The 57671-nt window shown below is 37.3% G+C and carries 49 protein-coding genes and 2 pseudogenes (1 of these 51 running past the window's edge); 18 read left to right on the top strand and 33 right to left on the bottom strand.

The window, feature by feature from the left end:
- Positions 1 to 636, bottom strand: the 5' portion of a protein-coding gene (gene mpl36 / locus LEP1GSC190_RS00245) for an RlpA family plasminogen-binding lipoprotein MPL36 (protein ID WP_081586334.1). The gene continues 276 nt to the left of window position 1, outside the view; only the first 636 of its 912 coding nucleotides appear in the window; its start codon is at positions 634 to 636; its stop codon lies off the left edge, out of view.
- A 105-nt stretch (positions 637 to 741) separates the two neighbouring features.
- Between mpl36 and LEP1GSC190_RS00240 the strand changes: the two genes are divergently transcribed.
- On the top strand, positions 742 to 1650 hold the full coding sequence (locus tag LEP1GSC190_RS00240; protein WP_002746660.1) for a tetratricopeptide repeat protein: 909 nt from the start codon (positions 742 to 744) through the stop codon (positions 1648 to 1650).
- The gene (locus LEP1GSC190_RS00235; protein WP_002746576.1) at positions 1625 to 2815 is read left to right on the top strand and encodes a tetratricopeptide repeat protein; all 1191 of its coding nucleotides are present in this window, start codon (positions 1625 to 1627) and stop codon (positions 2813 to 2815) included. Before LEP1GSC190_RS00240 ends, LEP1GSC190_RS00235 begins: the two co-directional genes overlap by 26 nt.
- A gap of 670 nt (positions 2816 to 3485) precedes the next feature.
- Here LEP1GSC190_RS00235 and folP read toward each other — a convergent pair.
- Positions 3486 to 4328, bottom strand: coding sequence for a dihydropteroate synthase (gene folP / locus LEP1GSC190_RS00230; protein WP_036036381.1), 843 nt, complete (start codon positions 4326 to 4328; stop codon positions 3486 to 3488).
- A gap of 95 nt (positions 4329 to 4423) precedes the next feature.
- On the opposite strand from folP, the gene LEP1GSC190_RS00225 reads away from it, so the two are divergent.
- Genes LEP1GSC190_RS00225 through LEP1GSC190_RS00210 form a run of 4 tightly spaced genes read left to right on the top strand, consistent with a single transcriptional unit; the run spans position 4424 to position 9495 of the window.
- The gene (locus LEP1GSC190_RS00225; protein WP_002746692.1) at positions 4424 to 6478 is read left to right on the top strand and encodes an OmpA family protein; all 2055 of its coding nucleotides are present in this window, start codon (positions 4424 to 4426) and stop codon (positions 6476 to 6478) included.
- Positions 6479 to 6487: 9 nt separating this feature from the next.
- Positions 6488 to 7636, top strand: coding sequence for a DUF1577 domain-containing protein (locus tag LEP1GSC190_RS00220; RefSeq protein ID WP_002746524.1), 1149 nt, complete (start codon positions 6488 to 6490; stop codon positions 7634 to 7636).
- A gap of 6 nt (positions 7637 to 7642) precedes the next feature.
- Positions 7643 to 8962, top strand: a complete 1320-nt coding sequence (hisS, locus tag LEP1GSC190_RS00215) for a histidine--tRNA ligase (RefSeq protein WP_002746572.1) — start codon at positions 7643 to 7645, stop codon at positions 8960 to 8962.
- Positions 8959 to 9495, top strand: coding sequence for a phosphatase PAP2 family protein (locus tag LEP1GSC190_RS00210; protein WP_002746592.1), 537 nt, complete (start codon positions 8959 to 8961; stop codon positions 9493 to 9495). The genes hisS and LEP1GSC190_RS00210 overlap by 4 nt, the downstream gene beginning before the upstream one ends.
- On the opposite strand, the gene LEP1GSC190_RS00205 is transcribed toward LEP1GSC190_RS00210, so the two are convergent.
- From LEP1GSC190_RS00205 to LEP1GSC190_RS00190, 4 genes are all read right to left on the bottom strand, one after another.
- The gene (locus tag LEP1GSC190_RS00205; protein ID WP_002746604.1) at positions 9454 to 10623 is read right to left on the bottom strand and encodes a Re/Si-specific NAD(P)(+) transhydrogenase subunit alpha; all 1170 of its coding nucleotides are present in this window, start codon (positions 10621 to 10623) and stop codon (positions 9454 to 9456) included. The genes LEP1GSC190_RS00210 and LEP1GSC190_RS00205 overlap by 42 nt on opposite strands.
- Positions 10624 to 10704: 81 nt before the next feature.
- Complete coding sequence (locus LEP1GSC190_RS00200) at positions 10705 to 11643, bottom strand: UDP-glucuronic acid decarboxylase family protein (protein ID WP_002746672.1); 939 nt, start codon at positions 11641 to 11643, stop codon at positions 10705 to 10707.
- A complete protein-coding gene (locus LEP1GSC190_RS00195) occupies positions 11640 to 12512 on the bottom strand; it encodes a M50 family metallopeptidase (RefSeq protein ID WP_002746584.1) in 873 nt (290 codons plus the stop codon). Before LEP1GSC190_RS00195 ends, LEP1GSC190_RS00200 begins: the two co-directional genes overlap by 4 nt.
- 191 nt (positions 12513 to 12703) lie before the next feature.
- On the bottom strand, positions 12704 to 14404 hold the full coding sequence (locus tag LEP1GSC190_RS00190) for a methyl-accepting chemotaxis protein (protein WP_002746554.1): 1701 nt from the start codon (positions 14402 to 14404) through the stop codon (positions 12704 to 12706).
- Positions 14405 to 15388: 984 nt separating this feature from the next.
- Here LEP1GSC190_RS00190 and LEP1GSC190_RS00185 point away from each other — a divergent pair.
- Genes LEP1GSC190_RS00185 through LEP1GSC190_RS00170 form a run of 4 tightly spaced genes read left to right on the top strand, consistent with a single transcriptional unit; the run spans position 15389 to position 18054 of the window.
- Positions 15389 to 15868 (top strand): LIC_10042 family TonB-like protein, encoded by a 480-nt coding sequence (locus tag LEP1GSC190_RS00185; protein ID WP_002746544.1) that lies wholly within the window; start codon positions 15389 to 15391, stop codon positions 15866 to 15868.
- The gene (locus tag LEP1GSC190_RS00180; protein ID WP_002746630.1) at positions 15852 to 16391 is read left to right on the top strand and encodes a UpxY family transcription antiterminator; all 540 of its coding nucleotides are present in this window, start codon (positions 15852 to 15854) and stop codon (positions 16389 to 16391) included. The genes LEP1GSC190_RS00185 and LEP1GSC190_RS00180 overlap by 17 nt, the downstream gene beginning before the upstream one ends.
- A complete protein-coding gene (locus LEP1GSC190_RS00175) occupies positions 16375 to 17343 on the top strand; it encodes a KpsF/GutQ family sugar-phosphate isomerase (RefSeq protein WP_002746616.1) in 969 nt (322 codons plus the stop codon). Before LEP1GSC190_RS00180 ends, LEP1GSC190_RS00175 begins: the two co-directional genes overlap by 17 nt.
- Positions 17344 to 17346: 3 nt before the next feature.
- A complete protein-coding gene (locus LEP1GSC190_RS00170; RefSeq protein ID WP_002746644.1) occupies positions 17347 to 18054 on the top strand; it encodes a type I 3-dehydroquinate dehydratase in 708 nt (235 codons plus the stop codon).
- A gap of 340 nt (positions 18055 to 18394) precedes the next feature.
- Here LEP1GSC190_RS00170 and LEP1GSC190_RS00165 read toward each other — a convergent pair whose 3' ends face one another.
- From LEP1GSC190_RS00165 to LEP1GSC190_RS00145, 5 genes are all read right to left on the bottom strand, one after another.
- On the bottom strand, positions 18395 to 19897 hold the full coding sequence (locus LEP1GSC190_RS00165) for a tetratricopeptide repeat protein (RefSeq protein ID WP_036047833.1): 1503 nt from the start codon (positions 19895 to 19897) through the stop codon (positions 18395 to 18397).
- Between the two features lie 1049 nt (positions 19898 to 20946).
- On the bottom strand, positions 20947 to 23214 hold the full coding sequence (locus LEP1GSC190_RS00160; RefSeq protein ID WP_002746640.1) for a ribonuclease R family protein: 2268 nt from the start codon (positions 23212 to 23214) through the stop codon (positions 20947 to 20949).
- Between the two features lie 5 nt (positions 23215 to 23219).
- Complete coding sequence (gene tsaB / locus LEP1GSC190_RS00155; protein ID WP_002746606.1) at positions 23220 to 23900, bottom strand: tRNA (adenosine(37)-N6)-threonylcarbamoyltransferase complex dimerization subunit type 1 TsaB; 681 nt, start codon at positions 23898 to 23900, stop codon at positions 23220 to 23222.
- A complete protein-coding gene (tsaE, locus tag LEP1GSC190_RS00150) occupies positions 23897 to 24466 on the bottom strand; it encodes a tRNA (adenosine(37)-N6)-threonylcarbamoyltransferase complex ATPase subunit type 1 TsaE (protein WP_002746670.1) in 570 nt (189 codons plus the stop codon). The genes tsaB and tsaE overlap by 4 nt, the downstream gene beginning before the upstream one ends.
- A gap of 7 nt (positions 24467 to 24473) precedes the next feature.
- Positions 24474 to 25331 (bottom strand): Hsp33 family molecular chaperone HslO, encoded by an 858-nt coding sequence (locus LEP1GSC190_RS00145; RefSeq protein WP_002763645.1) that lies wholly within the window; start codon positions 25329 to 25331, stop codon positions 24474 to 24476.
- Between the two features lie 190 nt (positions 25332 to 25521).
- On the opposite strand from LEP1GSC190_RS00145, the gene LEP1GSC190_RS00140 reads away from it, so the two are divergent.
- The 3 genes from LEP1GSC190_RS00140 to LEP1GSC190_RS00130 all read left to right on the top strand — a co-directional run bounded on the left by LEP1GSC190_RS00140 (position 25522) and on the right by LEP1GSC190_RS00130 (position 29551).
- On the top strand, positions 25522 to 27498 hold the full coding sequence (locus tag LEP1GSC190_RS00140) for a beta-galactosidase (RefSeq protein WP_002746674.1): 1977 nt from the start codon (positions 25522 to 25524) through the stop codon (positions 27496 to 27498).
- A gap of 279 nt (positions 27499 to 27777) precedes the next feature.
- Positions 27778 to 28683: an LIC_10030 family protein gene (locus LEP1GSC190_RS00135; RefSeq protein ID WP_002746652.1), complete on the top strand. Its 906-nt coding sequence runs from the start codon at positions 27778 to 27780 to the stop codon at positions 28681 to 28683.
- Between the two features lie 19 nt (positions 28684 to 28702).
- Positions 28703 to 29551, top strand: a complete 849-nt coding sequence (locus LEP1GSC190_RS00130) for an inositol monophosphatase family protein (RefSeq protein WP_002746586.1) — start codon at positions 28703 to 28705, stop codon at positions 29549 to 29551.
- 542 nt (positions 29552 to 30093) lie between these two features.
- On the opposite strand, the gene LEP1GSC190_RS00125 is transcribed toward LEP1GSC190_RS00130, so the two are convergent.
- The 5 genes from LEP1GSC190_RS00125 to LEP1GSC190_RS00105 form a co-directional block, all read right to left on the bottom strand.
- Positions 30094 to 30456, bottom strand: coding sequence for a c-type cytochrome (locus LEP1GSC190_RS00125; protein ID WP_036036385.1), 363 nt, complete (start codon positions 30454 to 30456; stop codon positions 30094 to 30096).
- Positions 30457 to 30459: 3 nt separating this feature from the next.
- Entirely contained in the window at positions 30460 to 31164 is a 705-nt protein-coding gene (locus LEP1GSC190_RS00120) for a urate hydroxylase PuuD (protein WP_002746582.1), read from the bottom strand.
- 171 nt (positions 31165 to 31335) lie between these two features.
- The gene (locus tag LEP1GSC190_RS00115) at positions 31336 to 32550 is read right to left on the bottom strand and encodes an LIC10025 family lipoprotein (RefSeq protein WP_002746623.1); all 1215 of its coding nucleotides are present in this window, start codon (positions 32548 to 32550) and stop codon (positions 31336 to 31338) included.
- A complete protein-coding gene (locus LEP1GSC190_RS00110) occupies positions 32522 to 33118 on the bottom strand; it encodes a hypothetical protein (protein ID WP_002746649.1) in 597 nt (198 codons plus the stop codon). The genes LEP1GSC190_RS00115 and LEP1GSC190_RS00110 overlap by 29 nt, the downstream gene beginning before the upstream one ends.
- Before the next feature lie 128 nt (positions 33119 to 33246).
- Complete coding sequence (locus LEP1GSC190_RS00105; protein ID WP_420844274.1) at positions 33247 to 35403, bottom strand: adenylate/guanylate cyclase domain-containing protein; 2157 nt, start codon at positions 35401 to 35403, stop codon at positions 33247 to 33249.
- Between LEP1GSC190_RS00105 and LEP1GSC190_RS20910 the strand changes: the two genes are divergently transcribed.
- Positions 35354 to 35551, top strand: a complete 198-nt coding sequence (locus LEP1GSC190_RS20910; RefSeq protein ID WP_420844273.1) for a hypothetical protein — start codon at positions 35354 to 35356, stop codon at positions 35549 to 35551. The two genes, LEP1GSC190_RS00105 and LEP1GSC190_RS20910, sit on opposite strands and share 50 nt — an antisense overlap.
- A 1-nt stretch (position 35552) precedes the next feature.
- On the opposite strand, the gene fliG is transcribed toward LEP1GSC190_RS20910, so the two are convergent.
- A complete protein-coding gene (fliG, locus tag LEP1GSC190_RS00100; protein WP_000932791.1) occupies positions 35553 to 36566 on the bottom strand; it encodes a flagellar motor switch protein FliG in 1014 nt (337 codons plus the stop codon).
- 548 nt (positions 36567 to 37114) lie between these two features.
- Between fliG and LEP1GSC190_RS00095 the strand changes: the two genes are divergently transcribed.
- Complete coding sequence (locus LEP1GSC190_RS00095) at positions 37115 to 37471, top strand: arsenate reductase family protein (protein WP_002746577.1); 357 nt, start codon at positions 37115 to 37117, stop codon at positions 37469 to 37471.
- Here the strand turns inward: LEP1GSC190_RS00095 and LEP1GSC190_RS20660 are convergent.
- The 6 genes and pseudogenes from LEP1GSC190_RS20660 to LEP1GSC190_RS00070 all read right to left on the bottom strand — a co-directional run.
- A pseudogene (locus LEP1GSC190_RS20660) lies at positions 37435 to 37524 on the bottom strand (hypothetical protein); the annotation flags it as partial. The gene LEP1GSC190_RS00095 and the pseudogene LEP1GSC190_RS20660 overlap by 37 nt on opposite strands.
- A gap of 92 nt (positions 37525 to 37616) precedes the next feature.
- Positions 37617 to 39074 (bottom strand): annotated as a pseudogene (locus tag LEP1GSC190_RS00090) (FG-GAP-like repeat-containing protein); the annotation flags it as partial.
- A gap of 218 nt (positions 39075 to 39292) precedes the next feature.
- Positions 39293 to 39901: an L-threonylcarbamoyladenylate synthase gene (locus LEP1GSC190_RS00085; protein WP_002746504.1), complete on the bottom strand. Its 609-nt coding sequence runs from the start codon at positions 39899 to 39901 to the stop codon at positions 39293 to 39295.
- Between the two features lie 18 nt (positions 39902 to 39919).
- A complete protein-coding gene (locus LEP1GSC190_RS00080) occupies positions 39920 to 40663 on the bottom strand; it encodes an SDR family NAD(P)-dependent oxidoreductase (RefSeq protein ID WP_002746537.1) in 744 nt (247 codons plus the stop codon).
- Between the two features lie 4 nt (positions 40664 to 40667).
- Positions 40668 to 41171, bottom strand: a complete 504-nt coding sequence (locus LEP1GSC190_RS00075) for a hypothetical protein (protein WP_036036464.1) — start codon at positions 41169 to 41171, stop codon at positions 40668 to 40670.
- A 195-nt stretch (positions 41172 to 41366) separates the two neighbouring features.
- Positions 41367 to 42239: a hypothetical protein gene (locus tag LEP1GSC190_RS00070; protein WP_002746527.1), complete on the bottom strand. Its 873-nt coding sequence runs from the start codon at positions 42237 to 42239 to the stop codon at positions 41367 to 41369.
- Positions 42240 to 42299: 60 nt separating this feature from the next.
- On the opposite strand from LEP1GSC190_RS00070, the gene LEP1GSC190_RS00065 reads away from it, so the two are divergent.
- Complete coding sequence (locus tag LEP1GSC190_RS00065) at positions 42300 to 42863, top strand: nucleoside triphosphate pyrophosphatase (protein ID WP_036036388.1); 564 nt, start codon at positions 42300 to 42302, stop codon at positions 42861 to 42863.
- Here LEP1GSC190_RS00065 and LEP1GSC190_RS00060 read toward each other — a convergent pair.
- Positions 42854 to 43069 (bottom strand): hypothetical protein, encoded by a 216-nt coding sequence (locus tag LEP1GSC190_RS00060; RefSeq protein ID WP_002746678.1) that lies wholly within the window; start codon positions 43067 to 43069, stop codon positions 42854 to 42856. The genes LEP1GSC190_RS00065 and LEP1GSC190_RS00060 overlap by 10 nt on opposite strands.
- 84 nt (positions 43070 to 43153) lie before the next feature.
- On the opposite strand from LEP1GSC190_RS00060, the gene holA reads away from it, so the two are divergent.
- The gene (gene holA, locus LEP1GSC190_RS00055; RefSeq protein WP_002746520.1) at positions 43154 to 44242 is read left to right on the top strand and encodes a DNA polymerase III subunit delta; all 1089 of its coding nucleotides are present in this window, start codon (positions 43154 to 43156) and stop codon (positions 44240 to 44242) included.
- On the opposite strand, the gene LEP1GSC190_RS00050 is transcribed toward holA, so the two are convergent.
- Positions 44184 to 45077 (bottom strand): AAA-type ATPase lid domain-containing protein, encoded by an 894-nt coding sequence (locus LEP1GSC190_RS00050; RefSeq protein ID WP_002763615.1) that lies wholly within the window; start codon positions 45075 to 45077, stop codon positions 44184 to 44186. The genes holA and LEP1GSC190_RS00050 overlap by 59 nt on opposite strands.
- Positions 45078 to 45099: 22 nt before the next feature.
- Positions 45100 to 46656 (bottom strand): LIC10012 family protein, encoded by a 1557-nt coding sequence (locus LEP1GSC190_RS00045; RefSeq protein ID WP_002746662.1) that lies wholly within the window; start codon positions 46654 to 46656, stop codon positions 45100 to 45102.
- A 137-nt stretch (positions 46657 to 46793) separates the two neighbouring features.
- Here LEP1GSC190_RS00045 and LEP1GSC190_RS00040 point away from each other — a divergent pair, with 137 nt between their 5' ends.
- Complete coding sequence (locus LEP1GSC190_RS00040) at positions 46794 to 47357, top strand: lipoprotein LipL21 (protein WP_036047830.1); 564 nt, start codon at positions 46794 to 46796, stop codon at positions 47355 to 47357.
- Positions 47358 to 47527: 170 nt separating this feature from the next.
- Here LEP1GSC190_RS00040 and dusB read toward each other — a convergent pair whose 3' ends face one another.
- The 7 genes from dusB to dnaA all read right to left on the bottom strand — a co-directional run bounded on the left by dusB (position 47528) and on the right by dnaA (position 57671).
- Entirely contained in the window at positions 47528 to 48484 is a 957-nt protein-coding gene (gene dusB / locus LEP1GSC190_RS00035) for a tRNA dihydrouridine synthase DusB (RefSeq protein WP_002746628.1), read from the bottom strand.
- Positions 48485 to 48488: 4 nt separating this feature from the next.
- On the bottom strand, positions 48489 to 50987 hold the full coding sequence (gyrA, locus tag LEP1GSC190_RS00030) for a DNA gyrase subunit A (protein ID WP_002746511.1): 2499 nt from the start codon (positions 50985 to 50987) through the stop codon (positions 48489 to 48491).
- An 18-nt stretch (positions 50988 to 51005) separates the two neighbouring features.
- Complete coding sequence (gene gyrB, locus LEP1GSC190_RS00025; RefSeq protein ID WP_002746631.1) at positions 51006 to 52931, bottom strand: DNA topoisomerase (ATP-hydrolyzing) subunit B; 1926 nt, start codon at positions 52929 to 52931, stop codon at positions 51006 to 51008.
- A 65-nt stretch (positions 52932 to 52996) separates the two neighbouring features.
- Positions 52997 to 53461, bottom strand: a complete 465-nt coding sequence (locus tag LEP1GSC190_RS00020; RefSeq protein ID WP_002746594.1) for a DciA family protein — start codon at positions 53459 to 53461, stop codon at positions 52997 to 52999.
- On the bottom strand, positions 53458 to 54555 hold the full coding sequence (gene recF / locus LEP1GSC190_RS00015; protein ID WP_002746543.1) for a DNA replication/repair protein RecF: 1098 nt from the start codon (positions 54553 to 54555) through the stop codon (positions 53458 to 53460). The genes LEP1GSC190_RS00020 and recF overlap by 4 nt, the downstream gene beginning before the upstream one ends.
- Positions 54555 to 55676 (bottom strand): DNA polymerase III subunit beta, encoded by a 1122-nt coding sequence (gene dnaN / locus LEP1GSC190_RS00010; protein ID WP_002746525.1) that lies wholly within the window; start codon positions 55674 to 55676, stop codon positions 54555 to 54557. Before dnaN ends, recF begins: the two co-directional genes overlap by 1 nt.
- Positions 55677 to 56381: 705 nt before the next feature.
- A complete protein-coding gene (gene dnaA, locus LEP1GSC190_RS00005; RefSeq protein ID WP_002746621.1) occupies positions 56382 to 57671 on the bottom strand; it encodes a chromosomal replication initiator protein DnaA in 1290 nt (429 codons plus the stop codon).

Raw genomic sequence — 57671 nt, 5'->3', positions numbered from 1 at the left:
TTGAGGATTTAACTTTTCAGGCTTTCCGTCTTCCAAAAGAGCATTTTCCTCATCATCCGCGTTTTCAAGATCTTCCGACTCCTCACTGGCAGCTCCGCCGAGTTTTACTACTTTGATGCCTACTTTCGCAATGCCGATATCCTTAAAATCCAAAGTATCCGCCGCTTTTTCGGAAAGGTCGATGATCCTATCTTTGACAAAAGGCCCTCTATCGTTAACGCGAACTAAAACCTCTTTTTGATTTTCAAGATTTTGAACCCGGATGATGGAACCTAAAGGAAGAGTAGGATGCGCCGCGGTTAATTTTGTCTTATCGAACTTCTCTCCACTTGCGGTCGGCTTTCCGTGAAACTTAGCTCCGTACCAAGAAGACATACCAATTTCATCAAAATCTCCGGAATTTGTTTTTTCGGGAGGTTGTGCCTTTGCATATTTCTCAACGTTTAATTCCTCTTCAAAAGACCTGCGTCCGGGTTTTTGAGAAATGGAATTCGAACCAGCTCTATCCATCGGTGCAATTTCTTTTTCAAAAAATATCTCCGACGGATCTCCGGAAGCGCTGATATTTCGTTTAGATTCAACCGAAGCGCAAGACGTAAAAATGATCAAGGTGGTTAAAATTGCTACTTGTTTCATGATTTCCTCGGTTTTAACAATTCCTTTTTTAAATCGGTGGAATCGGAAAAAACCATTACAACTTTTTAAGTCACCCAAGTTCAAAATAATTCCGATAATTGTTCCATGACCGGGCTAGACATCAGCAAAACATTCAATCGAGCTCTGGCTTTGGAAAAAGAAGGTAAATATCCAGAAGCCGCTCAACTCTATGAAAGTCTGATCCAATCCCAGCCAAAGTACCAGAAATCCCACTTAAACTTGGGAGCGCTTTATTCCAAACAAGGCAATTCTAAAAAAGCGATCGAGACTTATCAGAAAGCCCTCGAAATCGGTAAAACTCCCGAACTTTACTACAATATCGGAGTAGAACTCTACAGAATTGGAAAGATTGAAACAGCAATTCGATCCTTGAAAAAATCCCTCGAAATTGAAAAGAAATTTCTGAAATCCCACATTCTACTCGCGTATTGCTATAGACAACTTGAGAAAGACGATAAAACGGAACTTTATTTCACGAATGCGATTCGGCTTGATCCTAAAAACCAAATGGCCCTTACCGCTCTCGCGACTTTATATTTCGAAAAAGAGCGTTGGAAAGAATGTCTTGAAACGGCCAACAAAGTCAATGATCTATATCCCGGCGATTCCAGGATGCAGGTACTTCTTTCCGAAGTACATACCCGTCTTGGAAATTTTAAGCAGTCCTTTGAAATTCTTAAACAAGCGACGACCCAATCAAAAGGGTTTACTCGTCTTTCGGATGCAATTGAAGAATCCAAAAAAAATCCGGAAGAAGCCACATTCTTTGATTCATTGGAAAAACTTACAAAGAATAAATTAGATGAATTCCGATCTAAATTTGAAATGAACAAAGAAAATCCGGAAGACTTTGCTCCTCCAAATCCTCAGGATGCACTTGATCTTTCACTCATGTATTTGTTCCATGGAGATAGAGAACAAGCTTTAAAGTATATGCTCTATGCTCAAAAGCAACTGGAAGAATCAAATGTACAGGAATCAAGCGATCTGTGACGCTATCCACAGGGAACGTTATGCGGAATTCAGAAAGCAAGATTACCAAAAGATAACAAAACATTTACGTTGGCTATTTGCGGAGCAAAAAAGAATAATTTGCGATGCGATCTATAAAGAACATTGCTCCAAATCTAAAACTCATCAGAATGATCCCAAAAGAAAAAATTTCAAATTGAATTGGAGAGCGTTTTTATTTATTCTAGGGCTCACTTCTCTTTTAAATCTTTGTATTTATCCGATCCGGGAAGCCGAAGCGTTAGAAAACGATATTTCATTCTTATATTTAAATTCCGCAGAATATTCCCAAGCGGAATTGGAAAAAATTACATCGATTTGGAAAGTAAGACAGCTTAAAGGAAAAGGCATAAGTGCAGAAGATAAAAACAATTTAGGGGTAATATTTGCGAAAAATTCTTTTCTGGACGACGCGGAATTCGCGTGGAAAGAATGTTTGAAAATTTCAGAATTTCATCCGGTTTGCTTTTCAAACCTGATTCGAATGCATTATCTAATTGATGAGTATGAAATTGCCAAAAAAGAAATTACTACTTATCTAAAGAACGCGAAAAAGGATCAAATTCAGCAGGTTCGAAAAATTCTTACGACTCAAAATCGAAGAGAAGAAACGATTCTGCTACTGGATGCCCAATCTAAAATCTCGGGTATGGAAGTCGCTTCTTGGGATGAATTGAGTACATATTTTCTCGAAAAGCAAGATTACGAAAAAGCGTATTTTTATCTAGAAAAAATTCTACAAATCGAGCCGTATCATAAGAACGCGCGTGCTTCCATGGTATTGTTAGCTCATGATTTGGAAAAATGGGACGACCTTTTGATGTTTGCAATGAATCTTCAGTCTACGGATGATAAAATTCCCGATTTGAACTATTACATTGCAAAAGCATATTATGAAAAACGAAATTACTCTGAAGCCTTGGAATGGATCCGAAAATCACCGGAATCGGAAAGAGAAACTTTTCCATTTGTAGAACTTTGGAAAAGAATTTTACTTTCCTTAAACCCAACCTCGGACTTACATCCGATCCTCCCTTATATCAAAAAAATGCAATCCAAAGGTTTGCAAATTCGGGAAGAAGATATTTTACCGACTCTCAATTCTTCCGGAAGAAAAACGATGGAGGATATTAAGGTCGGTCGTTGATTTGTGGTTTATTTTTCAAATCGCACTTAGAACTGATCTCAAAACTGCCTTCCGTGAGAGCAGCATTGTCGCGACACTATCACATCAGTCTTTTGAATGTAAGAACTACTGCGTTTTATACAGGCTTACTGAATGTTTGTAACTAATTTCTTTTAAGTTTTTAGCGCAAATTCTTAGAATTTGTCCCAAAATATGGAACAGAAGGTTTTAACAAACTTGAGTTTTGGTAACACTCTTATTGAGCGATTCATAAAGAACGAAGTTTAGTTTCATGTTAAGAGTAAATTGCAACGAAGTTAAAAAAATATAGGTATAGAAAGCATTCAGAAAGTTAATAAAGACTTTAGAATAGTAAAAATCTAAAACGCACATTTTTTCAAATGTTCCGACAAGAATGAGGCTTATTACTTGCAAAAAGTATGATTTTCTGATAGAGAAAAACCACCGCGGTTTGCGACCCTTAGGGAGCAATGTGGCTTTAGCTCCTCCACCGGCCTTTTTGACTCCGTCGATTCAAGGATATCACATTTCGAACCGTCTTACGTCCAAGAATCATATGAGTCTACGAATCGTAGCATAATCGCTTTCACATTTGTTGTGCCGAACTCACATTAGATAATTATCATTCTTATATTTACTTTGGTTCTATTCTTTAAATCCACAAGCAATATCACAAACGAAGCAAATTCCAAATTCCTAAAGCCTGTTTCAAATTTTTCGGCTCGTGAGTTCGAATATATTCCACATTTTGAATAGAAAGATAAAGTTCCGCAATCACAGTGGCGATCTCCCGTTCATCTACTTTCAACCCTCCGAGCGCATTCCCCAAAAAGGATTTTTTCGTAACCGAAACCATCATTGGAGAAAATTCTTCCTTGAGAGTCTGAATTTTTCTCAAAACTTCAAAACTCACTTGAAAATCAGGACTTAAGAAAAAACCCATACTAGGATCAAAAATCAACTGTTCTTGAGTAATTCCCTCATTTAATAAAACTTTTTTTCTTTCTCGAAAAAATTTTACGATTTCGAAAATAACATTTTGTGGAGTCAGATGGGATTGCACGTCGGGACGATTCGCATGATTATGAGAATACATCACGATAAACTTTCGATTTGTTCCCGCATATTTTGAAATTTCTCGAACGGATTCTTTATCTATAAATCCACGAATATGGTTGATAAATTCCACGCCAGCATCCAAAGAATTTGCAATTACTTTAGGCTGAAACGAATCCACAGAAATGCGGACTCCTTTTGCAAGCAAGTCTGGGATAAGATCTTTCATCCTCATCCATTCGATTTCAGAACCGACCAGATTCGCCTGAATGTTAGAAGACTGGGCACCAATATCGACTACATTTGCACCTTGAACTAGAAGGGAATCGGCTTTTTCAGAAGAAGCTTCCAGAGTGAGATATTTTCCTCCGTCTGAAAACGAATCCTCGGTAATGTTCAACACTCCGAAGATCGTAGGGGAATATGTCGCAGAATTCAAATCATGCTTACTTTCCATCTTTAAAAACTCAGATACAAAACCGATACTCTAAAAGAGATTCTGGAATTAAACTAAAAAACGGCAACTCTTCTACCTTCTTTTCGGAGCGGTTCATGCGTCCTTTTTCTAAATCGATTTTTCTTTTTACCTTTTGCATTCTTTCACCCATTTTTTCTCAACCTCTGCCGGATCTTCCAGAAAAACAATTCGGACAACCTCTCAATACACAGAGTGACGAATACAATCCGATTATCAGTCCCGACGGAAGATTTATAGTATTCCAATCCAATCGCCCGGGCGGAGAAGGCGGAATGGATCTTTGGATTTCTGAAAACGTTCGCTTTTTGGATAAAGAGATCCCAGCGGAATGGACTAAACCCGTAAATATGAATCAAAACATTCGGGAAGAATTAAAGCGCCCCCCCGTTCCGGGAGTTCGTAAGCCGAATCTTTTCAATTCGAACGCATTCGAAGGTGGCGTTTCCATTTTGTTTGATTCAAACAATGCTCCTTCGGAAATTTATTTCACTTCGACTTTGAATCCCGCAATCGGACGCTCCGGTTTCGAGGGCCTGAATATTTATAGAACGATTAAGGATAAAAAAACTGGAAGATGGACCGATCCCGAACATCTCAGTGAAATTAATTCAAACTTCAACGAGAAGATGCCTGCTATTTCTCCCGACGGAAATTTTTTAATCTTTTCTTCGGATCGTCCGGGAGGTTACGGCGATTTCGATCTTTGGATTTCGGTTCGAAATCCGAAAAATGGAAGTTGGTCTCAGCCTAAAAATTTAGGTTCTCCTCTCAACTCTTCAGAAAGCGAAATTCTTCCTTTTATCCATCAAGATGGAGAACAACTTTATTTCAGCTCTAATCGAGAAGACGAAAGAAAAAAATTTAAGATTTTTAGAATATTCTTAAAATATAAATCCGCGTTAGACGACATGTTGGAAGACGAAGAGGAAACAAAAGAAATTCCTAAATCCAAGCAAATCGAAACTCTAATTCCAAAAGTAGATCAATCCTCTTTGCTGCTTCTTCCCAAACCGTTTAATACAGATAAATGGGAAGTTTACGATAATGAGGGAATCAGTTTTGACAAGGACGGAATTTGGGCTTATATTTCTTCCAACCGAGCGGGCGGGGAAGGCCAATTCGATATTTACCGTTTTCAAGTCCCGGAATCTCTTCGCAACTCCTACATTTTGAACTTCAAAGGATTAGTTTTAGACGGTTCTGAAAAAACAATGATCGGATTAGATTCCACTTTAAAAATCTACGACGAAAATAAACCGGCAAGCGTAATCACTTCAAAAAGAATCGGTGGTGATCTGACTAAAGGGAAACCTTCGAATTTCGCCACAACCCTCCAAACCGGAAGAGTTTATAAAGTGGAAATCAGTTCTCCCGGCTTTCATCCCCAGGAAGATATTCTAGATCTTAGAGGAAATATAGGTAAAAATCGAAAGATCTACAGGACATACGTCCTTCTACCGATTCAAATCGGAGAAGGTAAAACGGAAGAAACGAAAGTCGAACCCGTAGACAATCAAAAACCTAGTTCGGCCGCCATGAAAGTAATCGTAGCAGACGCATCCACAAAACAAATCATTCCAGACGCGAAGGTTACTCTTTTTACACCGACAAACCGTAAGGGAGAATCTCTCGTTACAGACAAAAAATCTTTTTTGATAAATCGACTACCAGAAAGTGATTTTGAATTATTTGCTACAGCCCCGAAATATATTTCCGAAAGTATCAACATTATTCAAAAAAATATTTCCAAAAACGGAATTGTGACTATTTATCTCAGAGCAGAAAACGACGTAAACCCAATCTATAATCTACGAGTTTACTTCGAATTTAATAAAACAAAAATCACGAACGAGAATAAAAAGTTATTAGATTCACTTGTAGACTATCTTTTGAAAAATGCGTCCGATAAAATTGAAATCGGGGGACATACCGATAACGTAGCCTCCAAAGAATACAATACTAGACTGAGTGCCAAAAGAGCCCGCAACGTTTACGAATATTTTCTTTCAAAAGGGATCTCGGAAAAACGAATGAAAATAAGAGCTTACTGGTATTCACAACCGGACGCAGACAATGAAACAGAAACCGGAAGAGCAAAAAATAGAAGAGTTGGTTTTAGAAAACTCTAAGGAGTTTTCATGAGCACACAATTCCAAACGCATCTGCAGGCTCAAAGGTCTTGGGAAACGATCCAAGACTTGAGTAAAATCAAATACATTCTCAAGGAATATATTCACTTTCAAGGATTACTAGTCAAGGAATCCCCTTTTCATCAAGAATTAAACCCGATAGAAATTCGTGAAGACGGCACCTTTGTTTTTCCCATAGATTCGACTTTAACCAACGTAAACGACGAACTCGTGTTGTATAGGACCCTTTCCAAACACATTGAGATCAGTTTCGATGTGATCGAAAAAACCGCGACTCAAATCATATGCAAACCAATCTTCGCAAAAATCGCAAAAACAAAAAGGGTATCTCCTCGTGTCGAAGGGCTAATGGGAAAAGTTATAGCTCATAAATTTCTAATCCCCAGAAAAGAATTAGATATCATTAAAGTATTGGGAACCTCAGGACAGATCATACTCAACGACTTAAATCGTAAGGTAAAACAGATTTATCCATCCTCCAAACTAGTTTTTAATTCCTCCAAAGAACTTACACCCGAAGAAGAGTTGGTTAAGAAATACAAAAAGCCAATTTATATTCGAAATACATCCACTTTGGATTCAACGTCGGAAGGAGAATTTGCAAACTTAAATTTACTCCCGGTCAAAGAAACCCTTCAAGAAGAATTGATTCTGGAAGACAGACTTCGTTTTTTCAAAAGCAGCAAAACTCGTTCCCTTCTTATATACCCAATCTTATTCAGGAGTGACGGAGAAACCCAAATATTCGCTATGGGAGTGATCGAATCAAGCGAAGGTCCGATTTCGGATAAAGTCATTCCACTCTACGAGGAAATGGAGGAAATCTTCAATTCCAGAATGGGAGATTCCAATACGAAATCCTTGGACAAAAGGCAAAACATCCTGAACATATCAGAAGGAGGAATTCTTCTCGAAGTAACAGACCCGGAACTGATCGAATCTTTTTTACACAAACCTGTTTTTACGGCGGATATTACGTTTAAGATGCAAGCCCCTCTGCGATTCGCATTTCATATCCGACATATTTCCCAAGCCGGAGAAATCTATCACGTAGGAGCAGAAATAGTTGGCTCCAACGATGCTAAAGCAAATATGACTCTATTGAAGAAAAATATGAACTTCATTAAGACTCAGTAATTTGCTTTGGAAAATCAGAAAAACTTTTTAACCACTGCCCCTTATAAAGGCACTAGAGATTTTTATCCGGAGGAAATGTGTCTCCGAAACTGGATGTTTTCCGTTATGCGGGAAACTGTACTTTCTTTCGGCTATCAAGAATACGACGGGCCCATTCTAGAATCTTTTGATCTCTACAAGGCCAAAAGTGGAGAAGAAATCGTAGAACGGCAATTATACGACTTTATCGACAAAGGAGAACGAAGGGTCGCAATCCGTCCGGAAATGACTCCCACGCTTGCAAGAATGGTAGCCGGAAATCTCCGAAACCTTCCAAGACCCGTACGTTGGTTTTCCATTCCGAATTTGTGGAGATACGAACAACCTGGTAAAGGAAGGTTAAGAGAACACTGGCAATTGAATGTAGATCTTTTCGGAGTGGATACACACCGGGCCGAACTTGAAATTCTTTTGATCGCGGATTCGATTCTAAAAAAATTCGGAGCACCTACAGGAAGTTATCAGATTAAGGTTTCTCATAGAAAACTTTTAGACAGTTTTTTAAAGAGTTCCCTTAAACTCAACGACCATCAAGTCCACGGAGTTTCTAAACTTTTAGATAAAAAATCCAAAATTCCTCCGGAAACTTTCGAAGCCGAAATAAAACCGTTGCTAAACAACTTTAACGAACAATTTTCTCTTATCGAAACCTACCTTGCCTCCAATTTAGAAACTGTCTCTACAATCCCTGGAATCGACCCGGATTCCATTTATTTCGTTCGAAATTTATTTCAAGAGTTAGGCGAACTTGGAATCAATAAACAACTTGTATTTGATCCTTCTATCATTCGAGGATTCGATTATTACACTGGATGTATCTTCGAAGTATTCGATACAAATCCGGAAAACAGAAGATCATTGTACGGAGGAGGAAGATACGATAACCTCATCGGATTGTTTTCCAAAGAGCAATTATCTGGAATTGGTTTCGGGTTAGGCGACGTAACTCTAAAAAACTTCTTGGAAGGTCATAATCTCATTCCGGATCTGAGCAGAGAAAAAACCCTCTTCCTTCCGATCATGGACGAATCTACTTTCTTAGACACTTTCAAACTTTCGAAAGAACTCCGTGAAAATGGAATCCTCATCGAAACAATGCTAGATTCTGCAAAAATCGGAAAACAAATTCAGATCGCGGAAAAAAAAGGTTATCGTTACATATTGTTTCTTGGAGAATCGGAAATTCGTACGGAAACAGTTCAAATCAAAGACCTAGTTTCCGGAGAACAAAAAAGTCTCCCAAGAAAAGGACTTTCGGATATTCTCAAAAAAGACTTTCGACTTTGATAGATATCGTAGACCAAATCGATTTTTCACTCTCTACTTGGATTCGGACAAAACTCCATAATCCTAAGATGAGTCATGTCCTTTCCAAAATCAATCGGGGAGAAATATTTCTACTTATCCTTCTTCCCTTTCTTTATTTAAAAAACGACCTCCCGATCGTTTGGTATTGGGTTTTGATTTATACGGGTTTGGTGACTTATGCAAATGATCGTTTTGTTCTTTTTTTAAAAAAACTCATCGCAAGAAAAAGGCCTTTGATCACCGTCGCCGGAAAGGTAGATTCAAACCCAGACATGAAACATTCGTTTCCTTCCGCTCATGCGGCTAATTCCATGACTGCGGTTTTGATTCTTGTATTTTTGTTTAAATTTTCCCCCGCTTTGATTTTGATCAGTTTTTTAGCCGGAGTGGGAAGGCTACTTTCTCTCCATCACTTCGTAAGCGATGTGATTGGCGGTTGGATGATTGGAATAATTTTCGGTTTTTTTGGCTTACTTCTTGGCAACGTTCTTCTTAGGTTTTGCTGCTCCTGACTTCGAGCTTAAAGCATCTAACGTAAGTTTATGGCGAACTTCCCCCTTATAAACAATCGTTGTGGAAGAAAGAATTTCGTCGCTTAGATCGTGATTGATCTTTTTATCTTTAATTAATAGTTTAAGAAAATTTAAAACGTTTTTACTGAACATTTTAGAAGCATCCGCAGGAATCGAGCCCGCAAGATTTTTATGACCAATTACCGTTACCCCTCTTGGAGTGGTTACATTTTGTCCATGTTTTGTATATTCGCAGTTTCCTCCCATGGAAGACGCAAGATCCACAATTACGGAACCAGATTTCATATTATCCACAATCTTCTTCGTAATCAATAAAGGAGCTTTCTTTCCCGGAATCAACGCAGTCGTTATGATTATGTCCGCCTTTTGAGCATATTTATCGATGGCTTCTTGCTGGCGTTTTTTGTATTCTTCAGTCTGCTCTACCGCATAACCACCAGCAGCAGCGGAATGCGAAGCGCCTTCCACTTCCACAAACTTTGCACCAAGAGAATGAACCTGCTCTTTTACTTCCGGTCTTGTATCGAATACATCTACTACTGCACCCAATCTCCTGCTGGAAGCGATCGCTTGTAAACCTGCAACTCCAGCTCCAATGATCAGCACAGAAGCAGGTGTGATCGTTCCAGCTGCAGTCGTAAGCATTGGAAAAAATCTAGCTAGATGAGAAGCCGCAAGTAGCACCGCTTTGTAACCAGCAACGGTCGCTTGGGAAGAAAGAACATCCATCGACTGAGCTCTTGTAATTCTTGCGATCGCATCCAAACTTAAAACTTCTACTTTTTTAGAGGCAAGTTTTTGGATGGCTGATGCATTTATCGCAGGCTGGAACATCCCGAGATAAATCGTTCCCGGTTTAATCTTTGCTAATGTTGCAGGATCCGCAAGATGAATGCTTATTATAATATTGGATTTGCCAATAATATCTTGGCGAGATACAAGACTTGCTCCAACTTTTTTATAATCTTCATCGTGATAATAAGATTGTTCCCCGGCACCTTTTTCAACAAGGACAACCGCCCCAATTTTTTTCAATGCATCTACGACGTCGGGAGTTACAGATACTCTCGTTTCTTCTTTAGCTTCTTTTAGAATTCCAATATTCATAATTCATTCCCGGTGATCAATCAATAGCGTGTTGTTCCGGACCCGCTTGGTAAAGTACGTCCAGAATTTCTTTGTATAAATTTAATCCAAGTTATTTTTGAAGTATTCGATGGTTTTCCGAATTCCTTCCACAAGAGGAACTTTTGGCTCGAACCTCAGTCGTTGTTTTGCGAGAGTTAAATCGGGTTTTCTACGCGCTGGGTCGTCCTGAGGCAATGGCTTGTGAACGATCTTGGATGAAGAACCCGTTTCCTTTAAAACCAACTCGGCTAATTGGCGAACGGTAAACTCCCCATCGTTCCCGAGATTGACTGGGCCATTAAAATCTTCAGTGTTCATCATACGAATGATCCCATCAACCAAATCATCCACATAACAGAAAGAACGGGTTTGTTCACCTTCTCCATACAATGTTATGTCTTCTCTTTTGAGTGCTTGTACGATAAAATTACTAACCACTCTTCCATCGTCCGGAAGCATTCTAGGTCCGTATGTATTGAAAATACGAATCACACGAATATCCACTTTATGATTTCTCTGATAATCAAAGCAAAGAGTTTCTGCGACTCGTTTTCCTTCGTCGTAACAACTTCTGATTCCGATCGGATTTACGTTTCCCCAATACGTTTCTTTTTGCGGATGCTCCAATGGATTCCCGTAAACTTCGCTAGTAGATGCTTGAAGAATCCTGGCTTTTACTCTTTTTGCAAGACCGAGCATATTCATCATCCCTAAGACGTTTGTTTTGATCGTTTTAATCGCGTTGGATTGATAGTGAACCGGACTTGCAGGACAAGCCATATTGTAGATCTGATCAACTTCGAGCTTGATCGGATCCGTTATATCGTGTCTGATAAATTCGAACTTGGGATCGTTCAAAAGTTTTTGAATGTTCTTCTTTCTTCCGGTATGCAAATTATCCAAACAGATGACTTCGTTGCCTTCTTTCAAAAGTCTTTCGCATAGATGAGATCCGATAAATCCAGCACCGCCAGTGATTAATATTCTTTGTTGATTCATAATTCTTCTTTTTCCAAAAACTCCGTCGGCAGGGGTTTTCCGTTTAAATCAAGTCCCTTATTGAAAAACCATTCCATAACTTCGGGGGTTACTTCTCCCGGAAACGGTACTTCCGTATTTCCGCTCTCCTGGAAAGAATTTTCTACTTGTGGAACTTCTTGTTCTTGAATACTCGATTGGAAAACTTTTTTAATAGATACAAATATGATGGATAAGCTAAAAAAGGACCAAAGGAGGGCAATCAAATATCCCAAGACGATCACAGATTTCGGAACTTCTTGCGTAGGATTTGCTCCAGTAATCCACACCGCCATAATCCCCGCATCCGTATATGCGATGTTTCCGGTAAAATCTAAAAGATCGTACAAACTATAAAGAGAAATGCTAGTTCCTATAAAAACAAGAACGAATTGATTGATTTTAAGATTGAAAAATCCGAGTATTACAAATCCTAAACCCCAAAGAATTCCGGTATATTGAGCAAGATTTCCGGGTTTGGAATAAGAAATCGTCATGAGCAAAAGAATCGTTCCGAAAGAAATCAAGGTCGGACGTATCATCTTTCCGGAAAAACCTCGATTTAATAACAAACCTCCCATTAAACAAGATCCCAAATATCCGGCAGATACTACGAAAATAAAAGAGCTGGTTCCAGAACTTGGTATCGCTATGGTTTCTCCCGATTCATTTCCGTGAAGTTCAATGGTATGAACTGAACCTCCGGTCAACAAAGCGGCAACCGCATGACCGATTTCATGGATGAAAACGATAAAGTCTTTTAGATAACCGACAAGACGATGATCCCAAAAGGAAAAAAGTGTGAGTACTATGGAAATAAAAATCGTCAGCCTGAGAAACCGATTCCCCATTGGTCTATTTATCGGTAGATTTTTTTTATTTCCGAGAAAAATTAAAAGCCGTCCCAAAACCTCAAAATGTAGGAACTACTACAATCTTAGATAACGGAAAAAACCGTTAATCCGTGAGAATCAAACTACTACGTTTTTTAGAAACTTCCTAGATGTTTTAGGGATATTTTTCGAGGTTTTGAAATAGGTTTCTAAGACGTTTTAAAATGTTTTAGAATTTCATACAACTTCGTCGTTTTAAGAATCGATTCGTCTACAAGTTGTTTTATCCCTTTTGAAGTCTTGGCAATGGATTCGGAATTTTCCGCAATATTCTGCATCGATAAAGAAATTTCCTCGGAAGCGGTTTTTTGAAATCCGGAAGATTCTCTCACAGTCTCACCGAGTCGATTGACTTGATCTGTATTTTTTCTGATTTCAGCTAATTTCTCCACTTGAGCAAACAGAGACGCTGTTACGATCGTTGCGGAAGAATTTACTTCGCTGATATAATCCGTAAGCTGACTGGCAATAGTTAGAGATCTTTGAAACTTTTCCGCCCCAAGATCGACTGCTTTCGTAGTATTGTCGATTAGGTTTATAATCTCCTTAATTGATTTTCGAGTCTGATCCGCTAATTTTGATATCTCTTCCGCCACTACACTAAAACCTTTTCCCGCCTCACCCGCTCTTGCGGATTCGATGGATGCGTTCAATGATAACAAATTCGTTTTTTCCGAAATCGAAGTGATAATCCCAACGATCTTTGAAATTCCATTAGAATATTCTTTAATTTCATTCATTGCGAGAATCGCCCTCTCGAATGTTTCCTCACTTTGAGAAGCCTTTTGTTTTATGGAAGTAGTTTGAGAAGCAAGACTATCCATTGATTTAGATACGTTTTGAATTGATTCGTTTACTTTTCCAATCCCATCGTTGATTGCCGTCAAACTAGACGATTGCAAATGAATCGATTTTACGATTCCGTCCAAAGTTGAGGACAATTCCTGCGACGCAGATGCAGTCTCTTCCACGGAAGCAGCCTGGTCGTGAGTTTTTAATTGAAATTGTTCAGCTGACTGGGAAAGAAATCGATAAAGTTCTTGATTCTTTTCGAAATTCTCTTTGATCTGAACCAACAATCCCCAAATGCTGATTACAAGTATATGAAGGCCGGAATGAATTTCGAATACTTCGGAACTTCCTTTTCTTTCGGGAACTTCTATGAGAAAGTTTCCAGATACGATTTCTTTTTGAATTGAAATGACTTCGCGGATCCCCTTTCGATAATTCAAAATCGTCTTTACTAAAAGAAGCATTCCGATCGTCCCGCAGGTAATACTAAAGACGGGTAAAAAAAACAAACCGTTTCGAATCCACTCAAGATTTGCTAACAACAAAGGAACAAAAGCAAATATAATATATAAGGTGACGATCCTTCCGAAAAGTCCCAATTTTTTGAATAATGCCTGAATACCCGCTTTTAATTTCCAGAAGAACGACTTCGTATTCCGCAGTTCGTCGAAAAGAATTTCCGCTCTTTTGATTTGTTTCTGAGTCGCTTTTTTTCGGACAGACATATAACCGGATACGATACCCTCGCTCATCACTGGAGTAATAGTAGCATCTACCCAATAATAATCTCCCGACTTCGCTCGGTTTTTTATAACCCCACCCCAAGGATTTCCTCCTTTGATTGTTTCCCACATTTCTCGAAAGACCTCAGGAGGAACGGCCGGATGGCGGATAAGATTGTGAGATTCACCTATCATTTCTCTCTCGGAAAAACCGCTAATACGTGCAAAGTCCTGACTTACATACGAAATTTTCCCTTTAGTATCCGTACGTGAAATTAGAACCGCGTTGGTAGGTACCTCTATCTCTTGATTTGTAACCGGAAGATTTTTTCTCATTCAAAATCCTTATTCGTTACATAAAAAATAAATACCAAGTAGTTAAAAGAAAAATTTCAAATAACTATGGAAAAGAAATGAACAAATAAAAGTCTCATGAAATAATTAATAAAATTGAATATACTAGAGACTCGTTTTCATTTCTTATATTTAAGTAGTCCATATATATAATCTATCAGAATCAGATGCGCACTTATGATCCTCAAGGAGTGTGCGTTTTTTGCGACATGCGCTGTTTTCTTGATTTGAATCATGATTGTTTTCAACTTTAACGTAATGTGTTCTTAAAGTTCTTTGTACGGACTTCGTACATTAACTATAAAGTCTATTCTGAAAGCCTCTTTTTACTTTGATTAGTTTCTACAAAGCCTTCAATGCTGATTCATAAAAAATTAACGCTTTGAAATGATTATAACCGATTTTTGCAAATTACTTACTACTCACATTTACAATGGTAAACGTCAAAATTTAGAGTCTGTCTCAGGATGTAAAAACTCCTACGTTTTATTACGAGCTTATCAAACAATTGTAACTGATTTCTTTTAAAGTTTTTAAGACAGGCTATAAAGTAAAAATAGAACCCACAACGAATCGGTTACTTCAAGAAAAAGTATGATTTTATGCACTAGAAAGATAGTTGATTACGCAAGAGAAATAATTGACTAACTTTCTTGTTCAAATCAATATTTTCCCTGAAAAGAGTTCAATCTACATTAAAAAATAGGAAATATAATAAACTACTCAGCATTCAAAACTGATGCAGACAAACCGAACTCTGGTAATTCGTCTTTATAATGGTGAATAAAATGCTTTGAGTCCTTCAAAGATACGATTAATTATTTATTTCATTTACTAAGACAATACAATCGGATAAGCTCTAAAACAAATTCACAACTCGTCTGCGACGTTCGATAAAATGTCTAAATCCAAATAAAACTTTTCATAGATATTTGCAATATTGATCTATACCAAAAGAATAGGTTTATGAGCGCTAAGCTTTCTTTTTTTATTTCCGGTTCATTTCATATTTTATTATTTCTTTTTTTTTCTACGACTTTCTTTAAATTTCCACAAATTGAGGATTTAAAAATCCATCTCAAAAAAGGAATAAGCCAAAGTGTAACTCTGAATTTTTTAGAAGAAGGTGTCGGTAAAAATTCCAAATCCTTTATGTCTGAAAATTCCGATAACGTGGGAACCTTACGAAAAGAAATTGAAAAATTTAAGAATGAAATTCACTTTCCGCAAGGAGCTCTCGACCAAAGACTGGAATCGGATTGTTCTTGGGAAGTAAAAATAAAATCTGACGGAAAGGGCGAAATTTTTAGAACTCTTCAACCTTGTAAATATTCGATCTTCGAAGTCGAATTCATTAGGGCCCTGAGAACTTGGAAATTTGATCTTAAAGAGGGAACAAGCCTGATCATTCCGGTTTCCTTTAAAGTATATGATAGAGAATTCTGAAGTCAACGAATGGTATGCTCTTTATACCAATCCTAGAGCCGAAAAAAAATTAAAACGATTACTCCAAGAAAGAAAAATCGAATGTTTTCTTCCTCTAATTTCTAAAAAGAAAAAATGGTCCGACCGTTGGAAAGTCGTCGAAGAGCCAATGTACCCTTCTTATATTTTCGTAAAAATCTCATTCTTCCAAGACAGAGTCAAAATTTTACAATTACCCGGAGCGCATCATTTCGTATTCTATGGTGGAAAACCGTACATAATTCCAGACGAAGATCTTAATTTAGTTCGAATTTTTTTGGAAACGTATCCGGATAAAATTCAAGTTGAAATCCAGGAAAGACTTCTCCCGGGTAAAAAGGTCCTCATTCAAGAAGGACCTTTTGCAGGATTTAAAGCCGAAATTATCCAGAGAAAAAACGAGGAACAAATCATCGTCAAATTTCCTGGAATGAATTTGATGACTTCGGTAACTTTAGATGTAAAAACGTTAAAATTGGAGGAAACCCTTGGATCCAATTTTTGAAAAGATAGAAAAAGCAATTGATACGGAAATAGAATCCATTATCCATTTTAGAAAAAATTTAGACCCTTCAATCAAACAAGCGATCGAACTAATCCTCCAATCCAAAGGAAAACTGATCGTGACCGGTGTCGGTAAATCCGGGGACGTCGGTAAAAAAATCTCTTCTACGTTGTCTTCTACGGGAACACCTTCCATTTTCTTACATCCCGCCGACGCAGCTCACGGAGATGCGGGTATCATTTCTAGCGAAGACGTAATCATCGCAATTGGCAAGTCGGGTGAAAGTGAAGAGTTGTTAAATCTAATCCCTACGATTAAAAACATCGGCGCAAAACTAATTTCTATGACAGCTAACGTAGAATCTAAACTTGCAAAAGAATCCGACATTGTTTTAATAACTCCCGTTTTAAAAGAGGCTTGTCCTCTTGAATTAGCCCCTACTTCCAGCACTACGATCGCTTTGATTTTGGGAGATGCAATCGCCATGTGTTTGATGGAGTTGAAAAATTTCAAAAAAGAAAATTTTGCACTTTATCATCCCGCAGGACGCCTAGGTAAACGTCTGAGTTTAAAAATAGACGACATTATGCGAAACGGAAAAGACCTAGCAAAAGTATTACCGGACGCTAAATTAGAAGATATACTCACCGAGATTACCGTAAAGAGGCAAGGCGCTACGGGAGTTACGGATTTATCGGGAAAACTCCTGGGAATCATTACAGACTTTGACATTCGCAAAAAATTGAAAGAAGGTAAATTGGATTCTTCCATTTCGGCGGAGCAATTGATGAATCCGAATCCTACTATGTTTCAATCTGGATCGAACGCTTATGAAGTTTTGAGACAAATGGAATCTAGGCCGAATCCGATTTCAGTCGCACCGATCGTAGACGGCTCTAAAAAATTGATCGGAATCGTTTCCATTCACGATCTTTTGCAAAAAGGTCTTTAATTCATGAACATTCGAGAATTTAAAATCGTTCTTACGATAGATGAAAACGAATTTTTTTCTCTTGAAAAACACCCTGCTTGCGATTGGATCGAAATTCGCCTCGATCTATTTTCTCCGAAAAACATCGGACAAAAACTCACAGATAAGATCGGAAAATTGAATGCGAAATGCATTTTCACTTATAGACAAACGGGTGATACGGATCAAGTTACGTCGTCTAAAAAAGAAGAATTCGATTTTTATCAAGTAGTTTCTAAAATCGATCCTAAGAATCACTATCTTGACTTGGAATTAAATCGCTCCAACGATCTTTTTAAAATACACGCAGACGACGGTTTCGGTTTGGTGCGATCCGTTCATAAGTTCGACGGAATTTTGTCGGAACAAGAAATCATAGATTGGGTTCGTAAGGATCCCTACTTAGAAAGAAAAAAGTACAGATCAATCCTTCCTTTAGTTTATAAATTTGCCGTATTTCCGAATTCCATTCATGAACTGGCAGAATTTCTTTTTTCTTTTAGGAAGATTGTAAACGAATTCAAAGAATCGAATATACTTTTCACAGGAATCTGTATGGGACCTTTAGGAATAATTTCAAGAGCATTCCCTGATTCTTTCGGCTCTATTTTCACTTATTGTTGTTTGAACGAACCAAAAGCGCCCGGTCAAGTGGACTTGAATTCTTTAATCCGACTGAGAAATCTACTTTAACACATTTCTTTATCTGCAATCGGAACGGTATTCATAATACTTCTCGTAAGAAGACATCTAATTGTGTTAATTTAAGAAAAGAATATAATACGAACCAAACTTTCTATTATTATTGATAAGCTTTCATCCGCAAATACGGTAGAATTCTCTTGAGAATGTAAGAACCCCTATATGAATTGAATAACAAAAAAGACCGCTCTAAAATTCATAAATCATCTAAGAACACAATCTTAGGATTTACAAACGTAAATTCGTTTGTCTTCTGTTTATAACGAAAGTCATCCCAAAAGACTTTACATAATTTTAAGGATGATTTTTAAGAGGAAGTCCTACAATAAATTCAAGTCTTATCCAAAGCCTGAGAATTCTGATTCGTTTCTTGATCGGATCCCTTAGTCTCTAAAAAAGATTTAAAGGAAGATTTTTCCTTGAATCGGTCGAATTCTTTTTCTTCCGCCGCGGCCGACCAAATTTCCGGTTTCATATTTGCGGCTTTACGTATATATTCCATAGTCTTTTCAAGGTCGTCCTTATTCGCATAACATTTTGCTAATAAGTAATACGCACCTGAAGAACCGTTTACTTTTACTAAAAGTAAAATCGCTTGGTCTACCTTTCCAGTATAATAATAAGCTTTACCCAAATAAAAGCGATATTCTCTTTCTTCTTCCTCAGAAACTTGAACAGAATGAAAATAACGAAGAGCCTTTGTGTATTCTCCATGATTTGTATAATAACGGGCTAATTTTAAAATTCCATCGTTGTAAACATCGGGCAAATTTTTGAACTCTGGATTTTCTTTTTCCAGTTTGGAGGCGATTTCCTTTAATATGGCATATCCTTCGTTTTCTTCTTTATTTTGAATTTTACAAAGGGCCAAATACATTCGAATCTCATGCGTCCTTTCGCCAAATTCAAGTGCCTTCTCGGCAGTTTTAATCGAATTTTCGCAATCTTTAATCTCGTATTTAAGTTTCGTCAATCCGATTAAGGGTTGGATCGTACCATTTATAGCGTAAGATTTTCTATAATATTTTACCGCCTCTTCATAATGCTTCATTTTATGATATGCAACTGCTTGGTTTAAATTGGTATAATATAACATCTTAGGGTTATTCATTCCGATCTTATCCTCAAGTTTATCTAAAACCTCAAGAGCTTCCGAATATTTTTCAAGACGAATGAGAATAACACCATACTTGTAAAGATAATCATCCTTTTCGGGAAAGTCCTTTACAAGTTCTTCCAAAAGATTTTCTGCCTGTTGAAACTTTTTATGATTTGCATAAACAAGAGAAAGATTCCAACGAGCGGAAACGTCATTTGGTTCTTTCTTAAGAATTTTAAGATAATCTTCTTCCGTATTCGGTCCATCAATCTCTGATTCTTCCGTATGTTTTTTAGGACGATGATGCACCACATGACCAGAAGAAAGTCTTTCCTCTGCAGTAGCTTTTATTTTCTGAATATGAGTTAAATCAGGATTGATTCTCAAAAGCCGATTTGAGTAAGAAATCACCTCATGATAATCCCTTTGATAGTTAAAATAGAGAATGATTTTTTGATAACAGTTGACTAAATCCCTTTTAGGTAAATTAAGACTGACTGCTTTTTTAAAACTTTGAATGGACTTGGGATAGTCCTTCCTATATTCGTAGATATAACCCATGTACATCCACGCTTCACCGGACGCCGGATTTGTATCGTTAAACTTTTGGAACTCATCCATGGCCTTGGAAAAGTCCTTTTTTGCATAAAACTTTTTACCTTCTTTCAAATCCGCATATAACGAAGTTAAGAAAGAACACAAAAAAATCGAAAAAAACAAAATTCGAAAAGCCATAGAACCAAATATCGGAAAGGAAACCTTTTTTAAAAGTGAATTTGTAGTCCCTTTTTGGTTTATAATAAATTTCCTAAAATACATCCCCAAAAAGACCTTACTTTACCCCTAAACATGTTCATATATTATAAACTATTTTGTAATAAGTTCAATTTTTCTGGTCTTTTTAACTCGAGGGATTAAAAAACTCGGAAGTGTCAAATTCATCATAGTAATTCACGGATATACGAAAGCGACTATTGTATAAATGTCTCTGTAATCCCTTGTTTGGATCTATGGCTCTTTTTAGGTAGAATTCGTTGTTCGAATCGATCCACGTGAATTCTATGTATGAGTAAATTTTTGGGATTGAATTTTTTTCAAAAATCAACCGAATTTGGGACTATGGCCCATTATAAACGGACTCTCCCATACACGGAAAGATAAGCTCAGGCCGCGTTGTATCTCCTTGAAGTATATTTTTACCGTCATTCGGCGTGAGTTCGAACAAAATCCTTCCTATTCCCTAAGACCATTTTACGAAAGTTCCGTTCCCGGTTGATCCGCCTTAAATCAATACAATTTCTGCGCTTACGTTGGAATACTTTTTGATCATTGAAATTGTTTCAATCCGTAAAAAGAAATCAAAAAAGTGACTAAGCCATCTCAAAAATACTTTATCTTTACTTAAAACGCCGATTCCGATTGCTCACAGATATTTTTGAGATAAATTATAATCTGATTTTCTGAGCAACAAAAGAACACTTTCGGCGTCAATTGAAGCCGTAAATAACGTGAATTCAATATAAAAAAGTTCAGGAGAATCGCCCGCCAGCTTCATAGCTGAAACGCTTTCGTAAAAAGCGTTTCAGCTGAGTTTATCAAACTAAAGTGCGCTCTTTACGGATCGCAACATAATAATCGCTTTCGCATTTGTTAACCCAAGTTAAGTATTAATCGTCAAGATCAAAATCAGGAATTGGTGTTCTTTTGAGAAAAATATCTCCTAGATTTAAAACCGAGTTTTAAAAATCGATTCTTGTAGAAAACACTCCAAGTTTATTTTTTGTTTATATTTTTTTCTGGAATTTTTTCATTTTCACAAAAATTCTAATCTCCTCATAATCGACTCGATCAAGTTCAACTTCGATCTTATCTCCAAGTGTATAAATCTTAGAATATTTTTTCGAATAAAATGAAAAATCCGTCTCCAACCGAATTTCGCCTTCATCTGTAAATTCTGAAGAAACTAAACAAGCGTCTACGGAAGGATTTTCCAAATCTACGAAAATCAAATACGGCTTACAACCGGTAATCGTTGCGGAAAATTCTTTGATGCCTGTTTTTTCCAAATAACGACACGCTTTGAGTTTATAATAATCTCGTTCAGCGTCACTCGCCTTTCGTTCCTGATGCGAACAATGCAAACCCAAAGTCACCACCTCTTCCGGAGCATAAAGAGGTTTTTTACCCGAAAGAATTTGTTGTAAAACCCGATGACAAACTAAATCAGGATATCTTCGGATCGGAGAAGTAAAATGACAATAGTCCTCAAATCCTAAACCCCAATGCCCGAGATGTTCTCCGGAATAATAAGCCTGCATAAACGTTCGGAGCAAAAACATATTGAATAACCTTTCCGCAGGTTTTCCTTCCAATTCTTTCAAAACCGTCCGAATCGCTTCGTAACTTGAATCCTTTAATAAAATTTTAATTCCGTTTAGCTGCAAAAATGCATTAAGAGATTCTATCTTTTCTTCGTTCATCGGTTCGTGAACGCGATACAAAGTGGGATACTTTTTCTTACGAATATATTCAGCAACTTTAATATTTGCTGAAAGCATAAATTCTTCGATGAGAATATGTGCTTGCAATCTATCTTGTACAGAGATTTCGACTACATTGTGTTCGGAATCGGTAACTACTTTATTTTCCTTTAAATTCAAATCCACTCTTCCGTCTTCAATCCTTCTGGCTCGAAGTACTTTGGCGAATTCGTTCATTCTTAAAATCCAATTATTAGGGTCACCCGATAGGATTTCTGACTCCGCCCGGTTATATGTATATCTTTCCGCAACATTAATTATGCTTTTATAATATTTAGCATGAGTAATTTTCCCTTTCCAATCAGCTTCCATTTCCACCGTAAAGGCCAAACGATTTTTCCCGGCAAGCAAGGAACAAAGGTTTTCAGACAAATCCGGCGGTAACATAGGAACAACTCTACTTCCCAAATATACGGAAGTCGCTCGATTGTACGCCTCTTCATCCAAATCGGTTCCGGGTCTTACGTAGTAGGAAACGTCGGCAATATGAACATAAAATCGAATCCGATTTTTTTCTTCCACAAAGCTGATCGCGTCATCGAAGTCTTTGGAATATTCTCCGTCGATCGTAATACATTTCAAATTTCTAAGATCAACACGAGATCCCCAATCATCTACGGTGCTTTCGTTCACTTCTTCCGGAAGATCTAATACTATATTCTCAGGATAAAGAATGCTATAATTGTATTTCATCAACATTCTCATAAGATCCAAATCTTCTTTAGTATCAGATTCAAAACGTAGAAATTGAACTTCGTAGAGATTTTTTTCGTGTTCGGTTTCTTCTTTAAGCTTTACGACCAGAACGTCCCCGAGTTGGATTTCGTCTTGAAGATCCATAAGAATAGTTTTACGAAGAAGGTACCCTTCTTTTTCTTCTCCATCTATGTCTAAGAGTTTTCCGAAAATAAACTTAGGATCCTTTTCAGTGACGATCATTCTGTAAAGATCACGTCCCCTTCTGAGAATTTTCGTGACTTCTCCTTCCAATCTTCCTTTTTTTCCGATTCCGTTAGGCTGAACTTCTACAAGATCCCCTTGAATCGCCGATTGTACATATTGACCTGGAACGAATATTTCCATTCCGGAAGGAAGTTTTACGAAGCCGTCCCCTTTTTTACTGACAGAAATCGTTCCTAATAGTTTTTGATTTGAATTGATGAGAATATTCTTTTTTTCTAATTCGATCAGCCCCTCTGCCTCAAGAATTTGCAGTGTTTCGGTTATTTCCCTTTCTCTTTCTTCAAATTGCCATTTCTCTCTTTTTTTACCGTAAGAATTCTGATTTTCTTCCCTAAGAATCTTTGTGGTCAGATCCTTAAATTGAATCACAGAACCGGCTCTGGATCGAAAATATTTGAGAATTTTTCTGCCGATTTCGTTTTCAGGGAATCCTTCGGATCTTCCCATGAACCTGTTTTTTTTATCCTTATTTGAGCGACCGAAGTTTTTCTTTCTCGTATCAGGTTCTGCGGTTTTTTTTTGTTTTGTTTGTTTTTTCTTTATATTCATAATTACTAAACCGTCGGTTTATCGTCGACGTAGGTCCCGCGTATATAATTCGGTGTCAGTTTCCAATACGGAAATCGATCCGGAAATTCCAAAGCCTCATGAATTAAATCGACGTTTCGATTCAAGATCGCTGCCGCGGAAGGAAAATTTTCTAATATGGAATTCCCCGAAAAAAACTCAGGGTTATCCGAATATTTTTGAGAAGTCAAGAATGTCTGTAAACGATCTTCCGGAATTTTATCAAGAATATCGTTCGGTTTTATATCGATAGATCCGAAAAATCCTCTTGCATCCTCCATTCCGAAATAAATTTTTTTTTGTTTGGCTTCGATTCCGATAACAACCGGATCACCAGTTTCTTGGTAATAAAACGATGTATAAACATTCAAACTGTCAAATCCGATCGATGGAATCTTCCAAAGTTGTGATAAGTTTCTCGCGGTCGCGACCGCAATTCTAAGCCCCGTGAAAGATCCCGGACCAAGCGCGCTTACGATCAAATCGGGAGCTTTCCAATTCGATTCCCTTAAAACATTTTGTAATTCTTGAATCAGAAATTTGGAAGATTCTCTAGGATGAATTCCGAAATAGGAGGCAATTGCCTTCAATTCCCCATCGTTGTTCAAATGAAAGGTTTCCACAATGATCCACTGATTTGTCGCGTCAAAAAATAGAATTTTCCTCATGTCGGATTTTTTTCCAATTCCTTCCATAGTTTTTCTAACACGGGAAAGGTCCCTATATCAAAACTTTTGAATACGATATCTCTTTCATTTTCAGAAACCGTTTTAAATTGTACTTCTATTTTTAACGGAAATGTTTCCAAATCCTCTTTCGCGATTTGCCACCATTCAATAATGGAAATTCCTACCTTTCCCCAAATTTCCTCAAAACCTAAATCTTCCAATTCATGCGAAGATTTCAATCGATGAAGATCGAAATGATAAAAGTTAAGTTCTTCTAAATTGGACTCGCTATCGAAAGAAAAATTTTGTACTGAGAATTTTCGACTTTTAGCGAATGGAATCGAATACTTGTTTATGAGAGTGTAAGTAGGAGAATTGACGTTTGTATTCGGTGAAATCCTTTTTACCACTCTGGAAGCAAAGGTCGTTTTACCCACTCCCATGGAACCTGTAAGTAAAATGATAGGATGAAAGTTTTGCCCTAAAGAAGAAAGAATCAAAGACGCAAGAAACTCGGCAGGTTTATCCAATTCTTCCAGTTTTAGATTCCGAAACTCGAGTTCCAATTCTTCCTCAAAATAATTCGCTCACCTTTTTTCTTTCAAAACGATAAACCGAAGTGCAAAATTCGCAAGTAACTTCGATCATTCCAACTTCGTCCAAAATTTGCATCGCTTCCTCTTTTCCTAAGGTCTGAATCAATTCCCTGATCTTGTTCTCGGAACAATCACAACGAAATTCTGGTTGACCTTCCTCCAAAATTTGAACGGCACAACGAGTCGTTTCTCCGATTTTATTCAAACAATTGTAAATATCTTTTCCTAAAAATTCGCTTATGTTTGTGTTGATTTGTTGGGAAAGACTTGCTATTTTTTGAATGTGTTCTTCTTTTGCTTCTGGTAAGGATTGTAAAAGAATTCCACGTACATCCCAATGAAATCCGTTTTTTCGAATATAAAGAGTTACGAAACAGACGATTTGTTCGGAACTGTTTAGATAATTTTGAAAATTTTCCTCGAAACTTTTATTAAGATACGGAACTACGGACTGATAAATACAAACCCCATTTTTCCAGCGGAATACTTTCAGAATTCCGGAATAATCTTCCATCATTTTACCGGGTTCAACATTTTCTTCGGGTCTTTCCCTAAGGACAGCCTTCATTCTCCCTTGTCTATCGCTGTAAGCAAGCACCGAATGTACGGGAGAATCCTCGTTAAACCGAATCTGCAAACTTACCTTTGTGTCTTCTTTGATCTGATCTGCTAAAAAAAAAGCGCCAATCATTGCCCTTGCAAGAAGTTCTGTACTAGAATCATCCAAATTATGCAGGTTTGAAGCTGCGGTAAGAGAGTATGAAATTTCAGCAACGGAATACCGGAAGTGAATATCCGGTAAAACTCCGTATATCAATGAATCTTGGTTCTGCATGGAATCCTTTTGCGGCAAGAAATGAGAGTCTTGAAATTGCGTAGATGTTGCAATTTACATCATTCGTATCCTTTCAAACTTCCCTGGAAAAGACAGTATTTTTTCGCTTAGACAACCTGGAATGGCGGTTTTCTTTCTTTTCAGATCTATCCTTTGATGAGATTTCTTTCGAAACGAAAGGAAGGATAAAATGATATTCGGAGCCGATTATTATCCCGAACAATGGACCCCAAAAGATTGGAAAGAAGATATTTCCATTATGAAAGAAATGGGTCTAAGTTCCGTTCGTCTTGCGGAGTTCGCCTGGGCAATTATGGAACCCAAGGAAGGGAAATACGATTTTTCTTTTTTCGATCACATTCTGAATTTAATCCAAAAGAATAAAATGACAGCAATCCTAGGAACTCCGACAGCGACCTTTCCGCCATGGCTTGCTAAAAAATTTCCCGACATAATTCAAGAACGGGATGGAATCCAAAGAACGATCGGCACGAGAAGACAAGCCTGTTTTTCTTCTCCCAATTATAAAAAGGCAGTGATAAAAATTGTAACCTCCATGGCTAAACATTTTGGAAATCATCCAGCGGTCATCGGTTGGCAAATCGACAACGAGATAGGACACGAAGGTTCCGATATAGACCATTCTCAAACATCCCTAAAAGCGTTTCGTGTTTGGTTAAAGAACAAATACAAAACGATCCGAGCCTTAAACGAATCTTGGGGAAATGTCTTTTGGGGAATACTTTACAATTCTTTCGATGAAATCCCGATTCCAGGTCGTCATCTGGCGAGTAATTTTCATCCTTCCATGATTCAAGATTTCTATCGATTCCATTCCGACACGATTATAGACTTTGTAAAACTTCAGGCCCAAATTCTCAGAAAATTTTCCGTCGGAAGGCCACTCACTACAAATCTATATCCTTCCCCCTTTCTGCCGATCATCGACATGGCGGAATTATCCACGTACCTCGATTACATCTCTTGGGACAACTACCCAACCTGGGGAGAACAAGAAACTCCTTTCCCTCATCCGTTTCTATCGGCAATGCAGCAATATAACCGCGGGCTGAAAAATCTTCCCTTTACCGTAATGGAACAAATTTCCGGTTTTCAAGGACATGATCTGCTCGGTTATCTTCCCGCTCCCGGACAAACCAAACTTTGGATGAAACATTCCATCATTCATGGTTCGAATGCGATTTATTTTTTCAGATATAGAACCGCACGTTTCGGGCAGGAACAACTTTGTTATGGAATTTTAGATCATGATAAAGAAAAAACGGAACGTTACTACGAATTGCAAAACGGAATTCAAGAAATCAAAGAACACGCGGAAGATTTCACGGAAGAATTATTTCCTGCCCAAGTTGCAATTGTACATGACATCGAAAACGCGCGAAATTGGAAACATCAGCCGATTTCAACAGGTTTAAAATTCTCTCCTGTAATATGGTCTCAGTTAGGATACGACATCGAAATGGCGACTTGGTTTTCAGGAATGAACGTATTGAATGTCAACACACATTTCCGCCCCATCTCTAAAATTGATTTCAAGGATTACAAAATTATAATACTTCCGATGTACACGATGGTCAACGAAGTTGTTTTTAAGCGTTTGGAACAATTTGTAAAAGAAGGTGGAACTCTAGTTTTGGGTTTTAGAACCGGTGCTAAGAATTTGGATGGCTGGATGTATGACTCTGCAATTCCAGGTCCGTTTACGGAAATGGCCGGGGTCAAGGTTCGCAAATTTGAAGCAGTTGGAAATCAAAAGATAAAGTTTCGGTTCCGTTACTTTCCAGGAATCTGCTCCAAGATCTGTGAAATTTTAGAACCGACCACAGCGGAAGTCTGGGCCCGTTACACCGATAGAAAAAAATTCTACAAAGGTTTTCCAGTAATCACAGCAAACTACTATCACAAAGGAAGAGTGATTTACGTGGGATCTTCTTTGGAACCCTTGAGTTTCGTGCTTCTCTATCGCCGTATTTTAAAAGAGGCCAAGATTCCATTCATATTCTACGGGCCAAATGTAGAAAAGATTTTTCGAATCGGTAGAAGACAAAATTATGAAATCTTTATCAACCATTCTGGAAAGAAAAGTCTTGCAGGTTTGAAGATTTTAGATCCTTATGAAGTCAGGATTCTTCCTAAAAAGAAATAAAATAGTCTATAATTTCTCAAAAAAGAATAGTCCGTTGAAAAATTTGTTCCTACATAAGTTGAAAATCTCACGAAATTTATCGAGTTACTTAGAGCTTGTCCAAAACGTTAGAATATTACTACGGGAATTGAACAACGAAAAAGTCTCGAACCCCATGAACCTCTCAAAGAAACACAATCGTGAAAACTACATTTTTTTACGAACTTACCGTAGGATTGTATATGATTTATTTTAAGATTTTGGAACAAACTCTAATAAAATGAAACAGGTACAAATTTTTTGGAAGTAAATCAAATTGAAGAACTGAATCGAATTCTTGTATCCGTTTCAGGACAAAACCGTCCTTACGAGATTTTTGTAGATAATTTGCATACCGCATTCTTCCAATTCGAAGACAGTTTTATCCTTCCGTCTACTTCGGTTTACGAAGTCGATTTTTCAGCCGCTAAGGAATTTCTTTTACAAGCACAACAATTGATCCCAGAGTTGATCAGAGGGTGTCATGTACTTCCAATCGCAAAGCCGAAAAAAAAATCAAATCAGCTCTTTTTGGTCAAAGAGACTCCCTCCTCGGAAGAAAATAAAAAGTTCGTTTTTGTAGTAAGTTTCATACTTACTTATTTAGGGGGAGCACCGACCCCAATGATCGTAAAACAACCATTACAAGGAAAAACGGCAGCAGTTCGAACTCAGAGGATTTATTTCTCAGCCAGAATTCTTCCCTTAGAATCCTTCGAATTTAAAAACGGTGTTTTAGTCGATTTCGTAACCCGGAAATATAAAGAGACAGAATTTATGGTCGACGTAGATACGGTTTCTTCGTTTAACAAAGCCCAACATACGTATTCAGAACTTTTCGACGACGTAGATTATTCCAAGCAGATTTCGATGATTCATTCGATTCTAAACATCAATAAAGAGATTTGGAAGCCCGGTAAGATTTTCGAACCTATCGACGTGGAACTTCATACGATCAGTTCTAGATTTTTAGATGGTTCCCAAGAGAGAATTTTTAACCAATTTGAAAGCTTTCGGCATTTGATTGATCTTTTATTGTCCCAGGAAAGCATGACTATAGATTCAGTGAAACAAGAACCTTTGCACGACTGGCTTCGTTCTTTCGAAACGGAAAGGGGTGTAACACCCTCCGGTAATATGCTCTGGAAAATCTTAAAACAAAAGTAATCTTCTTAAAGAGAAACCCATGGACCATCCACTCGCCCCTCCTATTGATTTTCCCTTAGAGGAAGTCAAACGCAGGATCAAATCCGTTCAGTCTGTCTCTGGTATTTTTATCGAATCGGCGCTGAAGCTTCAGAAAGATTTGAAAACTTTCTCCTTTTCAACTGAAACTGAAGAGAAGGATCAAATCCATAAGGCCGACGAGATGATGGGAAAGTTCATTGTGGAATATCTCAGACAAAACTTTCCTTCTGATTCAATTCTTTCCGAAGACAACTATAAACATGAAGGTAGCAATTCTTTTCGCTGGGTATTGGATCCGATTGACGGATCTATGAACTTTGTAAGAGGGATTCCTCTTTACTGTGTTGCGATCGGGCTTGAGCATAGAGAATCTCCGGTTGCAGGAGTTGTTTTTGTTCCCGGTCTTAATACAAAGTATTCTGCTATTCTTTCCCAAGGTGCCTTCAAAAACGGACTTAGAATCGATGTTTCCAATACAGAATCTCTCGCACGCGCAATGCTTGTTCCGAGTTTTCCAACAAACAGAAAAGAAATATTAAACGAAGTCATCTCTGATATCACTGCATTCATCAGTTGCGGTAGATCTATGAGAAGAACAGGCTCTTTTGTTTTGGATACTTGTTGGGTCGCGGAAGGTCTACTCGACGGCATCTGGGAAAAAGGGGTTAAACTCTGGGACACCACGGCAAGCTCGGTAATTCTCACCGAAGCCGGAGGCAAATTAACAGACTTCAGTGGAAAACATTTTTTTTCCGGAAACTCAGAAGTAGTCGTATCGAACGGAAAAGTTCATTCCCAGATCATAGACATTATGAGAAATGTTCGGGATTCGATCGGAAAAAATTAAGGACTAAAATCAGTTCAGAGAAAAAGAATAACCGAACGATTTAAAAGCAAGAGTTTCTTATTATAGAAATTTTTTATCACTCAGGGAATGTTGTTTTTTGTTTAGAAAAGATTTTTTCAATTTTCTTAAATCGTATTTATTTTAAGAATAATTTTAAAAAATTCACTCCTTCAAGACCGTTTTTCTGTGTTTGTTGAAAAACATTTTCGAATTCCATTGTCGTTCCCTTAAGAGTTTATGCCAAAACCTCAGAGCCAGTCTCAATATGTAGGAACCTATTTCAATTCACAAAAGTAGTATAAATCACGAATGCAACGTAATCCGTAGGAATCCCTGCGTTTTATTACGAGTTTATTGAATGATTGTAGCAGATTTACTTTAAAGTTTGGGACAGACTTTAAATATTTATATAAAATTCTTCGATTCAATAGAGTGGTTCAATTGTTAGGCTATAACCATCAAAAAATAGTTATTAATCAATGTTGGATCCAAATTTGAATAGCAGAAATAAGAAATCACCTTAAGACCAAGTTAGATCATTTTTATCGAGAAACATTTAAAAATGCTTCTATGTTTCGAATCTGATCATCAGTTAAAGGAAGTCTTGTCATGATTCGGCTTGTACGCTTTGGAGTATAACCCGGAGGATAAGTTCCTTCTACAATTCTCACCTTTAATAATTCGAAATTCGAACCTTGAATTGCAGGCCCGATAGTACCATCCATCGCAGGATTCTGATTGTGACAAGAAGAGCAATTTGTCAAATATAAACCTTTTCCTTGAGAAATCGATTTTTGTTCCGGAGAAAAATTCTCTTCTTCCTTGCAAGTCGCAAAAACGAGAATAAAGAAAATAAAAACGAACAAGAGGCGGGGGAACCCGCCTCGATTTTTACAGACTCTCATCGATTAAAGAAGAACCTCAAGAAGAATATAAATAATCAAAGTAAGAACAAAACCTGATGTGATAACACCCTTTACAGTTTTAATCGGTTTAAAAGTGGCACTTTCTGGTGTTGCGGTTAACGCGTTTATTTCTACAATCGCAAGAATCACCAAAATCGCCCCTAAAAACGTATGCGCTTGTGCACTTGTTATTTCGAAAGAAATCGAAAGATTTCTTGCAGCACCCATCAAAAACAACATAGGAATAGAAAGAAGAGTATTAGTCCTAGAAGCCAAAAGACCTCTAGCCGCACGGGGAGCAGGGTTTTCTGTAGTTTCACCTTTTGCGGCCGCAATCACAACTTTCTGAGCAGGCCAAATCACGAACCAAACATTAAACCACATTAAAGTTCCGAGCAATCCCCCTCCGAGAATTACCGCAAGCCATTGACCGGTAGAAAGAGTGGTGCCGTTAACGATCGAATAGATAATCATCGCCCAGCCACTAAGAAAAGTAAACATCGCACCCCAACGAAACCACCAGAGAACTTTTGGAACCAATTGTTGAGTCGCTTTTTTCTTTGTATCCGCGTCCGTCTCAGCAAAAAAAGATCCTTGTACAAAATTAATGTACCAAAGTAGTCCGATCCAAGCGACGCCTGCGAGGAAATGTATCCACTTAAAAATGAAATACAAACCTTGGCTTGTAAAAAGAGCAATTCCTTCCATAATACCTCCAATTCATCGATTGAATTATAATTTTGTGTACTCTAAAAAAATGGAGCACCAGAATTAAAAATAAATCCTGAATTTTAGGCTCTCAGTCAAGCACTTTAGAAAGATTCTAATTTTTGAGAAAAAATAAAATACAAATTTCGAAAAATGAATTTTAAGTACGATTCAAGATAGATCCTCAATTAAATTTTTCTGTAGTATATCCCAAAAAGAAGGTTCGTCGTCCATTTCATCCGAGGAATGAAATGGCGTAAAACGGTCTTGAAAAATTTCAGCTTGAGATCTAAAAATCACTTTCATCTTGTCTCCGTTTTGAAAAAATTCCGATTCGAACTTGTTTCCCTCATTGCCCTTACTTCCGTATACAAGAAGAAGGAAATATCTATCAAAGTATTCTTCCATGTTTCCGGGAATGAACCAATTTACTATGCCGGGCGGAAAAATTTTAAGAAAGCGGCCGCTGATTTTTTTTTCCGGAAGTTTCGAAAACTCTCCCGTAATCCTTCCATAATTTTTGGAAGAATAAAAATGAAGCTTATATCCTAAACTTTTAATATCAATTTCAAGTCCATAAACTCGGATAGATAATGAAATACGAATGTGTAGAACTTCCGGTTTACTCCAATAACCTTCGGGAGTATCAGGAATTTTTAAGAAGGTTTTAGTTCCTTCGTTATATAACTCGATCCCGTTTAGAAATTCTCCTGATTTAAAGATCGTAATTCGATACGACACTTGATTAAGAAGTTTATCGAATCGTTTATAAAATTGTGGATAGGTTATTTTTGTAGATTCGTTCAGTTCATAAAGAAGCCAAGAAGAGTTTCCCACTCTCCCTGAATCACAGTGACAAACATAACAAAGATAACGATGTGTATCCGAAATCGAAGCGAGTTCGGAAGAATGATTCGAACCGGAACGAAGGAAATTTTGCAGTCGATCCACGTGATGAAAAAAATCAAGGTGACTGTATGTTGGAAGAATCGAAACCGTCTTTCTTTTTATTCGAAACGTTTTTTGATCCCTGAAAAAGGTCGGAAAATATTCCACGTGGATTTGATAAGGAACGTTCTCGGGAATTTTTTCTGTTGTGATTATATTTCGAAATCCTTGATCCGTTTTTTGAAGGTAGAAATCGATCGAAAGCATGTCATCTTTTTCTTGCAGGAGGGATACGTCCGCCGAGGTTAGATTTCCGAATAAGGCGTTTCTAATCCCTCCGGTTGGATATTCTCTGAAAATATTTTTTTGATGGGAAAGGTATTCTTTCCAAAAAGCGGCTTGTTGTGGTTTCTTCTGTACACAATCAAAAAGAAAAAAACAAATCAAAACATGGATGAAAAATCGAATTTTATTTTTCTTGTTTTCGTACGATTTCATAAAGCGAATCCACAGTTTGATCATTTACTTCTTTGTAATACGATTCGAAAATTTGTTTCTTGCTTCGGGAAAAAATTCTTAACCATGAAAAATTAGGCCGAATCCCGGAAGACAAAATGCCCTCCGGATCTAATAAGATCGATTCGTAGTTTTTCGATTTGTTCTCGTTGATATAAGTTTGAATCGCACCCGGCGCGTTCCTCAAATCGACAAACGCTACAAATTCAATGAAATCTTCGGATTCGTCGATCAAATTCTGCATTCTCCAATAAATCTTCCTACCGTGTTTTCTACAGAGAACGATATCGACATACGAACAACCTAAAAGAAATACGATTTTACCTTTTAAAGTTCTAGAATTCAAAATTTTGCCTTTTTGATCTTTGAGCTGAAAATTGGGAAGATCAGAGGAAAAAATGGAAACCGTTAACGAAAGAAAAGTCAGGAAAAAAAATATCTTAAAAAAAAACACTCTAAGACGAATCAAAAAACCAATCCGTAATTTCCCTTTCAGAATACTTAAAGCCCGTTTCAAAATCCTATCCTTATTTCTTTTTTTTATTTCCATTTAGTTAATAACTTTCATTGTGATATAAATTATTTTTAAAATTTATCTGAAAAATAGCCATAATAAGTATACAAACGACTTTTTAATATTGAGTAGGAGATTTTTGAGATAAACTTCTAGGTTAACTTTTATTTTGTTTGAAATCGAAAAATACCATCCCAATTCTTTTCCAAAGGTTTAGAAGAATATAATTTACAACGTTTCAGATAAATTTTGGAAAGATTATCCCTGGGTTCTTCTTGATAAAGTTGTTTGAAAATTTTAGTAGCTTCCCCAAATTTTCCGGATCTATATTCAGAAATCCCCTGAGACAATAGATCCAGTGTTTTCAATTTAAATTCCTTTATCTCTTCTATATCGGATTCAAACACCTCATAGATATCCACGGGTTGATTTCTTCCTTTTACAAACGCCGAATCGATCATTCGAATTCCAATATCACTCATTCTATGAAGTCGTAGATAAGTATGATGAGAAATCAATATTCTACCCTGGTACAAGTAGGTAAGAGATTGAAGTTTGGACGTAAGTCGGATCGCATCGCCGACCACATTAGTATCGATTCTTCTTTCGCTTCCCACAGTTCCTAAAATCAAAGAACCTGTATTAATCCCGATTCCGATTTCTAAATTCCATTCCAAAGGAATCGAAAAATTTTTTTGTATTCTTTTCGATCGAACAACGTTCATCATTCTGAGCGCAGCTTCGACAGCATTGTCAGCAGAATTAAAATTCTCCTTTTCCACTCTTTCGCTATAATCCGCAAAAAGTGCAAGTAGTGCATCGCCCGAATACTGATCCACAAAACCAGCGGCTTCGTAAACGATCTTTTCCATTTCAGATAGATAAGAATTTAAGAATGTTATCGTCTGATTTGATGGAACCGTTTCCAAAATATTTGTGAAATTCCGAATATCAGAAGACAAAATAGTCATCGATTTTTCTTTGTTATTCCCGATCGAAATTGATACGGGGGACTCCTTATCTAGAATTCTGATAAAATCCACAGGAACAAATCGATAAAAAGCGTTTTTTTGATTGGAAAGTTCTTCGTTAATAAACTCCATATCTTTGTATAGTCGAACATACTTCAAAATTAAAATGTTTATGGTCGTAACGACAAAGAATAAATAAACGATCGGAAAAAAGGAATAATGAAATCTAAAAACTTCAAAAATAGAATTCAATAAATCAAATATTCCAAAAACGATACATACAAAAACTCCCGTTAATATCTTACCCGAGTCCTGTTTCTTTTTTCTTACCGCTTGAATCAAAAAGACAAGAATATAAACCAAAAAGAAGGCCATCGAAATTTGAGAGATTTTAAAGACAACTTGCACCCAGGAAAATGGAGAAATAAGAATCGCGAAAAACAATCCGATCAAAAGAGCTATAAAAAAGTTTGGAATTATGCCTGATCTTTCTTTCAGGTAAAAATAGTCCTTCAAAAAATAATAGAAAAAAGGAAGAATCAAAGTCAAAGAGGAATATTCGGCTCTAAAAAACGGAGAGCTATCGATTTGAGAATTTAGATTAATAAACTTTTTAAAGATTAAATCTGAGGACGAAAAAAAATAAACGGAAGAAATAAATAAAAATAATCCGAAATAGAAATAATACAAATCTTGTTTTCGTACTACATAAAAAAATACATAATAAACTCCGAATATAAAATAGATTGCACATAAAAAAACGCCAAAATATTCGGAATTAGACTGATAAATCTGCTGAAATAAGGAAATTTTATATCCGCTTGCGTGATAAAACCCGAAATGATCGTTTTGAATGTAAGGAGTCTGATTCGATTCGCCAACTACATATAAAAGAATTGTATTTTTGCCTTGTTTTAAGACACCGAAAGGAATAGGCAAGGTTACGGACCTTAGAGATCTTCGAATCGAAGGAGTCACATCTTTCCCATCAGTTTGTTTCAGAAATTTTTCTTTTCGAATTAAAAAACCATTGAGATAAAGTTCCCAATTTTCTCCCACGCTTGGAAAATAAATTGCAGTCGGTAATTTTAAGAACGTAGAATCCGAGTTTATCGAAAATTCCACTTTTACAGTCACTTCGTGGAACCCGGTCCGTTCGGGTATTTCAAAAAGAGAATTAAAACCCACTGGAAAATTGGAAATCAATTTCCAATTTTCCGAATTTTTAGGTTCCTTTTCCTTATTCCCTTTTTTATTTTGAGAAAAAGAACTAAAAATATTCGATTTCTCTAATTTAGTTTTGAGATGGTTTCCTAAACTCGCCTTCCATTCAGCGTGTGAGAGGTCCAAAACCTCCAAATCCGAATCATATCCGCATGAAAATAAAACGGATAAAATCGATACGACTACAAAAAATTTCAGGGTCCGGATCATTCAACCAGATTCCATTCAAGAAGAATTAGAAGCGAAGGAAATTTTTCCAAAAACGAAAGATTAGATCACATAACGAGTTCGTCTTCACCGGCACGGGCGACGACAATTTCACCAGCGTCTTCAAGTTTACGTATGATGTTTACAATTTTTTGCTGTGCGTCTTCTACGTCTTTAATCCGAATCGGGCCCATAAAATCCATATCTTCTCGAAGGAGGTTTGCGGCACGTTTAGACATATTCTTGAAGATTTTTTCTTGAACTTCGGTATCCACTGATTTTAAGGCTTTTGCAAGATCCGAGTTGTCCACTTCTCTCATAACTTTTTGGATCGCGCGATCGTCCAAAAGAACGATGTCTTCGAAAACGAACATTCTTTTCTTGATCTCTTCCGCAAGTTCCGGGTCTTCTTCTTCTAAAGCCTCGATGATCGTTTTTTCCGTTCCCCGGTCCACTAAGTTTAAAATCTCAACCACGGAATCGATACCACCTGCGGACGTATAATCTTCGGAAGCCAAAGTAGAGAGTTTTCTTTCAAGGACTCGCTCCACTTCTCGAAGAACGTCAGGACTGACCCGGTCCATAGTTGCAATTCGTTTTGCGACTTCCGCCTGAATGGTATGAGGCAGATTGGAAAGAATATTTGAAGCTTTTTGAGGATCCAAATAAGAAAGAATCAATGCGATCGTCTGAGGGTGTTCGTTCTGAATAAAGTTTAATAAATGCTGAGGATCTGTTCTTCGAATGAAGTCGAACGGTCTGACTTGTAAGGAAGAAGTAAGTCGATTAATGATGTCGATTGCTTTCTGGTTTCCGAGCGCCTTTTCCAAAAGACCTCGGGCAAAATCGATTCCTCCATTGGAGATGAATTCTTGAGCCATCATTAGCTCGTTGAATTCTACTAAAACTTTTTCTTTATCTTCGGGAGTAATTTTATCGAGTCGCGCAATTTCGAACGTGATTTGTTCGATCTCGTCCTCTCGGAGATGTTTGAAAATCTCGGAAGATACTTCGCTTCCAACTGCAATAAGAAAGACCGCAGCTTTTTGCCTTCCGGTTAGGTTTGTTTTTTTATTCAACACGCCTGGAACTTCCCGTAAGAATCCTATCGGTTAAAATAATGCATTTCAACGAAAAGATTTTTCGACCTATGGCAGAAAATTCTTCCTTGAGTCGGGATATTTTTCCACTTCTCTATAAATTGTTTCGTATAGTGAGTAAGAGCCCACTAATAACCTTGCCAACGAGTAATAGGACAATTTAAGAGTATTTTTTTGAAAATGTGAATGCTAGTTTTTAAAGCCAAGATGTCAGGTATAGGGACGTAATCCTGTGGGAACTACTGCGTTTTGTTATTAAGACTTAACAATCATAATCGTGGTTTCTTTTGTTGATTTTCTTGTTTTGTGGTAAATACTTACAAGCCCGGAAGGAACTTCATTTCATCTAAAACTCGGACCTCCATATCACAACCGAATTGAGTTATAAGCCCTCGTAAAACTCAATTCTTCTTTTAAATGTGAAACTCCCACAAAAACTTAAAAAATACTATTCTTCTTTGGAAATCATAAGCCTGAGGAAAACTTGACCCAAAAGAAGAATCGCAAATCATTAAAATAGGAGAATAATTTTGAAACTGAAAGTTTATGAATATAAAAACTGTTCCACTTGTAGGAATGCGCTCAAATTTCTTTCCAGCAAAAAAGTAGAATTGGAAATATTACCGATTCGGGAAATCCCTCCTAAAAAAACGGAACTCAAAACGATGTTGAAGTATATGGACAACGAATCGAAAAAACTTTTTAATACTTCCGGCGGAGATTATAAAGAACTAGGTCTCAAGGACAAACTCAGCTCCATGTCCATCGAGGAACAACTGGACCTTCTTTCTAAAAACGGAAATTTGGTTAAACGTCCCTTTGTTCTCGGAGATGATTTCGGATTTGTAGGATTTAAAGAAGAAGAGTGGAAAAAACGAATTCGATAGATTATAAATCTATCGAAGTTCCAAATGTTCCATTTATATCGGGTTCGGAAAATATTTGCGAAGACGATGTATATCCGCCCGCTCCATCAGATAAATAAAGATAAACGTTTCCCACATTGGTTCCACCGACCGAACTAGGGGCTCCGACCAAAACATCACTGAAACCGTCTCCGTTGATATCTCCCGCTGTAATCGAATTTCCCATATTTCCTACGTTAACCGCCACTGTTAAAAAATTCAGTGAACTGGTTATTAAACCGAGTGTATTACCCGTAGTTAAGTACGTAACCGCATGCCCTTGATTCGGATACGTAGAGGTATAAGAATAGCCTCCCGTAAGAAGATCCAAAAATCCATCCCCATTGACATCTCCGGTTGTAACCGAAGTTCCGGTTTGAGATCCAGGCACTCCTGATATAGGACCGTTGATTGTATTAACAAGAACACCAGAATTAGATAAATATAAATGTACTCTACCAGCCCCAGCCGACTCTTGATAAGCACCCACAAATAAATCCACAAAACCGTCTCGGTTTACATCCGTTACAACGGCTGAATTTGCATACCATTCGTTTACAGCCGAACCCGTAATCGTTTGAGAATAAGTGGTAAAAGTTCCAGCTCCTTGAGCAAGATAAACAAAAGACGCACCAATCTGTGCAGAACCCACAGCTCCAATAATTGCATCTGATCTACCGTCGCCATTCACATCACCTAATGTAATCGCATATCCATAAAATGATGCACTTCCCACATTTCCCGGATTGTTCAATTGCTGGCTAAATGTAATTCCTTGTCCCACAATCGCATTGGACAAATAAGAATAAACCCGCCCAATGTTTCCCAAATCGTACGGCGCACCGACCAAAATGTCCGAAAAACCGTTCCCATCAATGTCCCCTACATCCACGTTGAGTAAACCACCTGTACCTATAGGAATGGAACTGACCGGTGTAGTCGAAAGCCCGCCTGTTGATCCAAGCGAAAGATAAATCTCGAACGTATTCGATGCACTTCCAACAACGGCATCCGCATACCCGTCTCCATCAATATCTCCCAATTTAACGGAATATCCGAAACCGCCCGCACCATTTAACAAAGTTATCGGAACAGAATTTAAACCTTTTGTTTTTCCAAGAGAAAGATAAGCCCTTACACGATTTGCAACTTGAGAACCAATCAAAGCATCCGGATAACCGTCCCCGTTTATGTCTTTGTTCGATCCCTTTTGAACGTCAATCGTGATCGGAGTAGAAGTCAATTCACTAGAAGTGGATCGAACCGAAATCGTGTGCAAACTCCAGTCCTTCCAAACACCTGCCGAAGGAATTGTAGTTGGAATTCCCGCAGCAGGAAGTTGGAACCGCCACTGAGTTCCTGATATTTGTGCATCCACGAACGGACCCGAATCCAAAGCAACTTGAACCCCCGAGGCAGAAGAATCTATTTCTCCGATTAAAAAACCGGTATTTAAAAGACCTTTCGACTTTATATTAAGGATCGTCGGTTGAGATAATCTAACATTGATTCCGCAGACCGAAGTCTGGCCCGAAGTTACAAAAAAGTTAAGTAATAAAGATTTGTAAAAAAGAGAACTGCTCATGTCGCAGGCATTTTTTACGGGTTTAACTGCACAATTGTAAAAAAGAAAAAAGACACAAAGAAAATATGGAAACCGTTTCATAACAAACGTACCCCGAACTATCCTTTTACTAAAATATAAGCGTCTTAGATAAAAGAGACGGAACCTTACTTAGTTTTATACCTTTTTGAATTAGAGTTCCTAGGAATCTACTAAAGAAATTTTTAATTCGACATCAATCATAAAAATTCAAATCCTTTTCCTTCTCTTACAATCGTCATTTTGTCACCCGTCATATTTAAAATCGTTGAAAGTTCCATTTTCACAATTCCTCCATCGACAATTCCTTCAACACGGGCTCCATAGACTCGTTCCAATAAATCAACTTCGATGATAAATTCATCGTTCGCAAATACAGAAGTGGAGGTTAATGGATTTGGATGAACCTGTAGTAACTTTTGCAAATAAATCGCATCCGGAATTCGAATTCCGATTTGTTTCTCTTTTTGGTTAGAAAAAGAAATTCTTGGTAAGTGTTTGTTGGCACGGGTAATAAACGTAAACGGTCCTGGTGTGATCCTTTTCATCAAACGAAACGCTTCGTTTGAAAGATATTCAATATAATTGGAAGCAACTGAAATGCTAGGACAGATTAAAGAGAGGGGTTGGTTTTTCGGAATATTTTTCAATTCATATAACTTTTCAACACCAAATTTAGATTGAGAATCCGCAACCAAAGCATAAACTGTATCCGTCGGAAAAATATAAACGCTTCCCTCCAATAATCTGTTTGAAATCTGTTGGAGTTTTCTATTTTCAGGATTAATCGGATGAAGAGAAAGAATCATTAAAGATTAGACTCGTTTTTAAAGCCCTGCAGTAATTCCTCCGTCGACCACAATTGTCTGCCCAGTAACATAAGCGGATGCATCGCTTGCAAAAAAAATCACGGCCCCTACTAAGTCATCCGGACTTCCAAGTCTTCCCATTGGAATTGAATTCATCATTTGCTCCAAAACGTCCGGTTTTTCTTTGATCATTTCCGTCATATCTGTATCGATAAAACCGGGGCAAATTGAGTTCACACGATAACCGGAACCGACCCATTCGACAGCAAGAGCGCGAGTCAAATTAATAACCGCCCCCTTAGTCCCAGAGTAGACAGAGGCAAATTTCGTTCCTCTCATTCCAAGAATAGAAGCAACATTGATGATATTTCCACCTTTCTTTTTATGAATCCTATAATAAGCCGCACAAGCTCTGAATACGCCCGTAAAATTCGTTTGAACGATAGATTGGATCTCATCTTCTTTTAAAAAAGCGGCGGGTTTATTCGAAGCAATTCCGGCGTTATTTACAAGTACATCGAGTTTTCCGTGTTCTTCAACGATGGATTCAATGATCGGCATCATTACATCCTGTTGACGAATATCCGCGGCATAACCCTTAATGCCGGAGCCGTCGAATTTCCGGATCGATTCTTTCGAAGAACCCGTTCCATAAACGATCGCCCCAGCGTTTTTAAAACCTTCTGCAAGATGTCTTCCAATCCCACGGGTGGACCCAGTCACTAAAACCGTTTTACCTTTTACGTTAAATAAATCGTTCAACAAATTACTCCTGATTATATTGCGGTTTTACCGGATAACAAGGTCGAATCTCTTCGATGGATTCTTCACCGTTTGCCATTGACGGTTTTTTTCCGCGCTCCGTATCGAAAATACGAACGAGCTTGCGAGAATCGATTCGAATATTTTTTCCAAAATCAGAACTCGTATCTTTTACTTTTTCTTTTTTAGGTTTTTTTTCAGAATAAGGATCGAAAATTTCCTTTTCCTTTTCCTCTTTTTCCACAGTGAGATCATCCACTAAAATTTCTCGATTAATATAATGAGTTCCATCGCTTTTATACATATTGTGCAACGGATCACAGTCGAACATATCGATTTTAGCAACGATGTGATCGCAAAAAAGAAGATACCTTTTGCAAAGATATTGAAGGCTGGATTCCTTGACTCGATCAAAACTTCCTCTCCTACAGGAAGGAAACACGAGAAAAATCAAAAAACAAATCCAAAGTCTTTTACGGAACGTTCTGAAATTTATCAAACGATTCAAAAAAGACGAAAGTCCTACATTTTCTTTAATCTTATCAAGAATGTCAAGTTGCAAGGTCTTTTCCCTATAGAATGACCATAAAAATGAGATAACCGCAGTAAAAAGATACTTCTTTGCGATGCAAACACCAGACAAATATTTTTTATAAAAAAGAATCATATATTCATTATTTCAAATATTCTAGTTTTATTCGTATTAATAAGGCTTTGAAGAAGGAAGATCCTGACTTTTAGTTTCATTTTTTTTCTGCGGCTTTTCGGAAAAAATTCCCATTTTTAATTCGTACCACCTTAAAGTTCTCGCTCTATCTTTTTTTCTTTCTTCTTCCGCCGTTGTATTCAAACGACCTTGCGCATCATCCCAATAAATCATTTCTTCCGGTTTTAGATAATCAGAATCGAGAATTTTATTTTTGGAAATTTTATCCGAAAAAGAAAGCCCGGAATCCTCGCTTTTTCCCAAAAGAATCTTAGCTTGGTAAAGCGAAAGAAGGGACTGTTTTTGATAATAAAGAGCGGAAGTCCTTTCTCCCCTTTCTAACTCTTTGGAAGAAGTCTTCGATGTTTCTCCGAAACGAGTATAATACTTTTCTAATACTGGAAGAATTGATCGATTTTTGTTTTTTTCATCCAACCGAATCGACACAATCATAGGAACCAGTTCCTGTCCCAATTGAATTGTTCTACTTTCGTAGTCTTTACGAATTGCATCTTCCAAAAGAATAATTGCTTTAAAAATATTCTCAAACATGGCCGTAGCATTTCCGTATTCGGCTTTCAGATAAAGAGTTTCAGCTTGTCCGTAATCAGCGGCGAGTTTATCCAAATCTTGTTTTTTTCCAAAGTTCAAAAGAGAGACTCTAATTCCTTTCAATCCGAGGTAAGTTTTCTTTCTTATAGATTCCAACTTTCCCGTTTCGATTAACTCCCGATCGGATGGAAGCTTTTGCTTTGAGTCTTTAGATTCACCTGGGACCGTTTGCGAAAAGATAGAAACGTTACAAGCAAGAAAAAGTACACAAATTGCACATCCGATTTTATTCGACAGAGTTCGTTGATTCTTTTTCATCCGTACCAATATCGGCAGGAAAACGGATGCAAGGCAAGGCTTTTCCCGAATCGTGGATTTATGATGGTTCTCAGATCTAGATCTCCTCGCAGAAAATACATTTTGGAATCCTTAGATCTTGATTTCAGAATCGAACCGGAAGACATAGATGAAAGCTCTTTAAAAAACGAACATCCTTTGGAATATTTGAAAAGGATATGTTTATCCAAATTAGGCACAAGATCCAAAGACGAATTTTTGATCTCCTGTGACACAATTGTCGTTCAAGAGAATTTTATTTTTCAAAAACCTGAAAACTTTTCTGAAGCAGAGAAAATGCTCGAAAAGTTGTCCGGAAAAACTCATAAAGTCGCTTCGGGACTAGGAATCTATTATAAAGGACTCGAACGATTTGCATTCGAGTTTTCTCAAGTCCATTTTCGTTCTTGGAATCATAAACAAATTCGAGAATACATTGAAAAATATTCTCCCTTTGATAAGGCTGGAAGTTACGGGATTCAGGATAAGGAAGGCCCTGTACAATCTTTTGACGGATCGTACACGAATATACTTGGATTTCCGATACGAACGTTTCTGCAATACCACAAACTTTGGAAAAAATATTTAAAAGGAAATCAGGCGTAAAAATCGATCAGACTGCCGCGAGTTGTCGGTATAAATTCTTTGGAAGTGGAGGACGAATTGATTCTGCCCGAGTTATAATCGGCGTTAAAATCTTCACGGCGAATCGGTTCCACGGCTTGTATTTTTCCGCCCATACGGGTCGGACTTACGTAAGCTAAAGCCTCATTCGGAAAAGAAATCCTCTGGACTCCGGAACTGATATTCATATTTTAATCTTCGGAGAATTGATCCTTTACTTTAAATAATTCTTTCGTTTTTTTAAGGACCAGAACAATTTCAATTCAAATAGAATGGCAACAAAAACCAAAGAATATAAAAATTCCATCGAATTCCTGACCGATTGGAGTGAAAGACTACCGCAGATCGTTTTTGTCGCGGCCAAAGAATCCTACGAGTTTGAAATTATCGCGGAAAAATATAAAGAAGAAATTCGAAAAGCGGGAGAGCCATTCGAAATCGTAATATTCGTTTCGGAACCGGGAGACTTTGAAAGATTTCAATCCGATGCTTTCAACCTGGATATGTTCTCCAATCGTAAATTATTTATTGTCAAATCTGGTCTTGAATTTTTTAAGCCGATCTCCAGTGGAAAAGGAAAGAATAATGAATCTTTACAAAAACAATTTTCAAACTTTCCGAACTCGATCCAACTTTTAGTTCATTACAATCATTGGGAAGTTCCAAACAAGGTTCTTCAAATCTTCGGGGGAAAAGCGAATCTCATTAAAACCAAAAATTTTTATCCTAACGAAACACGCGTCGGTCTTTTACAAGCCTGTAAGGAAATTGGAGTCCAATTGGACGAGGACGCCATGAATGAATTCTTGCACAAAATTTCCCCCTCAATGGGAGCATATCTACAATCACTTTCTAAACTAAAACTTTATCTCGTAAAAAAATCTTTCACGAAACAAGACGTTGAAGACGTCTTGCTTTTCAATGGAGAATTGAATTCCTCCGGCTTGGTCGATTTTTTTATGGAATCAGATCGGATCCGTTTTTTCAAAGAACTGAAAAAATTTCAAAGCGGGAAAGATTCTTTACTTTTATTTCTTTCGATCCTGAAAGAAAGAATCGATCAACTCCGGAAATATAAAGTCATTTCCAGAAAGTACGAGACATCGCTTTCAGATGAGGAAATCCACGAATTCTTGGATATTCAATCTTATAGCCCCGCAAGAAAAAATTTCGTTCGAAATCGCCTCAAAAAAGAGGCTACTTTTTTCTCCGATAAGATCATCAGAGAACTTTACGATTTTATGATAGATATGAATATTCGAATCAAAACCAGTTCGGAAAAAGAAGGATCGGAGTTTTACTTCAATCGTCGGATGGAGGATTTTTTCCTTCAGCTTCGGCGGAAAGACCGAATTCTATAATTTTTCTGTAAATTGTCCTTTCCGATATCCCGAGTATCTTGGCGGCTTTTTCCCTGTTGCCGTTCACAAGAATCAAATTTCTTTTGATAATCTCCCTTTCGTAATCCTTTAAAGGAATTCCGGTTTTCACTTCTATAAACTCCGAATAAACGTAAGAAGTTTCAAACATCTGAGGCGGAAGATGTTTTACGTCGAGAATACGCACGGCAAATAGGGAAATCATACCCTCCAAAAGATTTTTGAGTTGTCTAACGTTGCCCGGAAAATCGTAATTAAGTAAGAACTGAACCAGTTTTTCACTCAACCGGATTTCTTTTCGTTTATATTTTTCGGAAAGAATTTCCAAAAAATGTCGAATTAACAGAGGAATATCCTCTTTTCTTTCCCTGAGATCCGGAAGATCCAATCGAAAATTTGAAATTTCGAAATAAAGCGATTCTAGAATTTGTCCGGTTTTCAATTTTTGTTTCCATTCTTTATCGGAAATAAAAATGAAACGAGAATCGTTTTGATTTTCACGAATTTTCTTTAGAAGATACACTTGTACCTCTTTCGAAAAATTGGGGAAATTCTTAAAAACGAAATATGTATTTTTTCCGTCGGAAAGTATCGATTCCAAACCCCTTTCACTTTCGACGTTGTCGGAATCCAAAATGAGAACGCGAGGGTTTAAACCAGATAAACCGGCAATTAGATTGGAAACAAAAGTCTTTCCACTACCCGGACCTCCCGTAACAAATAAAGGTAATGTATTTTGAGATAAAGACTTGAGTCGATTTAATACTTTAATCGAATTCGAAGCGTTGGTGATAAAAATATGTTCTTCGGAATTCAAACGCAGATCCCTTCTCGAAAGATTATAACCCTTTGACTTGCAGAACTCTACCTCGGATTATACAATCAAAAGAACTTTTATTCGTATTCTGAAAATAATTTCTTACTTGAATCGGTGTACATTCCAAAATCCGGGAAGGAGAAAGTTTATATTCCTCCGTAAGGCTAGCGACATTTGCAACTCCGTCAACAGAACTCCCTGATGAAACATAAGTTGTTTGATATAGGATCTGTTCGTCAACTTGAGGAATTTTAACCCCGAATGGAAGCGAAACCCAAAAAGCTTTTTCCCCGGATTTTATCAAAATTTCAGTCTCATTTTCTCCTTTAAACTCTTCCTTAAGTAAACTTTGAGAAAGCAAAAACGAAAGATTGTCCCTTAGTGAATCCGAAGCTAGAATTTTATCCCCCGTCAACTCGGCGTATATATTCGTAAAATTCAGAGGATTAATTGATTCCGATTCCGTATATTTTCCAGAATAAGAAACCTTATTAAGAGAGGATTCCTGCGGAATCTGTTTTGGAGAAACTTCCGAGTATGTAAAATAAATTTGTCTCCCTCTAAATATTATAGTTTTTGAATCTTTTAGGGTGCTGACTTTTTTAAAATACGTTATTTCAAAGAAATTTTCTTTAGGAAAAATTCCTTTGAAAAACTGAGTTTGAGAAACGGAAAAATACGGTGCGGTGAATAATCGAACTCGATAACCAGAAGATTGTAAATTTTGAATGGCGGAAAATAAACTAGGATTTGGAATTTTCCCTTTCGCATTTGTGAGAATGATTATATCTTGGGCACTTTGAGATCCATTCCCCGATTGGATTAATGAACCTCTCGTACGTAATAACGCTTCCGCTAAATCTTCCAAACTCGATTTACCAAACGATTTCAAACTACCAATCTGTTTTCTTAATTCCGCCAACGAACTCGTTTTGGGAAGAATAGAAACTTTTCCTTCCGAAAAAGTAACAATCCGGATCCCGGTCATGGAATCCCAAGACGTATTTTTAACGAATTGCGCCCATTCTTCCCTTTCTCTTTGGAAAGAAGGTGACAGATCGACGATAAAAATTAATTCTTTCGCATTCTTCTTCAATATTGAAGTAGTAGTTTGTTTTCTTTTAGAAGGCACCCAAGGAAATGAGCGCTCCGTCATTGATCGCATCAAAAAGAAAAGATCCGATTTTTCGGAAAGATGGAATTCATCCAGTTGTTTCTGCGAGCAATTGTACACGACTCGATCGAGAGAAATATTGTTTTGAAAACCGATCTCGTCTCGAACTAAAAAATCAGCGGGAAATTCGGAACAAATTTTTGAAAAGTCTTCTTTTCTGAAATGAGAGTTTCGAAATTTGTTAAAAATTCCCTCATCCTTAATTTTCTCGATCGTATTTACTTTAGCTCTTAGCAATAAGTTTGCATAAAAAGCCCCAAATTTGGAAATTTCTTGCGATCTGTCATCGATTCTTTCCAAAGTCGCCGGTAAATTTCCTTCTACTTTTCCAGGAAGAAAAATTACACTTGTAGAGAATACTGGCTGAGCTGTGAAACAGAGAAAAAAAAATAAATTTCTTAACATGTACACTTTGTGCGACGCAAATAGGTTTTTAAGTTAATATGGGGAAATCCAGGATTCAAAGCAACCGATTAAAAAATGAGTTGCACAAACTTGGCAAAGTATTAACTTTTTTCATTTAGTAGATCAAGGAGAAAATAATGATCAATAGACTTATCGCTCTATCTGTAGCAACAATGATTTTTGCAGCTTGCTCCAGCACTGATACCGGACAAAAAGACGCAACAACTGTAGGTGACGGTGGATGGACTTTTGAAGGATGGGGTGGACCTCCGGAACAAAGAAATGATGGAAAAACACCAAGAGATACGAATCCAAAAGACTGGTACTATATTAAATTTTCTTCCAGAGCATCTGTTAAGGCGGTAACTAAGAAAAGCCAAGCAATGATGCAATCCACTTGTCGTGAAGCTTCCAGACTTCAAGGTGCGTCTGACGTTGTGAAAAAGATGGTTGGAGAAACTGTAGAATCGGCTTCTGGAGTATCCGATGGTGAAGCAACCGCATCTGTAATTGTTTCCCAATCTCAAGGTGTTGTAAAAGGAGTCGGGGTTTACGAATGTAAAGCAACCGGTTCCGGTTCTGATCCAAAAGACGTTTCCAAAGACAACTGGGAAGAATGTCAGTGTGTAATTTACGCAAAATTCCCCGGTGGAAAAGATGCTCTCGTAGCGAAAGCACAAGAAGTTTCCAACAAACAGTAAATATTCATTTATCGAAAACTTTATTGTTTACAAACCCCGTTTTTATAACGGGGTTTTTTATTTTTCGGAACTCGATAGAGGGCTACTTTAGAAAGATTAAGTAATATTGGAACCTATTCCACTTTTCGTGAATAACGGCAAAGGTTAACACCACTCAAAAAACAATTTCTTTAAATTAAAGTTAAACGTTCAGAAGCTTGCGGTGAAAGCAAACATTCTTCAAAGTGATTGTACTCTCTAATTTCCAATAATTGAGTCTTCCAAAGAGGGTCAAACTCTAAGCCGTTTAGGTATTTAACGAGATGTTTTCTAAATAAAATCAAACCGAATTCTTCTCCATAATCCTCAATCATCCAGGAAGCGTGCTCTAAGATAACTTTAGAAATCTCCGACCAACATAATTTTTCTTTTTTGGTTTTTGAAAAGATCCAAGGATTTCCGATCGCGTTTCTACCAATCAAAACTCCGTCTAACGAGTATTTATTAATCTTAGAATTCGCTTCTTCGTAACTTTTGATATCTCCGTTTCCAAAAACCGGAATCTTTCTCTGCGCTTTCAACTCACCGATTGCATCCCAATCAGCAAACCCAGTATAAGCCATTTCTTTTGTACGGCCATGAACCGTAAGAGCGTCTATACCAGATTCTTCTAAAATTTTTGAAACTTCAAGATAGTTGCGAGAAGCCGAATCCCATCCGATTCGAATTTTTGCGGTAACCGGAACGTTAACTCGTTTTTTCATGGCTTCAATGATTTTTCCGGCTAACACAGGTTTACGTAAAAGTCCGGCCCCCGCACCTCGCAGAGAAACCTTACGAGTAGAACAACCCATATTTAAATCGATAATGTCCGGTTTCAATTCTTGGATGATTTCGGCCGCCTCTGCAATGATCTCCAAACGATTCCCAAAAATTTGAAATGTAATCGGACGTTCTTCGGGATGAAGACGAAACATTTTGAATGCTTTAGGCGCTTTATGAACAAGCTCGTCGGTGTTTACAAACTCAGTATAAGAAAAGGCAGCTCCGAATTTTCTGCAAATTCTTCGAGTGGGAGAATCTGAAATTCCCGCCATTGGGGAAAGTGAAACTCTCCCCGGAATCGTTACATTTCCGATCCGGATCATCAGATCAACTCTCTCCCAAAACCGTAAAATCCTGCACTTTATCGTTATCCTTTAAATCCACAATACGAACTCCAACTGCGGTTCTGCCTAGTTTAGAAATATCGAATGCGTTAATTCGAATCGTCATTCCTTGTTGAGTGATGAGAATGACTTCATCTTCGCTTCCAACGGAACCTGTTCCTACGGAAAATCCATTTTTCTCAGTCACTTTCAAGTAGGCCATTCCCTTTCCACCACGGCCTTTTGCGACAAATTCCTCAAAACCAAGACGTTTTCCGTAACCTTCTTCCGAAACTACAAATATATCCTCCCCCTCTTTGTATTTGCTCAAGCCTACAATTGTGTCATCTTCCGCAAGCCGCATTCCAGTAACACCACTCGCCGTTCTTCCTTGAGCCCTGATGATATTTCCTTCGATCCGAAGAGCCAATCCTTTCTTAGAAAAGATCATAACTTCATCCTTATCCTCAATAGCTTCCACTTTAATCAGCTCGTCCCCTTCTCTGAGTCCGATCGCGATAATTCCGGATTTTTTTACGTTTCCAAATTCCTTAAGTTGAATTCGTTTGATAAACCCACGTCTAGTAACCAAGAGCAGATCCTTATCCATATCTTCCCCTCTGAAAGTAAAGATAGAAGAAATATATTCATCTTCTCTCAGATTGATGATTGCCTTGAGTGATTTTCCACGGGCTTCTTTGGATGCAATTGGCAACTCATACGCTTTCATCACGTAAACCTTTCCTATATTAGAAAAAAACATAATACTATCGTGAGTCATTGCGGCTTTCATAATTTTAATCACATCGTCACGCTTCTGAGAAAGACCTTGGATTCCTTTTCCACCTCGTTTTTGCCTTTTAAAAGTATCAATGGGAAGGCGCTTGATAAATTGATCGTACGTGATTTGAATTACCACTTCTTCGTCCGCAATCAAATCCTCCGCGTTAAAAGAAGAACTTTCTATACTTTCGATGGAAATTTCGGTTTTTCTTTTTGTTCCATATTTATCCCCCACCTCTTGAAGCTCCGTACAAACGATGTCGTTTATACGAGAAGGTTTTGCAAGAATATCCTTTAGGTCCACGATGAGCTTTCTGACCTCTTCCAATTCATCAATGATCTTTTGAACCTCAAGAGAAGTGAGTCTTTGCAATCTCATTTCTAAAATCGCATCCGATTGAACCTCAGAAAGACTAAAACGAACCATCAATTGTTGTTTTGCTTCTGTAGGGTTTTTAGAAGCTCGAATGACTTTGATCACGTCCTCGATGTTTTCTAAAGCAATCTTTAATCCTTCCAAGATATGAGCTCGTTTTTCAGCTTTATCCAAGTCAAACTGAGTTCTTTTTATGATCACATCTCTTCTGTGTGCAGAATAGGCAGTTAATATTTCCTTAATATTAAAAATTTTTGGTTTATTGTCCAGAATCGCGAGCATCGTGATTCCATAACTCACTTGAAGCTGAGTCATTTTATAAAGTTGATTCAGAATAACCTGAGCATTAGCATCTTTTTTAATATGAATCTCTATTCGAATCCCTTTTCGATTCGAAAGATCGAGGATTTCGGAAATTCCTTCGATTTGTTTTTCGTTAACTATATCTCCGATTTTTTCCAGAAGAACTTTCTTGTTCACCTGATAAGGAATTTCGGTGACTACAATCACCTCTCTTCCGTTTTTCTTTTCCTCAATCTCCACTTTGGAGCGAATTCGTATCGACCCTTTTCCGGTCGTATATGCGGAAATAAGACCTTCCCCACCGATGATGATTCCGGAAGTTGGAAAATCGGGACCAGGAATAATTTTGAGAATCTCCGGAATAGTAATCTCTGGATTCCGAATCACAGTGATCACTGCATCAATCGTTTCTTTCAAATTATGAGGAGGAATATTCGTCGCCATCCCCACCGCAATTCCGGAAGATCCATTTACGAGTAAATTTGGAAAATTAGCAGGTAATACGTCAGGTTGTTGTTTCGTATCATCGTAGTTAGGCGAGAAACTAACAGTTTCTTTTTCAATGTCGCGTAACAATTCCTCCGCAACCTTTTCAAGTCTTGCTTCGGTGTACCGATAGGCTGCAGGGTTATCGCCATCTATAGAGCCGAAGTTTCCTTGTCCGTCGATCAATGGAACACGCAAGGAAAAATCCTGAACCATTCTTACAAGAGCTTCATAAACCGATGCGTCTCCATGCGGGTGATAATTACCGATCACTTCCCCCACGATCTTAGCGCATTTCACATAAGGACGATCACTTCTCCACGCCCGTTCGTTCATTGCGTGGAGAATTCTTCTATGAACCGGTTTTAATCCATCCCTTACATCCGGAAGCGCCCGACCGACAATAACGGACATCGCGTAACCGAGATACGCTTCTTTCATTTGATCTTCAATTTCCACAGGGATCACTCTAATACCATTCTTAAGAGCATCCGCAATATCAGGTCTTCCGGCTATATTATAGTTTAGAACTTTTGTTTCATTTTCTTGACTCATTTTAAAATTCCCTTAGGATCAAAGATCCAAGTTTGCAACTTTGGCTGCGTTGATTTCGATGAATTGTTTTCTAGGTTGAACTTCGTCACCCATTAGAATGTTGAACGTTTCCTCCGCTTCAACGAAATCGTCTAATTTCACTTTCAAAACGACTCGATTTGAAGGGTCCATTGTGGTCTCCCAAAGTTGTTCAGGATTCATTTCACCTAGACCCTTGTATCTTTGAATCACAACTTTTTCAGTTCCTACATTCTTCAATAATTCCTCTTTTTCCTTATCCGAATAAACATAAGTTGAATTTTTACCGTGTTTAATAAGATACAAAGGCGGCTGCGCCACATAAAGATAACCTTTTTCGATTACAGGACGCATATAACGAAAAAAGAATGTAAGAAGTAATGTGCGAATGTGTGAACCGTCGATATCCGCATCCGTCATTATCATGATTTTATGATAACGAATTTTATCGATATTAAACTCGTCCTCACCAATTCCAGTTCCAAGGGCAGAAACCAAAACTCGAATCTCTTCGCTAGAAAGAATCTTATCTAATCTCGCTTTTTCAACATTTAAAATTTTTCCTTTCAGAGGAAGAATCGCCTGTATGTTTCTATCTCTACCTTGTTTTGCAGAACCACCCGCGGAATCCCCCTCAACGAGATAAAGTTCTGAAAACGCAGGATCTTTTTCAGAACAATCAGCGAGTTTTCCCGGAAGTCCTCCTCCTTCAAGAACCGTTTTTCTTCGTGTTAAATCTCTCGCCTTACGAGCCGCCTCTCTTGCTTTTGCGGAAAGAATACATTTTTCTAATATCTTTTTAGTGATATTCGGATTTTCCTCAAAGAACAAAGTCAGACCTTCTGAACTTAAGGTCTGCATAATTCCTTTGATTTCTGCGTTTACTAATTTTTCTTTTGTTTGAGAATTGAACTGAGGTTGAGGAATTTTGATTGAGATGACCGCAGTTAATCCTTCTTTTACATCTTCTCCAGAAAGACCTGTTGGATGTTTTTTAGAAAGGGTCGTATCTTTTTTTAGAAAGTCGTTTAAGGTTCTTGTAAGAGCCGCACGAAATCCTTCCAAGTGGGTTCCACCTAAATTGTTATTGATGTTGTTCGTAAAACAAAAAATGTTCTCCGTATAAGTTTCCGAATATTGAATCGAAATTTCCGCCAAAACGTCGTCTTTATTCCGTTCAAAGTGAATCACCTTATGCATCGGATGTTTGTTTTCGTTGATATGCTCAACGAAAGAAACGATTCCTCCGGAAAATTGAAATTCATTTCGAAGAAGATTTTCTCCTTCTGATCCTCGTCTACAGTCTTCAATGATCAGCACAAGACCTTTATTCAAAAAAGCTAATTCCCTAAATCGAGCAGAAAGAATATCGAACTGAAAATCTACTGTGGTAAAAATAGCGGCATCCGGTTTGAATCGAACGATGGTTCCTCTTTCTGAAGAATCCCCCTTAATTTTTACCGGAGAAACTGGAACACCCTTCTCGTATTTTTGAGTATAAATTTTTCCTTTCTGATGAACTTCAACTTCAAGATATTCAGAAAGTGCGTTTACTACAGAAACCCCTACACCGTGGAGACCTCCTGAAACTTTATAAGCGTCGTTTTCGAACTTACCACCCGCATGAAGAATGGTCATTACGACTTCGATTGTAGAAATTTTTTTATCGGGATGAATATCAACTGGAATCCCTCGACCGTTATCTTTAACTTCGATGATATTATTCGGTAAAATACTAATTTTAATTTCGGTACAATGGCCTGCCATCGCTTCGTCTACAGAGTTATCAACTACCTCGTAGACCATTTTGTGAAGTCCAGTCTCATCCTGGGTTCCGATATACATCCCGGGACGTTTTCTAACAGCTTCCAGACCCTCTAAAATCTTGATCTGACCAGCACTGTAGCTTGTTTCTTTTTGGCTCATTTTTTTCGGACCTCAGGAATAGTTTTCCTGAAAACCGTAGGGAGGCAAGGAAATTCACCAGCTTATCAAAGATATTGAAGAATCTCTAAATAACGTTTTTTAATCTCGATGTCCGTTTCCTTTTCAAGAATAGCAATTAAGTCTTCTTTTCCTTCTAGGCCTTTTTTTTCCTTAGTCTCAGGTAATACGGGAGATTGTAATGTTGTTAGTTTACCGATTGAAATTTCAATTGAACGAACGATTCCTTTTCCTACAAATCGCACAGACTCTCGAATGATCCGGTTTTGTAAAAACAGTAATTCTTGTTTATAAGCGTTATGAGAAACGAGAATTCGAAGTCTACCGAATCGAATCGAGTCTACTTCCGAATGAGAAGCAAACACGGGACCTACAATTTCCTTCCAACGATTTCTAAGCGTATGGATAAAAATCCTTTCTTGTAGATTCTCTTCCGTAATTCCCATTCGACTCAATATGACATTAAATTCGGAGGTTTCGATTTTTTTAGATGAAATCAAATCTTCTTTCATTTTACAAACTGGACATTTCCTTGTTGAATTAGAAAGATTTGCTTTTGATCCTCAAGTTTACCGACATAATCCTGAATTCCCTCTAAGTCTGTTGTTGTAAAAAAAGCCTGTCCTGCATTTACGACTAAGTCTACAAAATATTCTCTTCGTTTAACATCCAATTCCCGAATTACATCATCAATCAATAAAACTGGCATAGTATCTAAAACATTTCTATAGTAATTAAAAGTCGCAGCCTTCAAAGCAATCACTGTGCTTCTTTTCTGACCCTGTGATCCGAATTCAGTAATGTCACGTTTATCGGCACCAATAAAAAGATCATCCCTATGAATTCCCACAGAAGTGTAACCGAGTCTTAAATCTTTTCCTAAATTTCGGCCGAGTTTTTCTACAAATTCATCCTCGTTTTCCACATTTGGTCTGTAAATCATTTCAAGTTGGTCCTTTCCGCCGCTCAATTTGTTTAAATTCGGTTGATAAAAGGAATTTAATCCAAAAACAATTTTTTTTCTTTTATTAAGGATCAAAATTCCCTTTTCGACGAGTTTTTTATCCCAAATTGACAAATGAGAAACATCTGAAATGCCGGTTTTTAAAAGGGCATTTCGATGCTTTAAGATTTTATTATATTCCAGTAAACATTCAAGATAAAACGGATCAAAGGAAGAGATAAATGCGTCGATAAATTTTCTCCTTTCCGCCGGGCCATCTTCTATGATTTTTAAATCCATTGGAGTTAATAAAACGGTGATAAATTTACCAATTAGATCCGTTCTTTTTTTTACTTCCTCTTGATTGAATTTTAATTTTCTTTTAACTGTGGGTTTTGCGGTAAATCCGATTTCTAATATGGATTCTTTTTGATTTTCTTTAATTTTCCCTCTTAAGAAATAATTTTCAGAACCCCATCGAATCAAATTTGAATCTTCGGACTCCCGAAAACTTTTCAGCCAAGATAACATACAAATGGCTTCAAGAAGATTCGTTTTCCCTTCTCCATTATCACCCACAAAAAAAATAAGCCTGGAATCGAAATCCAAGCTCAGTTCTTCGTGACTTCTAAAATTCTGAAGAGTAAGATGTTTTAGGAACATTATAGTTTCATCGGCATGATCACGGAGATAAATTCAGGGTCGGATGGATCCTTGAAAATAACTGGAGAACTTGCATCAGAAAATTCGATCTTAACTTCGTTATCGTCGATCGATCTAAAAATATCCATGAGGTATTCCCCTTTGAATGCAATTGCAATTTCATTTCCGGAATATTCGATCGGTTTATTGATGCTCGCTTCCGAAGCTCCCAAAGTTTGCGCGAACAAGTTCAAATTGTTTTTGCTGAACGTCAGTCTTACTTGTCTGGAAGGTTCTTCCGCCGCAGTTAAAACTTGTCTAAGAGATACTTGGAATTCTTCCTTTGAGATTGTTGTGGAAAATTTAGTGCTCTTTGGAATGACTTGTTCATAGTTTGGGAAATTTCCTTCGATCAATTTACATAAAAGTTCTATGTTATTTACAGACGCATAAATTTGACTATCAATCAAACCGAGATTACCAGTTTCTGAAGTTGCGATCATTTTGGAGATTTCTCGGACCGCCTTTGCAGGGACAATTATGGAATCCTTAAATTGTAAAGGAGAAGGAAGAATTCTTTCAATCTTGCAAAGTCTTCTTCCGTCCGTTCCAACAAAAATCAATTTATTCCCATCGGGAATCATGTAGAGGCCGTTAAAAATAAATCTTTGGTCTTCATGCGCGATCGCGTAGGAAGTTTTACGGATCATGTCGTTTATCAAAGTACTTGGGAAAGAGGATATTTGAGAAGGATTCACTTTAGAGATTGTTTTAATTTCTTCGGCATCCATTCCACTAATCTTGGACTTATAATCATTTTTACCGGAAGCGTCGGTGATATAAACTACAGAAGAATCTCCATCGGATTCTTCTAAAGACAAAATAGTTTCTTCGAAATGAATCGTTTTAAAAAAACTGGAAAGTTGTTTAGCGGGTAAGGAAATACTTCCAGCTTGGATTACTTCCGCGGGTAGTGATGTTTTAATGGAGATTTCAAGATCGGTAGCGGAAAGAAAAACTTCTTTTTCTTCAGCTTCTATTTTAAGATTTGATAATATAGATTTTATTTCTCTTGCAGAGATTACACCTTCTACTGCATGAATTGCTTTTAAAAAATCCGACGTATTAACTTTAATTTTCAATTTGTTTCTCCTAATTCCTTTCTTAGTTAAATAGGTTTTTTATTATTGTACAGTTGTAGGAGTAGTACCTGTAGATATGTACATAAAATTGTATTCCTAAAGAATACTGAAATATGTCTCATTTTTTTTGAAAAGAGAATTTTGTTTTCTGACATAATTCTTAGTCAATTTTCGAATTAAAAGCGACAGTAATTTTGTGTTATGTCTTATTTACAAATCTATTTAACTTTTTAAATGTTAAACTTATATTTTATTAACAAGTTATATACATATTAAATCTATGCTAGAATTTTCTTCCTATTCCTAACAGGATGTTTCTTGAATTGTTTAAGTGAGTATTTTGTTGAAAAAGCACTTAGCAAAAATTTTAATTCTTCATATCAGTTTAAGAATTCCTCTTAGAACCTTAAAATGTAAAAACTACTATAATTTTAAACGACAAGAAAAAATTTTACAAAGTGATATTGAAGTATCAACGCAACGTAATCTGTGGGAACTCTCACATTTTTTAGGAACTTGTCGGATGGTTTAGATTGAAGATATTTTTTGAAGTTTTGGGACAAGTTATAGAGTTAAAAGCATTTTGCTATAATCCGATTTTAAAAATGATTCATAATTTTACAAAAGTAAGTTTCAAAGTAAAATAAAAGTTTTAAAAACAAACTCTAAAGAAACAAAATTTGCACTTTATCTGAAAATACAAATTTACTGGAACTTGTATTTCGAACTAATTCGTTCCACTAGAAAACGCATTTCTTTATTGTTGGAAAGAAGTTCTTCGGTTTTTCTAAGTCCATGAATTACTGTTGTATGTTGAGTTTGAAAGAGTCTTCCGACTTGGGATTTATTGACGTTAAAAACATTGTGTAACAAATAAAAACAAATATGACGTGGAATTATTAGTTCTTTCTTTCTGCTTTTTCCCATAATCTCAGAGGCATTCAGATTGAATTCTTTAGCGACGGATTCAATAATTCGATCATGTGAAAATTCCACATTTTTTTTGCGATAAAGACGGTTTTTTACGATATCCTTTACCTTATCTAAATTCAAAAAAAGAAGTGAATAGGATTTTTTATATAAGTAGATGTCGTTGAGCGCGCCAAGTAAAAGTCTTGTGTCTTCTTCGATTTGATCCGCTAGAAAATCTAATATGTCTTCGCTTAAACCGAGATCCATGATTTTAGAATGAGACGTTACGATTCCTTTTCGAATCTCTTTGTTGGGATATTGGATGTCGGCTTGAACACCTGTGACAAATCTGGATTTCAATCTTTCATGAATTGTAAGTTCAGAACTTGGGCGATCCGATGCGATTACAATCTGTCTTTTTCTTTCGAAAAGAAAATTAAACAGTGCAAAAAATTCGTCCTGAGTTTTTTCAGCATTCGTGGAAAGAAGTTGTATATCATCCACAAGAAGACAGTTGTAAGACTGATATTTCATCTTAAAACTTTCGATAAGTTCTCTAGATTGAAGAGCAAAACGAAACTCGTTCATAAAAGAAGAAATATCAACGTAACATACCGTTTTCCAAGGGTCCTTTTTAATAAGTTCCGATCCGATCGCATGAAGTAAGTGTGTTTTTCCTACTCCTACGTTACCAAACAAATAAAGAGGATTTATTTCTGCAGGCTTTCGAACACATTCCTTTGCGGCTGTGTATGCTAGACGATTGCAGTCGCCTACAATGAAAGTTTCGAATGTATAATCCGGATTGAATTGAAAATCTTTTTGATCGAAGGATTTTTCGAGAAATGACTGAAGAGGAGAAGTCGCTTTTGTTTCGACTAAAATCTCGACGGGAATTTTATTTCCACAGGCTTCTAAAATTGCATTTTCGATTATATTTTGATATTTTCTTTCAACGTGAGTCTTAATCGTAGCAGAAGGAGCAATAATCGTACATTTTTCAGAGTTAAGGGTCTCTAATTTCAGAGTATCGATGAACCGTTCATAGTATTGAGGAGATATTTTTTTAGATACCTCCTCCAA

It is taken from the genome of Leptospira mayottensis 200901116 (assembly GCF_000306675.2).
GTDB classification, from domain to species: Bacteria; Spirochaetota; Leptospiria; order Leptospirales; family Leptospiraceae; genus Leptospira; species Leptospira mayottensis.
Note: the sequence above shows the minus strand (reverse complement) of the source record. Positions and strands in the feature narration are given on the sequence as shown.

Excerpts from the sequence above, each read along its gene's own strand:
- holA (WP_002746520.1), top strand. The coding sequence starts at position 43,154 with ATGGCAACAAAAACCAAAGAATATAAAAATTCCATCGAATTCCTGACC.
- tsaB (WP_002746606.1), bottom strand. The coding sequence starts at position 23,900 with ATGAGGAAAATTCTATTTTTTGACGCGACAAATCAGTGGATCATTGTG.
- LEP1GSC190_RS00225 (WP_002746692.1), top strand. The coding sequence starts at position 4,424 with ATGCGTCCTTTTTCTAAATCGATTTTTCTTTTTACCTTTTGCATTCTT.
- LEP1GSC190_RS00110 (WP_002746649.1), bottom strand. The coding sequence starts at position 33,118 with ATGGAAATAAAAAAAAGAAATAAGGATAGGATTTTGAAACGGGCTTTA.
- LEP1GSC190_RS00235 (WP_002746576.1), top strand. The coding sequence starts at position 1,625 with ATGTACAGGAATCAAGCGATCTGTGACGCTATCCACAGGGAACGTTAT.
- folP (WP_036036381.1), bottom strand. The coding sequence starts at position 4,328 with ATGGAAAGTAAGCATGATTTGAATTCTGCGACATATTCCCCTACGATC.
- LEP1GSC190_RS00220 (WP_002746524.1), top strand. The coding sequence starts at position 6,488 with ATGAGCACACAATTCCAAACGCATCTGCAGGCTCAAAGGTCTTGGGAA.
- LEP1GSC190_RS00185 (WP_002746544.1), top strand. The coding sequence starts at position 15,389 with ATGAGCGCTAAGCTTTCTTTTTTTATTTCCGGTTCATTTCATATTTTA.
- LEP1GSC190_RS00130 (WP_002746586.1), top strand. The coding sequence starts at position 28,703 with ATGGACCATCCACTCGCCCCTCCTATTGATTTTCCCTTAGAGGAAGTC.
- LEP1GSC190_RS00115 (WP_002746623.1), bottom strand. The coding sequence starts at position 32,550 with ATGAAATCGTACGAAAACAAGAAAAATAAAATTCGATTTTTCATCCAT.
- LEP1GSC190_RS00160 (WP_002746640.1), bottom strand. The coding sequence starts at position 23,214 with ATGAATATAAAGAAAAAACAAACAAAACAAAAAAAAACCGCAGAACCT.
- LEP1GSC190_RS00195 (WP_002746584.1), bottom strand. The coding sequence starts at position 12,512 with ATGGGGAATCGGTTTCTCAGGCTGACGATTTTTATTTCCATAGTACTC.
- LEP1GSC190_RS00085 (WP_002746504.1), bottom strand. The coding sequence starts at position 39,901 with ATGATTCTTTCTCTTCATCCGATTAATCCTGAAAATAGAAAACTCCAA.
- LEP1GSC190_RS00165 (WP_036047833.1), bottom strand. The coding sequence starts at position 19,897 with ATGGCTTTTCGAATTTTGTTTTTTTCGATTTTTTTGTGTTCTTTCTTA.
- recF (WP_002746543.1), bottom strand. The coding sequence starts at position 54,555 with ATGTTCCTAAAACATCTTACTCTTCAGAATTTTAGAAGTCACGAAGAA.
- LEP1GSC190_RS00200 (WP_002746672.1), bottom strand. The coding sequence starts at position 11,643 with ATGAATCAACAAAGAATATTAATCACTGGCGGTGCTGGATTTATCGGA.
- gyrA (WP_002746511.1), bottom strand. The coding sequence starts at position 50,987 with ATGAGTCAAGAAAATGAAACAAAAGTTCTAAACTATAATATAGCCGGA.
- LEP1GSC190_RS00065 (WP_036036388.1), top strand. The coding sequence starts at position 42,300 with ATGATGGTTCTCAGATCTAGATCTCCTCGCAGAAAATACATTTTGGAA.
- LEP1GSC190_RS00170 (WP_002746644.1), top strand. The coding sequence starts at position 17,347 with ATGAACATTCGAGAATTTAAAATCGTTCTTACGATAGATGAAAACGAA.
- LEP1GSC190_RS00180 (WP_002746630.1), top strand. The coding sequence starts at position 15,852 with ATGATAGAGAATTCTGAAGTCAACGAATGGTATGCTCTTTATACCAAT.
- LEP1GSC190_RS00205 (WP_002746604.1), bottom strand. The coding sequence starts at position 10,623 with ATGAATATTGGAATTCTAAAAGAAGCTAAAGAAGAAACGAGAGTATCT.
- LEP1GSC190_RS00145 (WP_002763645.1), bottom strand. The coding sequence starts at position 25,331 with ATGCAGAACCAAGATTCATTGATATACGGAGTTTTACCGGATATTCAC.
- LEP1GSC190_RS00120 (WP_002746582.1), bottom strand. The coding sequence starts at position 31,164 with ATGGAAGGAATTGCTCTTTTTACAAGCCAAGGTTTGTATTTCATTTTT.
- dusB (WP_002746628.1), bottom strand. The coding sequence starts at position 48,484 with ATGATCCGGATCGGAAATGTAACGATTCCGGGGAGAGTTTCACTTTCC.
- gyrB (WP_002746631.1), bottom strand. The coding sequence starts at position 52,931 with ATGAGCCAAAAAGAAACAAGCTACAGTGCTGGTCAGATCAAGATTTTA.
- LEP1GSC190_RS00140 (WP_002746674.1), top strand. The coding sequence starts at position 25,522 with ATGATATTCGGAGCCGATTATTATCCCGAACAATGGACCCCAAAAGAT.
- LEP1GSC190_RS00040 (WP_036047830.1), top strand. The coding sequence starts at position 46,794 with ATGATCAATAGACTTATCGCTCTATCTGTAGCAACAATGATTTTTGCA.
- LEP1GSC190_RS00045 (WP_002746662.1), bottom strand. The coding sequence starts at position 46,656 with ATGTTAAGAAATTTATTTTTTTTTCTCTGTTTCACAGCTCAGCCAGTA.
- LEP1GSC190_RS00070 (WP_002746527.1), bottom strand. The coding sequence starts at position 42,239 with ATGAAAAAGAATCAACGAACTCTGTCGAATAAAATCGGATGTGCAATT.
- LEP1GSC190_RS00190 (WP_002746554.1), bottom strand. The coding sequence starts at position 14,404 with ATGAGAAAAAATCTTCCGGTTACAAATCAAGAGATAGAGGTACCTACC.
- LEP1GSC190_RS00060 (WP_002746678.1), bottom strand. The coding sequence starts at position 43,069 with ATGAATATCAGTTCCGGAGTCCAGAGGATTTCTTTTCCGAATGAGGCT.
- LEP1GSC190_RS00125 (WP_036036385.1), bottom strand. The coding sequence starts at position 30,456 with ATGAGAGTCTGTAAAAATCGAGGCGGGTTCCCCCGCCTCTTGTTCGTT.
- LEP1GSC190_RS00240 (WP_002746660.1), top strand. The coding sequence starts at position 742 with ATGACCGGGCTAGACATCAGCAAAACATTCAATCGAGCTCTGGCTTTG.
- LEP1GSC190_RS00020 (WP_002746594.1), bottom strand. The coding sequence starts at position 53,461 with ATGAAAGAAGATTTGATTTCATCTAAAAAAATCGAAACCTCCGAATTT.